The sequence below is a fragment of the Nocardiopsis algeriensis genome (assembly GCF_014203695.1).
GTDB classification, from domain to species: domain Bacteria; phylum Actinomycetota; class Actinomycetes; order Streptosporangiales; family Streptosporangiaceae; genus Nocardiopsis; species Nocardiopsis algeriensis.
In genome coordinates this window covers 55,215-111,714 of sequence record NZ_JACHJO010000001.1, presented here as the reverse complement: position 1 = coordinate 111,714, position 56,500 = coordinate 55,215, and the positions used below count along the sequence as shown (strand labels likewise).

The 56,500-nt window shown below is 71.7% G+C and carries 51 protein-coding genes, 1 tRNA gene, 2 CRISPR repeat arrays and 1 riboswitch (2 of these 55 only partly in view); of the genes, 23 read left to right on the top strand and 29 right to left on the bottom strand.

Going from position 1 to position 56,500, the window contains the following annotated elements; genetic code table 11:
- The 3 genes in view from FHS13_RS00545 to FHS13_RS00535 are tightly spaced (at most 2 nt apart) and all read left to right on the top strand, a layout consistent with a single transcriptional unit that may run on beyond the window.
- A protein-coding gene (locus FHS13_RS00545) for an ABC transporter substrate-binding protein (protein ID WP_184285677.1) crosses the window boundary here: on the top strand, positions 1–644 show its 3' portion. 229 nt of this gene lie to the left of the window's left edge; 644 of the gene's 873 nt are visible here — the last part of the coding sequence; the start codon falls outside the window, past its left edge; it ends in the stop codon at positions 642–644.
- 2 nt (positions 645–646) lie between these two features.
- Positions 647–1,543, top strand: a complete 897-nt coding sequence (locus FHS13_RS00540; protein WP_184285675.1) for an amino acid ABC transporter permease — start codon at positions 647–649, stop codon at positions 1,541–1,543.
- On the top strand, positions 1,540–2,325 hold the full coding sequence (locus tag FHS13_RS00535) for an amino acid ABC transporter ATP-binding protein (protein WP_184285673.1): 786 nt from the start codon (positions 1,540–1,542) through the stop codon (positions 2,323–2,325). Before FHS13_RS00540 ends, FHS13_RS00535 begins: the two co-directional genes overlap by 4 nt.
- A 16-nt stretch (positions 2,326–2,341) precedes the next feature.
- On the opposite strand, the gene FHS13_RS00530 is transcribed toward FHS13_RS00535, so the two are convergent.
- Both FHS13_RS00530 and FHS13_RS00525 read right to left on the bottom strand, forming a co-directional pair.
- Entirely contained in the window at positions 2,342–2,548 is a 207-nt protein-coding gene (locus FHS13_RS00530; protein ID WP_184286707.1) for a hypothetical protein, read from the bottom strand.
- Positions 2,545–3,687 carry an acyl-CoA dehydrogenase family protein gene (locus tag FHS13_RS00525; RefSeq protein ID WP_184285671.1) on the bottom strand — a complete coding sequence of 381 codons (1,143 nt, stop codon included), beginning with the start codon at positions 3,685–3,687 and terminating at the stop codon, positions 2,545–2,547. Before FHS13_RS00525 ends, FHS13_RS00530 begins: the two co-directional genes overlap by 4 nt.
- A 185-nt stretch (positions 3,688–3,872) precedes the next feature.
- On the opposite strand from FHS13_RS00525, the gene FHS13_RS00520 reads away from it, so the two are divergent.
- Together FHS13_RS00520 and FHS13_RS00515 are read left to right on the top strand one after the other, a co-directional pair.
- Positions 3,873–5,879 carry an MDR family MFS transporter gene (locus FHS13_RS00520; RefSeq protein WP_184285669.1) on the top strand — a complete coding sequence of 669 codons (2,007 nt, stop codon included), beginning with the start codon at positions 3,873–3,875 and terminating at the stop codon, positions 5,877–5,879.
- 99 nt (positions 5,880–5,978) lie between these two features.
- Positions 5,979–7,121: an acetyl-CoA C-acetyltransferase gene (locus FHS13_RS00515; RefSeq protein ID WP_184285667.1), complete on the top strand. Its 1,143-nt coding sequence runs from the start codon at positions 5,979–5,981 to the stop codon at positions 7,119–7,121.
- Between the two features lie 42 nt (positions 7,122–7,163).
- On the opposite strand, the gene FHS13_RS00510 is transcribed toward FHS13_RS00515, so the two are convergent.
- On the bottom strand, positions 7,164–8,393 hold the full coding sequence (locus FHS13_RS00510; RefSeq protein WP_184285665.1) for a winged helix-turn-helix domain-containing protein: 1,230 nt from the start codon (positions 8,391–8,393) through the stop codon (positions 7,164–7,166).
- 253 nt (positions 8,394–8,646) lie between these two features.
- Here FHS13_RS00510 and FHS13_RS00505 point away from each other — a divergent pair, with 253 nt between their 5' ends.
- Positions 8,647–9,477 carry an exodeoxyribonuclease III gene (locus FHS13_RS00505; RefSeq protein ID WP_184285664.1) on the top strand — a complete coding sequence of 277 codons (831 nt, stop codon included), beginning with the start codon at positions 8,647–8,649 and terminating at the stop codon, positions 9,475–9,477.
- Entirely contained in the window at positions 9,477–10,379 is a 903-nt protein-coding gene (gene rbsK, locus FHS13_RS00500) for a ribokinase (RefSeq protein WP_184285662.1), read from the top strand. Before FHS13_RS00505 ends, rbsK begins: the two co-directional genes overlap by 1 nt.
- 103 nt (positions 10,380–10,482) lie before the next feature.
- On the opposite strand, the gene argS is transcribed toward rbsK, so the two are convergent.
- Positions 10,483–12,228, bottom strand: coding sequence for an arginine--tRNA ligase (gene argS, locus FHS13_RS00495; protein WP_184285660.1), 1,746 nt, complete (start codon positions 12,226–12,228; stop codon positions 10,483–10,485).
- Between the two features lie 53 nt (positions 12,229–12,281).
- Complete coding sequence (gene plsX, locus FHS13_RS00490; RefSeq protein WP_184286614.1) at positions 12,282–13,382, bottom strand: phosphate acyltransferase PlsX; 1,101 nt, start codon at positions 13,380–13,382, stop codon at positions 12,282–12,284.
- A gap of 363 nt (positions 13,383–13,745) precedes the next feature.
- Here plsX and FHS13_RS00485 point away from each other — a divergent pair, with 363 nt between their 5' ends.
- Positions 13,746–15,083 carry a KamA family radical SAM protein gene (locus FHS13_RS00485; protein WP_343064874.1) on the top strand — a complete coding sequence of 446 codons (1,338 nt, stop codon included), beginning with the start codon at positions 13,746–13,748 and terminating at the stop codon, positions 15,081–15,083.
- 145 nt (positions 15,084–15,228) lie between these two features.
- Here the strand turns inward: FHS13_RS00485 and FHS13_RS00480 are convergent, their stop codons facing one another.
- From FHS13_RS00480 to FHS13_RS00465, 4 genes are all read right to left on the bottom strand, one after another.
- On the bottom strand, positions 15,229–15,465 hold the full coding sequence (locus FHS13_RS00480; protein WP_184285656.1) for a DUF397 domain-containing protein: 237 nt from the start codon (positions 15,463–15,465) through the stop codon (positions 15,229–15,231).
- A 562-nt stretch (positions 15,466–16,027) separates the two neighbouring features.
- A CRISPR array of direct repeats spans positions 16,028–16,300; the repeat unit is 28 nt; unit sequence GTGAGCCCCACGCACGTGGGGATGGACC.
- A 172-nt stretch (positions 16,301–16,472) separates the two neighbouring features.
- Complete coding sequence (locus tag FHS13_RS00475; RefSeq protein WP_184285654.1) at positions 16,473–16,703, bottom strand: hypothetical protein; 231 nt, start codon at positions 16,701–16,703, stop codon at positions 16,473–16,475.
- Complete coding sequence (locus FHS13_RS00470; protein ID WP_184285652.1) at positions 16,697–16,999, bottom strand: hypothetical protein; 303 nt, start codon at positions 16,997–16,999, stop codon at positions 16,697–16,699. Before FHS13_RS00470 ends, FHS13_RS00475 begins: the two co-directional genes overlap by 7 nt.
- A gap of 112 nt (positions 17,000–17,111) precedes the next feature.
- Positions 17,112–18,332 (bottom strand): helix-turn-helix domain-containing protein, encoded by a 1,221-nt coding sequence (locus FHS13_RS00465; RefSeq protein WP_184285650.1) that lies wholly within the window; start codon positions 18,330–18,332, stop codon positions 17,112–17,114.
- Between the two features lie 265 nt (positions 18,333–18,597).
- Positions 18,598–19,054: direct repeats of the CRISPR family, unit length 29 nt; unit sequence CTGAGCCCCACGCACGTGGGGATGGACCG.
- 312 nt (positions 19,055–19,366) lie between these two features.
- On the opposite strand from FHS13_RS00465, the gene FHS13_RS00460 reads away from it, so the two are divergent.
- From FHS13_RS00460 to FHS13_RS00450, 3 genes are all read left to right on the top strand, one after another.
- Positions 19,367–20,524 carry an AI-2E family transporter gene (locus FHS13_RS00460; RefSeq protein ID WP_184286611.1) on the top strand — a complete coding sequence of 386 codons (1,158 nt, stop codon included), beginning with the start codon at positions 19,367–19,369 and terminating at the stop codon, positions 20,522–20,524.
- Between the two features lie 768 nt (positions 20,525–21,292).
- Complete coding sequence (locus tag FHS13_RS00455) at positions 21,293–21,673, top strand: hypothetical protein (RefSeq protein WP_184285648.1); 381 nt, start codon at positions 21,293–21,295, stop codon at positions 21,671–21,673.
- Complete coding sequence (locus tag FHS13_RS00450) at positions 21,670–22,152, top strand: ATP-binding protein (protein WP_184285646.1); 483 nt, start codon at positions 21,670–21,672, stop codon at positions 22,150–22,152. Before FHS13_RS00455 ends, FHS13_RS00450 begins: the two co-directional genes overlap by 4 nt.
- A gap of 981 nt (positions 22,153–23,133) precedes the next feature.
- Here FHS13_RS00450 and FHS13_RS00445 read toward each other — a convergent pair.
- Positions 23,134–24,042, bottom strand: coding sequence for a Scr1 family TA system antitoxin-like transcriptional regulator (locus tag FHS13_RS00445; RefSeq protein ID WP_184285644.1), 909 nt, complete (start codon positions 24,040–24,042; stop codon positions 23,134–23,136).
- A gap of 295 nt (positions 24,043–24,337) precedes the next feature.
- On the opposite strand from FHS13_RS00445, the gene FHS13_RS00440 reads away from it, so the two are divergent.
- Positions 24,338–24,889, top strand: a complete 552-nt coding sequence (locus tag FHS13_RS00440; RefSeq protein ID WP_184285642.1) for an ATP-binding protein — start codon at positions 24,338–24,340, stop codon at positions 24,887–24,889.
- Positions 24,890–25,037: 148 nt separating this feature from the next.
- A complete protein-coding gene (locus tag FHS13_RS00435) occupies positions 25,038–25,400 on the top strand; it encodes an anti-sigma factor antagonist (RefSeq protein WP_184285640.1) in 363 nt (120 codons plus the stop codon).
- 53 nt (positions 25,401–25,453) lie between these two features.
- Here the strand turns inward: FHS13_RS00435 and glmS are convergent, their stop codons facing one another.
- Positions 25,454–27,307 carry a glutamine--fructose-6-phosphate transaminase (isomerizing) gene (gene glmS / locus FHS13_RS00430; protein ID WP_184285638.1) on the bottom strand — a complete coding sequence of 618 codons (1,854 nt, stop codon included), beginning with the start codon at positions 27,305–27,307 and terminating at the stop codon, positions 25,454–25,456.
- Between the two features lie 321 nt (positions 27,308–27,628).
- On the opposite strand from glmS, the gene coaA reads away from it, so the two are divergent.
- Both coaA and FHS13_RS00420 read left to right on the top strand, forming a co-directional pair.
- On the top strand, positions 27,629–28,534 hold the full coding sequence (gene coaA, locus FHS13_RS00425) for a type I pantothenate kinase (protein ID WP_343064873.1): 906 nt from the start codon (positions 27,629–27,631) through the stop codon (positions 28,532–28,534).
- 192 nt (positions 28,535–28,726) lie between these two features.
- The gene (locus tag FHS13_RS00420) at positions 28,727–30,904 is read left to right on the top strand and encodes a HelD family protein (RefSeq protein WP_184285634.1); all 2,178 of its coding nucleotides are present in this window, start codon (positions 28,727–28,729) and stop codon (positions 30,902–30,904) included.
- On the opposite strand, the gene FHS13_RS00415 is transcribed toward FHS13_RS00420, so the two are convergent.
- Entirely contained in the window at positions 30,894–31,610 is a 717-nt protein-coding gene (locus FHS13_RS00415) for a DUF998 domain-containing protein (RefSeq protein WP_184285632.1), read from the bottom strand. The genes FHS13_RS00420 and FHS13_RS00415 overlap by 11 nt on opposite strands.
- Before the next feature lie 239 nt (positions 31,611–31,849).
- Between FHS13_RS00415 and FHS13_RS00410 the strand changes: the two genes are divergently transcribed.
- From FHS13_RS00410 to FHS13_RS00400, 3 genes are all read left to right on the top strand, one after another.
- On the top strand, positions 31,850–32,758 hold the full coding sequence (locus tag FHS13_RS00410; RefSeq protein ID WP_184285630.1) for a universal stress protein: 909 nt from the start codon (positions 31,850–31,852) through the stop codon (positions 32,756–32,758).
- A gap of 359 nt (positions 32,759–33,117) precedes the next feature.
- Positions 33,118–34,926: a phosphoenolpyruvate carboxykinase (GTP) gene (locus FHS13_RS00405; protein WP_184286609.1), complete on the top strand. Its 1,809-nt coding sequence runs from the start codon at positions 33,118–33,120 to the stop codon at positions 34,924–34,926.
- A 224-nt stretch (positions 34,927–35,150) separates the two neighbouring features.
- Positions 35,151–35,915, top strand: coding sequence for a bestrophin-like domain (locus FHS13_RS00400; RefSeq protein ID WP_184286606.1), 765 nt, complete (start codon positions 35,151–35,153; stop codon positions 35,913–35,915).
- Here FHS13_RS00400 and FHS13_RS00395 read toward each other — a convergent pair.
- From FHS13_RS00395 to FHS13_RS00365, 7 genes are all read right to left on the bottom strand, one after another.
- Entirely contained in the window at positions 35,902–36,687 is a 786-nt protein-coding gene (locus FHS13_RS00395) for a hypothetical protein (RefSeq protein WP_184285628.1), read from the bottom strand. The two genes, FHS13_RS00400 and FHS13_RS00395, sit on opposite strands and share 14 nt — an antisense overlap.
- Before the next feature lie 127 nt (positions 36,688–36,814).
- Positions 36,815–38,452: a sodium/solute symporter gene (locus tag FHS13_RS00390; RefSeq protein WP_184286604.1), complete on the bottom strand. Its 1,638-nt coding sequence runs from the start codon at positions 38,450–38,452 to the stop codon at positions 36,815–36,817.
- The gene (locus tag FHS13_RS00385) at positions 38,452–38,844 is read right to left on the bottom strand and encodes a hypothetical protein (RefSeq protein WP_184285626.1); all 393 of its coding nucleotides are present in this window, start codon (positions 38,842–38,844) and stop codon (positions 38,452–38,454) included. Before FHS13_RS00385 ends, FHS13_RS00390 begins: the two co-directional genes overlap by 1 nt.
- On the bottom strand, positions 38,841–39,656 hold the full coding sequence (locus FHS13_RS00380; RefSeq protein ID WP_184285624.1) for a response regulator: 816 nt from the start codon (positions 39,654–39,656) through the stop codon (positions 38,841–38,843). Before FHS13_RS00380 ends, FHS13_RS00385 begins: the two co-directional genes overlap by 4 nt.
- On the bottom strand, positions 39,653–40,669 hold the full coding sequence (locus FHS13_RS00375; protein ID WP_184285622.1) for a sensor histidine kinase: 1,017 nt from the start codon (positions 40,667–40,669) through the stop codon (positions 39,653–39,655). The genes FHS13_RS00380 and FHS13_RS00375 overlap by 4 nt, the downstream gene beginning before the upstream one ends.
- 237 nt (positions 40,670–40,906) lie before the next feature.
- Positions 40,907–42,583 carry a sodium:solute symporter family transporter gene (locus FHS13_RS00370; protein ID WP_184286601.1) on the bottom strand — a complete coding sequence of 559 codons (1,677 nt, stop codon included), beginning with the start codon at positions 42,581–42,583 and terminating at the stop codon, positions 40,907–40,909.
- On the bottom strand, positions 42,583–42,969 hold the full coding sequence (locus tag FHS13_RS00365; RefSeq protein ID WP_184285620.1) for a DUF485 domain-containing protein: 387 nt from the start codon (positions 42,967–42,969) through the stop codon (positions 42,583–42,585). The genes FHS13_RS00370 and FHS13_RS00365 overlap by 1 nt, the downstream gene beginning before the upstream one ends.
- 294 nt (positions 42,970–43,263) lie before the next feature.
- Positions 43,264–43,326: riboswitch (guanidine-III (ykkC-III) riboswitch) on the top strand.
- Between the two features lie 31 nt (positions 43,327–43,357).
- Between FHS13_RS00365 and FHS13_RS00360 the strand changes: the two genes are divergently transcribed.
- Positions 43,358–43,672, top strand: coding sequence for a DMT family transporter (locus FHS13_RS00360; protein ID WP_184285618.1), 315 nt, complete (start codon positions 43,358–43,360; stop codon positions 43,670–43,672).
- A gap of 17 nt (positions 43,673–43,689) precedes the next feature.
- Here the strand turns inward: FHS13_RS00360 and fdhD are convergent, their stop codons facing one another.
- From fdhD to FHS13_RS00320, 8 genes are all read right to left on the bottom strand, one after another.
- The gene (gene fdhD / locus FHS13_RS00355; RefSeq protein WP_184286599.1) at positions 43,690–44,529 is read right to left on the bottom strand and encodes a formate dehydrogenase accessory sulfurtransferase FdhD; all 840 of its coding nucleotides are present in this window, start codon (positions 44,527–44,529) and stop codon (positions 43,690–43,692) included.
- A gap of 196 nt (positions 44,530–44,725) precedes the next feature.
- Positions 44,726–45,529: an HAD family hydrolase gene (locus FHS13_RS00350; protein ID WP_184285616.1), complete on the bottom strand. Its 804-nt coding sequence runs from the start codon at positions 45,527–45,529 to the stop codon at positions 44,726–44,728.
- An 8-nt stretch (positions 45,530–45,537) separates the two neighbouring features.
- Positions 45,538–46,458: an STM4011 family radical SAM protein gene (locus tag FHS13_RS00345; RefSeq protein ID WP_184285614.1), complete on the bottom strand. Its 921-nt coding sequence runs from the start codon at positions 46,456–46,458 to the stop codon at positions 45,538–45,540.
- A gap of 5 nt (positions 46,459–46,463) precedes the next feature.
- Positions 46,464–47,795: an STM4012 family radical SAM protein gene (locus FHS13_RS00340; protein WP_184285612.1), complete on the bottom strand. Its 1,332-nt coding sequence runs from the start codon at positions 47,793–47,795 to the stop codon at positions 46,464–46,466.
- Positions 47,792–48,643, bottom strand: a complete 852-nt coding sequence (locus FHS13_RS00335; protein ID WP_246404260.1) for an STM4013/SEN3800 family hydrolase — start codon at positions 48,641–48,643, stop codon at positions 47,792–47,794. Before FHS13_RS00335 ends, FHS13_RS00340 begins: the two co-directional genes overlap by 4 nt.
- The gene (locus tag FHS13_RS00330; protein ID WP_184285610.1) at positions 48,640–49,806 is read right to left on the bottom strand and encodes an STM4014 family protein; all 1,167 of its coding nucleotides are present in this window, start codon (positions 49,804–49,806) and stop codon (positions 48,640–48,642) included. The genes FHS13_RS00335 and FHS13_RS00330 overlap by 4 nt, the downstream gene beginning before the upstream one ends.
- Positions 49,803–50,870, bottom strand: coding sequence for an STM4015 family protein (locus FHS13_RS00325; protein ID WP_184285608.1), 1,068 nt, complete (start codon positions 50,868–50,870; stop codon positions 49,803–49,805). The genes FHS13_RS00330 and FHS13_RS00325 overlap by 4 nt, the downstream gene beginning before the upstream one ends.
- Before the next feature lie 27 nt (positions 50,871–50,897).
- A complete protein-coding gene (locus FHS13_RS00320) occupies positions 50,898–51,899 on the bottom strand; it encodes an STM4015 family protein (protein ID WP_184285606.1) in 1,002 nt (333 codons plus the stop codon).
- A gap of 421 nt (positions 51,900–52,320) precedes the next feature.
- On the opposite strand from FHS13_RS00320, the gene FHS13_RS00315 reads away from it, so the two are divergent.
- From FHS13_RS00315 to FHS13_RS00305, 3 genes are all read left to right on the top strand, one after another.
- Positions 52,321–53,106: a class I SAM-dependent methyltransferase gene (locus tag FHS13_RS00315; RefSeq protein WP_184285604.1), complete on the top strand. Its 786-nt coding sequence runs from the start codon at positions 52,321–52,323 to the stop codon at positions 53,104–53,106.
- Positions 53,107–53,285: 179 nt separating this feature from the next.
- A complete protein-coding gene (locus FHS13_RS00310; RefSeq protein WP_343064846.1) occupies positions 53,286–54,521 on the top strand; it encodes a phospholipase D-like domain-containing protein in 1,236 nt (411 codons plus the stop codon).
- 76 nt (positions 54,522–54,597) lie between these two features.
- Complete coding sequence (locus tag FHS13_RS00305) at positions 54,598–55,350, top strand: SAM-dependent methyltransferase (protein WP_184285602.1); 753 nt, start codon at positions 54,598–54,600, stop codon at positions 55,348–55,350.
- On the opposite strand, the gene FHS13_RS21245 is transcribed toward FHS13_RS00305, so the two are convergent.
- Positions 55,329–55,565 (bottom strand): calcium-binding protein, encoded by a 237-nt coding sequence (locus tag FHS13_RS21245; protein ID WP_246404258.1) that lies wholly within the window; start codon positions 55,563–55,565, stop codon positions 55,329–55,331. The genes FHS13_RS00305 and FHS13_RS21245 overlap by 22 nt on opposite strands.
- A gap of 317 nt (positions 55,566–55,882) precedes the next feature.
- A tRNA-Arg gene (locus tag FHS13_RS00300) sits at positions 55,883–55,958 on the bottom strand.
- Between the two features lie 420 nt (positions 55,959–56,378).
- Between FHS13_RS00300 and FHS13_RS00295 the strand changes: the two genes are divergently transcribed.
- Positions 56,379–56,500: the 5' portion of a D-alanyl-D-alanine carboxypeptidase family protein gene (locus FHS13_RS00295; RefSeq protein WP_184285600.1), read on the top strand. 973 nt of this gene lie beyond the right edge of the window; the window shows 122 of its 1,095 coding nt (coding positions 1–122); its start codon is at positions 56,379–56,381; its stop codon lies beyond the right edge, outside the window.

Genomic DNA, 56,500 nt, shown 5'->3' with positions numbered 1-56,500 from the left:
AGGGCTTCGAGTCCGCGGTCGCCTTCGCGGTCGCCGAGGAACTGGGTTACGGCGCCGAGCAGGTCGAGTGGACCACGGTGACCTTCAACAACGCCATCCAGCCGGGGCCCAAGAGCTACGACTTCGACATCAACCAGTTCTCCATCACCGAGGAGCGCCGCGAGGCCGTCGACTTCTCCAGCCCCTACTACGACGTGCGGCAGGCCGTCGTGGCGCTGGAGGGCACCGAGGCGGCCGAGGCCTCCTCCCTGGCCGACCTGGCCGGGCTGTCCGTCGGGGCCCAGGTCGGCACGACCAGCTACGACACGCTGCTGGAGACCGTCGACCTCGAGGGCGACCCCCTCGTGTACAACAACAACGACGACGCCAAGCAGGCCCTGGAGAACGGACAGGTGGACGCGATCGTCCTCGACCTGCCCACCGCCTTCTACGTGACCTCCGCCGAGCTGGAGGACGGCGTCATCGTCGGCCAGCTGCCCCAGAGCGACGCGGTCTCCGAGCAGTTCGGCCTCGTCCTGGACCTGGGCTCGCCCCTCACCGAGTGCGTCAGCCGGGCGGTGGACACCCTGCGCGAGGACGGCACCCTGGACCGCCTCGAGCAGGAGTGGCTCTCCGAGGCCGCCGAAGCCCCTGAGCTGAGCTGACCATGGCACTCCGCAACCCGGCCGCCGAGGAGGACCCGGCGGCCGCGAGGGCCTCGGAGCCGCGGCCCAGCCCCCTCGAGGCCGAGCGGTCCGTCCTGCGCCGCCGCCAGAGCGTGCGCTCGGTCCTGGTCGGCGCGGCCTCCACCGCGCTCCTCGGCGGCCTGCTGGTCACCGTGCTGGTCGGCTCGCCGGGCTGGGAGCGGGTCCGGGAGACCTTCTTCGACGCGGAGGTGGCCCGGACGGCGCTGCCGGCCGTGCTCGACGGCCTGTGGCTGAACCTGCGCCTGCTGCTGTTCTGCGCCCTGGGCGCGCTCGCCCTGGGCCTGGTGGTGGCGGTCATGCGCACCCTGCGCGGCCCGGTGTTCTTCCCGCTGCGCGCCCTGGCCTCCTCCTACACCTACGGCTTCCGCGGCGCCCCGCTCATCATCGTGCTGTACCTGCTGACCTTCGGCGTCCCCGGGCTGCGCCTGGAGAACACGCCGAGCGTGCTGGTGCTGGGCGGCATCGCCCTGGTGGTCACCTACGGCGCCTACATCGCCGAGGTGTTCCGCGCCGGGATCGAGTCGGTCCACCCCAGCCAGATCGCGGCGTCGCGCTCGCTGGGGCTGACCTATCCCCAGACCATGCGCTGGGTGGTGCTGCCGCAGGCGGTGCGGCGGGTCTCCCCGCCCCTGCTCAACGACATGGTGGCCCTCCAGAAGGACGTGGGGCTCATCTCGCTCGCGGGGCCGATCGACGCGATCCGCGCGGCGCAGATCGCGACCGCGCAGAGCTACAACTTCACGCCCTACATCGTCGCGGGGGTCCTGTTCGTGCTGATGGCGATCCCGCTGGTGGCCGTCACCGACTGGGTCACCGTGCGGGCGGCGCGGCGCCAGTCGGCGGAGGGGGCCCGATGAGCGAACTGGAGCGGCTGGCCCGCCTGGAGGGCGACGACCTGCCGGTGCTGCGCCTGCGGGGCGTGCGCAAGGAGTTCCGCGGTAACACCGTCCTGGACGGGCTGGACCTGGACGTGCCCGAGCACGGCGTCGTGGTGCTCATCGGCGCCTCGGGGTCGGGCAAGTCCACCCTGCTGCGCTGCGCGAACCTGCTGGAACCGATCAGCGACGGCTCCATCCACCTGGACGGCGAGCACATCACCGATCCCCGGGTGGACGCCGACCGGGTGCGGCGCCGCATCGGGATGGTCTTCCAGTCCTTCAACCTGTTCCCGCACATGAGCGTGCTCGACAACATCTCCCTGGCGCCGCGCCGGGTGCACCGGCGCGAGCGCCGCGAGGTGGAGCAGCGCGCCCTGGAGCTGCTGGAGCGCGTGGGGCTGGCCGACAAGGCCCGCGAGTACCCCGATCGCCTCTCGGGCGGCCAGCAGCAGCGCGTGGCGATCGTGCGGGCGCTGGTCAACGACCCGCGCCTGCTCCTGCTGGACGAGGTGACCTCGGCGCTGGACCCCGAACTGGTGGGGGAGGTGCTGTCCCTGGTGCGCGACCTGCGCGAGGAGGGGATGACGATGCTCCTGGCCACCCACGAGATGGGGTTCGCCCGCCAGGTCGCCGACACGGTGTGCTTCCTGGAGGGCGGGCGGATCCTGGAGCAGGGCCCGCCGGAGCAGGTGCTGGGGGAGCCCGAGCAGCCGCGCACCCGCCAGTTCCTCCAGCGGATCATCGAGGCCGGGCGGCTCTGACGCCTGGTCCGGGCGCTCAGCGCCAGGACCAGGCCCACAGCAGCAGGCACACGAAGACGAAGAACACCACGATCCCGCTGGTGGTCCAAGGGATGTGCACCTTGGGCCGGAGCTTGCGCACGCCGATGACCAGCAGCACGACCAGCAGGCCCATGACGACGAGGCCGTCCCACGCACCGCTCATGACCGACTCGACCCTTTCGACGGGGGGTGTCCGGGTCACAGGCCGAGGCCGCGCCCCACGATCTCCTTCATGATCTCGGTGGTGCCACCGTAGATCGTCTGGACTCGGGAGTCCTGCCAGGCCCGTGCCACGGGGTATTCCATCATGTACCCGTACCCGCCGTGAAGCTGGAGGCAACGGTCCATCACCCTGTTGCACAGCTCGGTGGTCCACCACTTGGCCTTGGCGGCGTCCTCGGCGGTGAGCTCGCCCCTGTTCAGCAGCTGGATGCCGCGGTCGACGTAGGTGCGGGCGATGTCGACCTCGGTCGCCAACTCGGCCAGGACGAAACGGGTGTTCTGGAACTTCCCGATCGGTCGGCCGAAGGCCGTGCGCTCCTTGCAGTAGGCGATGGTGTGCTCCAGCATCGCCTCGGCGGAGGCGACCGCGCAGGTGGCGATGGACAGGCGCTCCTGGGGCAGGTTCTGGAGCAGGTGGATGAGTCCCTGCCCCTCCTGGCCGATGAGGTTGGCCGCCGGGACGCGCACGTCGCGGAAGGACAGCTCGGCGGTGTCCTGGGCCCTCATGCCGACCTTGTCGAGGTTGCGGCCCCGCTCGAAGCCCGCCGTGCCGCGCTCGACGGCGAGGAGGGAGAAGCCCCGGGCGCCCGCCTCGGGGTCGGTCCGGCACACCACGACCACCAGGTCGGCGTTGATGCCGTTGGTGATGAAGGTCTTGGCGCCGTTGACCACCCAGGTGTCCCCGTCGCGGACCGCGGAGGTGCGGATGCCCTGGAGGTCGCTGCCGGTGCCCGGCTCGGTCATGGCGATGGCCGTGATGAGCTCGCCGCTCGCGAAGCCCGGGAGCCAGCGCGCCTTCTGCTCCTCGGTGGTGAGCCCGACCAGGTAGGGGGCCATGACGTCGTTCTGGAGGGTGATGCCCAGGCCACTGGCGTGGGCGCGGCAGATCTCCTCGTTGACGATCGCGTTGTGGCGGAAGTCGTGCAGGCCGGTGCCGCCGTACTCCTCGGGCACGCCGTGGCCGAGCAGGCCCACCCTGCCCGCCGCCGTCCAGACCTCCCGGGGCACGATGCCGTCCTCCTCCCACCGCGCGTGGTGGGGGACGACCTCGCGCCGGAGGAACTCGGCCACCGACGCGCGGAAGAGGTCGTGCTCGGCCTCGAAGAGTTCCCGTTTCATGTTCGGCTCCGGGGGTCATGGGGCACGGATGTGCCGACACCGTAACCGAGTGTCGTTCTGCTTTTGAAGACCCCGGCCCAAAGGCAGGCAAAATTCCGGCGCCGGGGAGCGGTGCACCCGGCCGCGGCGCCCCGCCCTTCCTAGGGTGGCCGGACGGGTGGCACGGGGACGGACAGGGAGATCCGATGCTCAGGGAGCGGCGGGAGCACAGGACCGGCCGGATCGCGCTCGTCATGACGGCGCTGCTGCTCACGGTGCTGCTGTCGGCCCTGGACCAGACGATCGTCTCCACGGCGCTGCCCACGATCGTGTCCGAGCTCGGCGGCCTCGACCACCTGTCGTGGGTCGTCACCGCCTACCTGCTCGCGGTCACCGCCAGCACGCCGCTGTGGGGCAAGCTCGGCGACCAGTTCGGCCGCAAGGGGCTGTTCCTGGTCTGCATCGCGGTCTTCCTGCTGGGGTCGGCGCTGTGCGGCCTCGCCCAGGACATGCTCCAGCTCATCCTGTTCCGGGGCCTCCAGGGCATCGGCGGGGGCGGGCTCATGGTGCTGGCCTCCGCCATCATCGGCGACGTGGTCTCCCCGCGCGAACGCGGCAGGTACCAGGGGCTCTTCGGCGCGGTGTTCGGCCTCTCCAGCGTGGCAGGGCCGCTGCTGGGCGGCCTGTTCGTCGACCACCTGTCCTGGCGCTGGGTCTTCTACGTCAACCTGCCGCTGGGCGCGATCGCGTTCGCGACGGTGCTCGCGGTGCTGCCGCCGTCGCGGCCGACCGGGCGCCGGAGCATCGACTACGCCGGCATCGCCCTGTTGGCCGCCGCCGCGGTGTGCCTGACCCTGACAGCCTCCTGGGGCGGCAGCGTGTACCCCTGGCTCTCGCCGCAGATCCTGGGCCTGTCCGCCGCCACCGCCGCCTTCGGCCTCGGCTGGTGGCTCTCGGCCCGCCGGGCGGCCGACCCCGTCATGCCGCTCAGCCTCTTCCGCAACCCCGTCATCGTGGTCGCCGTCTCCATCGGCTTCTGCGTGGGCTTCGCGATGATGGGTTCGATGGCCTTCCTGCCCCTGTTCCTCCAGGTCGTCCACGGCCTGTCGCCGACGGCGTCGGGCCTGTACCTGCTGCCGATGGTGGTGGGGATCTTCCTCACCTCGATCGGCTCGGGGCGCCTGGTCACCCGCACCGGCCGCTACCGGCCCTACCCGATCGCGGGGATGGCCGTCACCTCGCTCGGCCTCCTGCTGCTCTCCCGCCTGGGCCCGGACAGCTCGTCCTGGCAGATGTGGGGCTCCTTCTTCGTCCTGGGCGTCGGGCTCGGCCTGGTGATGCAGGTGGTGGTCCTGGTGGTGCAGAACGCCGCCGAGTACGCCGACCTGGGGGTGGCCACCTCCACCGCGACGTTCTTCCGCTCCATCGGCGGCTCGCTCGGAACCGCGGTGTTCGGCGCCGTCTTCGCCAGGGGACTGGCCGCCGAGCTGGAGGCCCGCGCCGAGCAGGTCCGGTTGCCGCCCGGCCTGGACGCGCAGTCCCTGGAGAGCGACCCCCGGGGGCTGGACCGGCTGCCGCCGGCGTCGCAGGAGCCCTTCCTCCAGGCGTACGCGGACGCGGTGGACACGGTGTTCCTGAGCGCGGTGCCACTGGCGCTGATCGGTCTCCTGCTGGCCGTGTTCCTGCGGGAGATCCCCCTGCGCACGACCGTGGAGTCCGACGCCGGCGACACGGGCGAGACGCTGCCCCCGGTGGCCGCGGGCGGCCGCAGCGCCATCGCCCAGGTGGAGCGCCAGATCTTCCGCGCCTGCGGCCACGAGGGCGCCCGCGAGATGTACGACCGCCTGCGCGACGCCGCCGGGCTGGAGATCTCGCCCCGCGCCTGCTGGACCCTCAGCCACCTCGCGGTGACCGGGCCCCTGACCGGGGAGGAGCTGGCGAGGATGGCCCGGCTGCCCGACGACGGCTGGAGGCGGGTCCACCGGGAGCTCCTGGAGGCCGGCTACCTCGTGGGCGAGGACGAGCCCTGGGAGCTCAACTGGCGGGGCGCCGACGCGGCGGGCCGGGTGTTCGACGCCCAGCGGACCGCGCTGCGCTCCCTGCTCGGCGACTACGGGCCCGCCGAGCACCCGGACGTGGTTGCCGTCCTGGAGAAGGTCACCGCCGACACCCTCGGGGACGAGTCCGACGCGGCCCGGATGGGCCGCGCCTGACCCGCTCCGGCACGGTCGCGGGGGCCGCGGTCTTGCCCGCCCCGCAAAACCGAATACAGTTCGGTCAAAGGATCACCGACACCGCCCCTGGAGGACACCGTGGCCGAGGCCTACATCGTCGGCGCAGTACGCACCCCCGTCGGTACGAGGAAGGGCGCCCTCGCCGCCGTCCACCCCGCCGACCTCGGCGCGCACGTGCTCAAGGAGCTCATGGAGCGCACGGGCGTGGACCCCTCCGCCGTCGAGGACGTCGTCATGGGCTGCGTCACGCAGGCCGGCCCGCAGGCCCTGGACCTGGCCCGCACCGCCTGGCTCTCGGCCGGACTGCCCGAGTCGGTCCCCGGCGTGACCATCGACCGCCAGTGCGGCTCCTCCCAGCAGGCCGTGCACTTCGCCGCCCAGGGCGTCATGTCCGGCACCCAGGACCTCGTCGTGGCCTCGGGCGTGGAGAACATGGGGATGGTCCCCATGGGCGCCAACGCCCAGTTCGCCCTCGACAACGGCCTCCCCCTCTACGGCGAGGGCTGGACCGAGCGCTACGGCACCCAGGAGATCTCCCAGTTCCGCGGCGCCCAGCTCATGTGCGAGAAGTGGGGCTTCACCCGCGAGCAGCTGGAGGAGTTCTCCCTGGAGAGCCACCGGCGCGCCGCCCGGGCCCTGGAGGCCGGCTACTTCGACGACCAGATCGCCCCCCTGGCCGGGGTCACCCGGGACGAGGGCGTGCGCCCCGACACCACGCTGGAGAAGATGGCCGCCCTCAAGCCGCTGCGCGAGGGCTGGGCCCTCACCGCCGCCGTGGCCAGCCAGGTCTCCGTCGGCGCGGGCGCCCTGCTCATCGCCTCCGAGCGGGCCGTGAAGCAGCACAACCTCACCCCGCTGGCGCGCATCGTGCAGCTGTCCCTGGTGGGCGACGACCCGGTGTACATGCTCACCGCCCCGATCCCGGCCACCCGCATCGCCCTGGAGAAGGCCGGACTGGGCATCGACGACATCGACGTCACCGAGATCAACGAGGCCTTCGCCCCCGTCCCGATGTCGTGGATCCAGGAGCTGGGCGCCGACCCCGCCAAGGTCAACCCCAACGGCGGCGCCATCGCCCTGGGCCACCCGCTGGGCGCCACCGGCGCGATCCTCATGACCAAGCTGGTCAACGAACTGCACCGCACCGGCGGCCGCTACGGCCTCCAGACCATGTGCGAGGGCGGCGGCCAGGCCAACGTCACCGTCATCGAGCGGGTCTGATCCCGCAGCGGACACCGGGGCGCCCCCGCACGGGGGCGCCCCTCACCGCGTCCGGGCCAGGGCCGGGCCGCCCACCCCGTTCGCCAGGCCGAGCCACCGCGCCGTGTCGGCCAGCTGCTCGACCAGCTGGGGGAGCGTGTCCTCCGGCGCGCCGTCCTCCAGGGTGATCCGCTGCGCCAGCAGCGTGCCCGAGGCGCGGTCGGCCTTGAGGTCCACCCGGGCGACCAGGTCCTCCCCGAGCAGGAACGGGAGCACGTAGTACCCGTGCACCCGCCGGGCCGCCGGCGTGTAGATCTCGATGCGGTAGCGGAAGCCGAACAGCTCCTCGGCGCGCCCCCGCGTCCACACCAGGGAGTCGAACGGGCTGAGCAGGGCACGGGCCGCCGTCCTCCGGGGAATGCGGGCGTCCCGGTGCAGGTAGGCGGTGCGCTCCCAGCCCTCCACACGCACCGGCACCAGCTCCCCCGCGTCCACGAGGTCGGCCACGGCCGCGCGGGTCTCGTCCGCCCGGAGGCGGAAATAGTCGCGCAGGCACGGCTCGGTGGCGACCCCGTGGGAGCGGGCCGCGATCGACACCAGCCGCCGGTGGGCCTCCTCGTCGCTCACCGGGGGAGCGGAGTACACCTCCGGCGGCAGGGCCCGCTCGGGCAGGTCGTAGCGGCGCTCGAACTGGGTGTTGCGGCCGTTCGAGGTCAGGTCACCGACCCAGAACAGGTACTCCAGGGCCTTCTTGACCTCCGACCAGTTCCAGCCCCAGTGCTCCTTGGCGCGGGGCACGTCGTGGGCCAGGGACGCCTCCACCTCGCGCGCGGTCGCGGGCCCCCGCCGGGCGACCTCCTCGTGCACGGCCCTGACGAGGTCGGGCCGCTCCGCGACGACGCGGTCCATCCACCCCCCGCCCTGCCGCCGCCGGTTGCGCTCCATGCGGAACCGCAGCAGCTGCCGGGTGGCCGGGGGCACCAGGCTGGCCTCGTGCGCCCAGCACTCCACCAGCCGCGCACCGCCGGAGCGGGCCGCCGTGGTGGCGGCGCGGTCCAGCAGCGCGGTGTCGTAGGCGCCCAGGCGCGCGAACACGGGCAGGTACTGGCTGCGCGAGAGCACGTTCACGCTGTCGATCTGGAGCAGCCCCACCCGGCGCACCACGCGCGCCAGATGGGCGAGCGTGGGTGCGGCACTCGGCCGGGGGTCGACCAGCCCCTGGGCGGCGATCGCGATCCGGCGCGCCTGGGAAAGGGAGATCCCGGCGTCGCGGCGAGGGTGCGGAGATGCCATGGCGCCACCGTAGCCGGGCCCCACGACAATCCCACGCCGAACAGAAGTTGCCAGGAGTTACGAAAAACCTTGGGGCCGATGTGAACCCGGAGGGAGGGGTGGACGTCTTACGTGTCGCGACGGAAACCGCCGATGCATGCGCCGGGAGTCGCGCGGGCCCCGGTGCGGAGGACGGCCGCACCGGGGCCCACCCGTGTCGCCGCAGTTCGAGCCGCGCGTCGGCCTCCCGGACGACATGGCCTAGCCTTTGCCTGTGCGTATCGCGACTTGGAATGTGAACAGTGCCCGCGCCAGGGCGGAGCGGATCGGCGACTGGCTCGACCGCAGCGACGTCGACGTCCTCGCCATCCAGGAGACCAAGGCCAGGGACGACCAGTTCCCCGCCTCCGTCCTCACCGACCGCGGCTACGAGGTGGCCCACCACGGCCTCTCCCAGTGGAACGGGGTCGCGATCGCCTCCCGCGTCGGCCTGGACGACGTCCGCATCGGCTTCCCCGGCCAGCCCGGCTACGGCGAACCCGCCGAGGCCGAGGCCCGCGCCATCGGCGCCACCTGCGGCGGCGTCCAGGTGTGGAGCCTGTACGTGCCCAACGGCCGCGAGGTCGACCACCCCCACTACGCCTACAAGCTCGACTGGCTGAAGGCCCTGCGCGCGGCCGGCGCCGCCGCCCTGGCCGAGGACCCCCAGGCCCAGATCGCCTTCACCGGCGACTTCAACATCGCCCCCCAGGACGACGACGTGTGGGACATCGCCCAGTTCGAGGGCAGCACCCACGTCACCGAACCCGAGCGGGCCGCCTTCCGCGCCCTCGTCGACGCCGGCTTCGACGACGTCGTCCGCCGGTACACACCGGGCCCCGGCGTGTACACCTACTGGGACTACAAGGGCCTGGCCTTCCCCAAACGCAAGGGCATGCGCATCGACTTCGTGCTCGCCTCCCCGGCACTGGCCGCCCGCGTCACCGGCGCCGGCATCGACCGGGAGGAACGCAAGGGCAAGGGCGCCTCCGACCACGCCCCGGTCATCGTCGGCCTGGACGGCGACGAGGGACAGCCCCGCGACAAGAAGAAGGAGAAGGTGTGATGGCCGCCCGCATCGCCGTCTTCGGCAGCGTCAACATGGACCTGGTCGCCTACACCGACCGGGTACCCGCCACCGGTGAGACGGTGACCGGGACCGACTTCCGCCAGGTCCCCGGCGGCAAGGGCGCCAACCAGGCGGTGGCCGCCGCCCGCGCCGGCGCCTCCGTCGCCTTCCTCGGCGCTGTCGGCGACGACTCCTTCGGGACGTCGCTGCGCACCAACCTCGTCGGCTGCGGCGTCGACGTCGGCGGCCTGCGCACCGTCCCCGGACCCTCCGGGGTGGCGCACATCGTCGTGGACGCCGGCGGCGGCAACTCGATCATCGTCGTCCCCGGCGCCAACGGCCGGGTCACCGGCGTCGCGGAGGGGGACCGCGCCCTCCTCGAGGGGGCCTCGGCCCTCCTGCTCCAGCTGGAACTGCCGATGGAGGCGGTCACGGCCGCCGCCCGCGCCGGACGGGAACTCGGCGTCCCCGTCCACCTGACCCCCGCCCCCGCCCAGGACCTGCCCGCCGAACTCCTGGAGTCGGTCGACGTGCTCGTCCCCAACGAGCACGAGGCCGCCGCCCTCACCGGCCGCACCGACCCCCGGGAGGCGCTCTCCGCCCTCCTGGAGGACGTGCCCGAGGTGCTGATCACCCTGGGCGGCGAGGGCTCGCTGTACGGCGCCAGGGGCACCGAACCGGTGCACGTCCCCGCGCACCGGGTGGCGGCGGTGGACACCACCGCGGCCGGGGACACCTTCTGCGGCTCCTTCGCGGTCGCCCGCGCCGAGGGCCGCAGCCCCGAGGAGGCGATGCGCTTCGCGGCCGCCGCCGCCGCGCTCTCCGTCCAGCGCCACGGCGCCAGCACCTCCATGCCCGACCGCGCCGAGGTCGAGGAGTTCCTGCGGGCGCACGGCTGACCGCCCGCGCGCGGGACCCCGGGGGCGCCGCTCCCGGCGGCACCCTCCCGGACACACGGAGGCCGGGGCGGTCCGACCGCCCCGGCCCCGCCGTTCCGGAGACCTACATGTACTCGGGTGCCTCCACACCGAGCAGGTCCAGACCCTGCACCAGGACGCGCAGCGCCACCGCGACCAGGGCCAGACGCGACTCGCGCTCGGCCTCGGTCGGCGCCGTCAGCACCGGGCAGTGCTCGTAGAACGCGGTGAGCGTCTGCGCCAGGTCGAACAGGTACGCGCACAGGCGGTGCGGCTGGAGCAGGTCGCCGACCTGCGCCACCACGCCGCCGAACGCCAGCAGCTTGAGCGCCAGCTCGCGCTCGGAGGGATGCCCGATCGCGATCTCGCCGCGCGCCCGCTCCGGCTCCAGCCCGCCCTTGCGGAAGATCGAGCGGATCCGGGCCTGCGCGTACTGCAAGTAGGGGCCGGTGTTGCCGGTCAGCGCCAGCATCCGGTCGAAGTCGAACGTGTACTCGGTGTCGTGCGCCACCGACAGGTCCGCGTACTTGACCGCGCCGATGCCCACCTGGCGGGCGATCGCGGCCTGCTCCTCGGCGGACAGGTCCGGGCGGTTCTCGCGCACGACCGCCGCCGCCCGCTCGACCGCCTCCTCCAGCAGCGCCACGAGCCGTACGGGAGCACCGCTGCGGGTGCGCAGGATCTTGCCGTCGCTGCCCAGCACGTTGCCGATCTGCACGTGGACGGTCTCCACGTTCTCGGGCAGCCAGCCGGCCTTGCGGGCGGTCTCCCACACCATCTTGAAGTGCATGGCCTGGGGGGCGCCCACCACGTACAGGATGCGGTCGGCCTTGAGGTTCTCCACGCGGTGGCGCACGGTGGCCAGGTCCGTGGTGGCGTAGCCGTAGCCGCCGTCGCTCTTGCGCACGATCAGCGGCACCGGCTTGTCCTCGCGGCCGGTGAAGCCCTCCAGGAACACGCACAGGGCGCCGTCGCTGACCTCGGCGATCCCCTTGGCCTCCAGCTCGGCGCACACGTCGGCGAGCATGTCGTTGTAGGTGCTCTCACCGGCCAGGTGCTCGTCGGTGAGCGTCACACCCAGCTCGGTGTACACCTTGTTGAAGTAGACCTTGGACAGGCCGACGAGCTTGCGCCACAGCCGCAGCGTCTCCTCGTCGCCCCCCTGGAGGGCCACCACCCGGCGCCGGGCGCGGGCGGCGAAGCCGTCAGGTTCAGGACCGGAGGAGTCGAACTTGGTGCGGGCCGCCTGGTAGAAGGCGTTGGGGTCGGTGGTGACCAGGTCGGCCTCGGGGGAGTCCTCCCCGACCTCCAGCAGGTGCTCGATGAGCATGCCGAAGGGCGTGCCCCAGTCGCCGATGTGGTTCTGGCGGACGACGCCGTGGCCCAGGAACTCCAGGGTGCGGGCCAGCGAGTCACCGACCACGGTGGTGCGCAGGTGGCCGACGTGCATCTCCTTGGCCACGTTGGGCGCGGAGTAGTCGAGCGGGATGCTCTGCCGCTCCTGCACGGGCACGCCGAGGCGCTCGTCGTCGAGCAGCTGCCGGGCCTGGCCGGCGATCCAGTCGTCGCGCAGGGTGAGGTTGACGAACCCCGGCCCGCTCACCTCGACGCTGCTGCAGACGTCGGACACGTCCAGGTGCTCCATGATCGCCGCGGACACCTCGCGCGGCTTTCGCCCCAGTCGCTTGGCGAGCGCGAGAGCGGCGTTCGCCTGGTAGTCGGCGAACTGGGACGGGCGGATGACGGGGTCGGTGTCGGCGTACTCGGGACCGAAGGCGGCGCCGAGGGCGGACTGGACCCGTCGCGAGAGTACTTCCTGCGGGTCGGCCATGCCCTCAAGCGTACCGACAGCGGACCACTGTTCTCCTGAGAAGGCCGGACCCCTCACCTCTCCGCCGGGGGCTCCTTGGGCGGAGCCGCGCCCTCGGACTGGGCCAGGCGGTGCAGCCAGGTGGGCGGACGGGTCTGGAGGCGGCGCCGGATCTGCTCGCCGATGCCGCCGGCGGCCAGGTCGTGGGCCAGGCGGCAGGCGTTGGCGATGCCGCGGGGACCGCTGCCGCCGTGCGAGATGACGACCGTGCCGTTGAGCCCGAGCAGGGCGGCGCCGCCGTAGGTCTCGCTGTCGAGGCGGGCGCGCAGATCACGCAGGGCCCTGCGCTGGAGGAGGGCCCCGGCCCGGGCGGCGACGGAGGAGGTGAGGGCCCCGCGGACGGCGTCCATCGCGAAGGCGGCGGTGCCCTCCACGGTCTTGAGGGCGACGTTCCCGGTGTGGCCGTCGGTGACCACCACGTCGACCTTGCGGGAGAGCAGGTCGTGGCCCTCGATGTTGCCGTGGAAGTCCAGGAGCTCGGGGTCCTCGGCGGCCAGGAGCTCGGCGGTCTTGCGCACGAGCCGGTTGCCCTTCCCCGGCTCGGTGCCGATGGTGAGAAGTCCCACCCGGGGCTGCCGGACCCCGAAGGCGGTGCGGGCGTAGGCGCAGCCCAGATGGGCGAACTGCACCAGCATCTCGGGCTTGGCGTCGGCGTTGGCCCCGGCGTCCACCATGAGGGTGGGGACCTCGCCCGTGGGCAGGGGCACGGCCAGGGCCGGGCGCAGGACGCCGGCCTGGGTGCGCAGCCTCACCGTGGAGGTGGCCACGATCCCGCCGGTGGAGCCGGCCGAGACCAGGGCGTCGGCCTCGCCGCGCCGGATGAGGCGGCAGGCCACGGCGGCGCTGGAGCGGGGCCGCCTCCAGCTCGCGAGGGCGCCCTCGTGCATGGCCAGGCTGTCCTCGGCGTGCACGACGGGGACCTGGCGCAGGGCGTCGTGCCCGGCCAGGATCTCGGCCACCTCGTTGCGGCGGCCGACCAGCACGACGCGCAGGCCGTGCTCGCGGACGGCGCGGACCGCGCCCTCGACGATCGCGGCCGGAGCGTGGTCCCCTCCCATCGCGTCGACGGCGATGATCGGTGCGCGTGGCGGATCCGCCTCGATGGTGCCGGTCACGTGGGTGAGTTCCTTCACGGTGTGTATGGTTCCGCGGGCGGTGCGGTGACACCGTACCTGTGCTCACGGGCCTGCCGCGGCAGGGCGGGCGGTCTCCTCGTGCGAGGATGCTTCCGAGATGTATCACTAAAACAAGTATTTTGTCTGATCTGGGTACAAAAGCCCGAGTAGGGGTATACCCGCACGCCGGCCCGGTTGAGCATCATCTTCCGGAACGGGCCGGACAACCCAACAGATGGACGCTGCCGGGGGTCCACCGGTGTGCCCGCACACCGGAGCCGCCGGCTGAGGCCTGCCCGCACACCCGCACGGGCAGCATTCCCCCACATGCAGGAGAGGAGAGGCGTGAGCGTTACGCCAGACGTGGCACAGTCCGCAGGACGCCGGTTCCGTGCCTACACGACCAAGCACCTGGACGAGCTCACCGCGCGAGCCGGACTCGCGGCCGACGAGCGACTCGCCGTGCAGGCGGTGGCCACCGTGCTGCCCTTCCGGGTCAACAGCTACGTCATCGACGAGCTGATCGACTGGGACGCCGCTCCGGACGACCCGGTCTACAGGCTGGTCTTCCCGCAGGCCGACATGCTGCCGCAGACCGACGTCGCCCGGATGGCCGACCTGCTGCGCTCGGGCGCCGGGCGCAAGGAGATCAACCAGGCCGCGAACGAGATCCGCGCCCAGCTCAACCCGCACCCCGCCGGCCAGATGGACCTCAACGTCCCCAAGGTCGACGAGGATCCGGTCCCCGGCGTCCAGCACAAGTACAAGGAGACCGTGCTCTTCTTCCCCAAACAGGGGCAGACCTGCCACGCGTACTGCACGTACTGCTTCCGCTGGGCCCAGTTCGTCGGCGACGCCGACCTGAAGTTCGCCTCCAGCGAGATCGACCAGCTCGTCGAGTACGTCCGCTCCCACCCCGAGGTCACCAGCGTCCTGTTCACCGGGGGCGACCCGATGATCATGGGCGAGGGCGTGATCTCCCGGTACATCGAGCCCCTCCTGGAGATCGAGCACCTGGAAGCCATCCGCATCGGCACGAAGGCGCTGGCCTACTGGCCGCAGCGCTTCGTCACCGACCCCGACGCGGACGACACCCTCCGCCTGTTCGAGAAGGTCGTGGCCTCCGGCAAGAACCTGGCCTTCATGGCGCACTTCTCGCACCCCGCCGAGATGCGGCCCCAGATCGTCCAGGACGCGGTCCGCCGCATCCGCTCGACCGGGGCGGTCATCCGGACCCAGGCGCCGCTGATCCGCACGATCAACGACAGCTCGGCCGTCTGGGAGAGCATGTGGCGCACGCACGTGCGCCACGGCATGATTCCCTACTACATGTTCGTGGAGCGCGACACCGGCCCGCAGGACTACTTCGCGGTGCCGCTCGCGGAGGCCTACGACATCTTCCGCAACGCCTACAAGGGCGTGTCCGGGCTGGCCCGCACCGTGCGCGGCCCGTCGATGTCGGCCACCCCGGGCAAGGTGTGCGTGGACGGCGTCACCGAGGTGGCGGGCGAGAAGGTCTTCGTCCTGCACTTCATCCAGGCCCGCGACCCCGAACTGGTCGGCAAGCCCTTCTTCGCCAAGTACGACGAGAAGGCCGCCTGGCTGTTCGACCTGGAGCCGGCCCTGGGCGCCACGCACTTCCCCTGGGAGAACCCGCCGGTCACCGGACCCGGCGGCCTCGTGGACCCCACCCGCCTCTGAGCGGTTCCTCCGGGAACGGCGGAGCCCGGCGCCCCTCGGGGTGCCGGGCTCCGCGTGCGTCCGCACCGTGGACGGAAGGAACCGCCTCGCCGGCCGGGGTCCGGCAGGGCGGCCATCGGTACGGACGGCTTCTCCAGGTGGGTCTTCAGCGCAGGAGCGAGTCGAAGTCGCCGGTCTTGGCGCCGCGCACGAAGGCGGCGATCTCGGCGTTGGTGTAGACGAGCGCCGGGCCCTGGGGGTCGCGCGAGTTGCGCACGGCGATGTCCCCGTCGGGCAGCTCCGCAACCTCCACGCAGTTCCCGTCGGGGTTGCTCCAGCTGCTCTTGGTCCAGACGACCTTGGGCAGTCTGTCGGCGGGAATGCCGTTGTAGATGGTGTGCATCTCGACCTCCTGGAACTTCGGGGACTCGTGAGCGGGGCGTCCACGTGCGGCGGCCTGTTCCACCGCACCCGTCGTGTGGAGTCGCCGGGTCCACGGTGAGCGGGGACCTAGACCCTTCCCCGTCCGGTCCTCCTGTCCCGGCACGCGACCAAAGCGTAGCTCATGCACGTGCATATGTTCTTACCTCGGTAAGCACATGAGTAAGAACGACGGGCGATTTCCCCCCAGAACCGCACGTCACAGCTATCGCTCGGTCCCCACCGTTGGTTCATCTCAACAAGATCGTTTCCCACTCGTGGCCGAATCCGGCCACGTGGACGGGTTTCGGAGGAGTACGTTGCTGCCGGGCGGGGGTGTGCAGGGGCGTGTTTCCCGGGGGTGAGGTCCCGAGGAGGCGGTGGCCCGTGTCGTCCCAGGCCGTCGGGAGTGAGTCCTGCGTACGAATGCGGGGGGCGCGGTCTTGCCGGGCAGTTGTTTGTTCTGGGGAGGTGCTCGCGGATGTGTCTTCCCGCAGGGAAGGTCTCGGCAAGATAACGCCGCGCGTTGTCCCAGGTCATCAAGCGTGAGCCCCACGCACGTGGGGATGGACCCATCCCATCACCGGCAGAGCCGACATCCGGCCGGTGAGCCCCACGCACGTGGGGATGGACCGGTCGATCGTCTGCCCGAGGTGATCCGGTCCCTGTGAGCCCCACGCACGTGGGGATGGACCAGATCAACGACCGCAACATGATGCTGATCGCCGAGTGAGCCCCACGCACGTGGGGATGGACCGCACGGAAGCAGCAAGGCCCACCAGGAGCGCGGGTGATCCCCACGCACGTGGGGATGGGCCGTTCACACCGGAGCTAGCCCAACGCAGGACGCAGTGAGCCCCACGCACGTATGGACATGGACTCCTGGTATGGGAGCCAGCTGCTCAAGCACCTGGCGGGCGGCTCACCCGGGACAACGCCTATGCAGACGGCGAAGTAGTGCGGCCCCAGCTGGGACTCACCCTCATGTGGTCATCCCCGATCCCGGTACAAGCTCAGGTGCAGGTCCTGCCAGGTGCGCTGTACCGACGCCCAGCGCCCCGCATCCACCATTGCCCGCTCCAGGAACGTGGCTGGGCGGATTACGCGAGCACCGGCGGCCTCGTCGGCCAGCGCTTGGATGACCTTGGCCAGGGCCTGGCGCTGGGCGGTGTCCAGAGTGCCGTCGGCTATGGCCGCAGCCAAGGGATCAGGCCTCACCATCGGGGCTCCTGGGGCTCTGCGCCTTCCCCTCGCAGTGCCCGCTGGGCAGCGAGCGCGTCGGCGAGCTCCTCGATGCTGGCGGTGAGCAGGTGCGTGCGGATGCCGATCCGTGCTGTTCTGAGGTCGGGTCGCTCGGTGCGGTGGAGAGCCTCCCACCCACGCCCCGTGCGGGTCAGCGTCCATCGTGGGTAGGAGCTGGTCAGCTCTGCGAAAAGGCGCTCTTCTTCAATTCCGGGGCGTGGGCTGTCCTCGGTTACAGGGTGGCCGAGGAGGAAGGCTTTCTCGATGTCTCTCATGGGCACCACCTCTCGCTCTTCAGAGTGGAGGTGGTGCACGTCACGTTCCAGACGCGGAGTGCGGCTGTTTCATGGACGCTCGGGCGCCCAAGGGTTGCGATTGCGACCTGTGTCAGCGGCGCATTCCCATATGGGACGCGAGGGCGACCATGCTGTCGCTGGGCCTGCGAGAGCGGTCGAACAGAAGTTCCAGAGTTTCGTACGCTGACCGCTGGCGTCGAATCCATTGGGGGGATCGCTCGCGAACTCCAGTCAGGACATGGGTGCTGTGTTCCAGCTCCCCCGTCTGAGCCAAGGCCGTGGCGATGTCGAGTCGGTGCCGCTCCCAGTTGATCTGGGAAATGTTGCCGACATCGACGATGCGTGGCATCCGGTCGGCCTCGGCCAGCGTTCGGTCGGGATGTCCCTCCAGGAGAGCGAACTCCGCGTTCTTGACCGCTACCGTCAGCGGCCCGAACGTGGACCAACACGGCGTCTCACGACCCAGCGCGGACGCGGCAGCGCCAGCCACTCCCATCAGGTCGCGGGCCCGGTCGTGGCTGTTGTTGCGCACTGCGGCGGCTGCAGCGCGGAACAGAAGATGCCCCCAAGCTGCGAGCTCCGCCGGGGCGGCCTTGCGCATGGACTGAGGCTCGATCGCGTCGGCGACGGTGACACACAGGCGCTCGCACTCGTCCAGCCGACCCTGCCTGGTCAGCGCCCACCCTTGGCCGGATACGGCTGTGGAGGCGAGCATTTGATCGCCGGCCTTGGCGGCGTCTTGAATGCACGCACGCAACGCCACCAGCGCAAGGTCGATCTGTCGTACCTGCGTCAGATAGGCCCCGGCCATCCGTAGCGCCAGGGCCCGCGTCCGGTAGGCCTGATCGGTGGCGAACTCGGCAACAGCCAGGTGGGCCTGGGTCAGTATGGTGGGCAGCGCTTGAGCCACGGCATCGTAGTCGTCAGCGTGGTACAGCGTCCGAGCTCGGGCGACGTCGCGCTCCAGCATCTCCAGGTCGACCGGCTGGTCGAGGTCTTCCACCATCGGTGTCCCTGAGAGCCCTACAGGCGGTGCGATCGCCGACCGCAGCCGCGCCAGCACCTGGTCGTCACCAGCCTCCTCCAAGCCTGGCATCGGGGCTCGGTCCGCGTACAGCTCGGTCGTGGTGACTCCGAGCGCCTGGGCGATGGAGTGCAGAGTGCCGGTGGTCAGTTCTCCGCCCCTGTTGGGGTTCTCCGCCTTCTTGATCGTGGTCACACCCAGACCGGCTGCTTCCGCGAGTTCCTCCTGGGACATTCCCTGCTGCTTGCGCAGTGCCCGGATCCGGCTGCGCAGGCTGTCTTCGAACATGACAGCCCCGTCCTTTCCTGGTGTCGGCATCATCAGAGTAGGACGGGGCTCGCGCCATGTCAGGGGTTGATCTGATCTTCTTCGCCTCTTGGACCTGATACGGGTTGCCCGTGGCACCGGAGGGAGGAGACCAGGGCCCTTCACGTTTTGGGGAGTGCGGTCCTGCTGTGTGGTTGCCTATCCTGGAGCGGTATACGCGGGTTCGCCTTCTCGCAAGGAAGGTCTCGGCAAGATAACGGCCTGCGTTGTTCCAGGTCATTAAGCCCTGAGCCCCACGCACGTGGGGATGGACCGCAGCTGACGGCGGAGGCGCGCGCTGCCGCGTACCTGAGCCCCACGCACGTGGGGATGGACCGGCGTGCTTCGCCCCGTCCGCTTCGGTGACGGTCTGAGCCCCACGCACGTGGGGATGGACCGCAGCTCACGCATCCGTGGGGCGGCCCTAGAAACTGAGCCCCACGCACGTGGGGATGGACCGGCACACTCAGGGAAAACGCTGCGGACCCGACACTGAGCCCCACGCACGTGGGGATGGACCGAGGGCGGCGCCCATCCGCGAGGCCGCCTCTTCCTGAGCCCCACGCACGTGGGGATGGACCGTCACCCTCCGACTACTAGGCGATAACCCGAAGCTGAGCCCCACGCACGTGGGGATGGACCGGACTGGCCCAGCTATCCCACTACAGCCGCTCCCTGAGCCCCACGCACGTGGGGATGGACCTCCGGCCATCAGCGCGGCCGCAGCTGCGGTTCTCCGGGAGCTGTGCCCCCATCGGCCGACTTCGGCGGGGCCGGTCCGTGCCATGGCCAAGGCAGCTCGCCGATCCCAGTAGCATGCCTGCGGGCCGCCGCCGATGATCACACAACCCGCCGTGTCCCCTGCGCGTTCGGCGGGCCGGGTTTTCGCCCGGCAGGGGCGGAGCGGTTTCCGGGACCGAGGAGGTCCCGTCGTGCGCAGCACACAGTGAGGAACAACCGGCTTGCACACGCACACCGCACCACCCGACACCCCGCTCCCCGACCGGGGCGGGGGCATGCCGCGCTGGCTTCCCCGCGCCATGCTGCTGGCCCTGTGGCTCGTGGTGGCCTTCGGGCTCGGCCTGTGGCTGTTCGTCCGGCTGCAGAGCCTCCTGCTCCTGCTGCTGATCTCGCTGTTCCTCGCGCTGGCCCTGGAGCCCGCCGTGAACTGGCTGCACCGGCACCGCTGGCCGCGCGGACCCGCCACCGGGACAGTGATGCTCCTGGTCCTGGTGCTGGTGGCGGTGTTCCTCAGCCTGCTCGGATCGATGCTGGTCGGGCAGGTGCTGGCCTTCGCCTCGGGCGTGCCGGCGATGGTTCGCGCGGCTCTGAGCTGGATCAACACCTCGTTCGGCACGAACTACTCACCCACCACCCTGCTCGACGAGATCTCCAGCGCCAGCGGGGTGATCGAGCAGTACGCCTCGGGGATCGCGAACAACGTGTGGGGAGCCGGGACGACCCTCCTGGCATTGCTGTTCAACGCGTTGACGGTCGCATTGTTCACCTTTTACCTGTGCGCCGACGGCCCGCGCTTCCGTCGTGTGATCTGCTCGGTCCTGCCCCCGCGCACGCAGCGCGAGGTGCTGCGTGCCTGGGAGATCGCGATCAGCAAGACCGGCGGCTACCTCTACTCCCGGGCGCTGCTGGCCCTGGTCTGCACGGGCGCGCACTACGTGCTGCTGGTTGTGCTGGACGTCCCCTTCGCGTTCGCCCTCGCACTGTGGGTGGGGGTGCTGTCGCAGTTCATCCCGACCGTCGGCACCTACATCGGCGGCGCCGTCCCGGTGCTCGTGGCACTGCTGGAGGGCGTCTGGCCCGCGGTGTGGGTGCTGTTGTTCATCGTGGTCTACCAGCAGATCGAGAACTACCTGCTCCAGCCGCGCATCACCGCCCGCACTCTGGACATGCATCCGGCGGTGGCGTTCGGGTCGGTGCTGGCGGGAGTGGCGATCCTGGGAGCGCCCGGAGCGCTGCTGGCGCTGCCGGTGGGCGCGAGCATGCAGGCGTTCCTGGGGACCTATATCCGGCGCTACGAGGTCGCCGAACACCCGTTGCTCTCCGCTGCCGAGAAGAGGGAGGACCCGGATCCGGCGGAGGAAGGCGAGGGCGATCCGGTGCCGGAAGAGGGTCTCCAGTCGGTTTCCGAACAGCCGACCCAGGAGAAGGAGTGAACCCTCACTGACACCCGACTTGCCGGACGCCGGCCCGAGGAGACGGGGAGAACAGTCCTGCATCGGGGCCGGAGGCCGGGGCCGTGTTCCGTGGGTGGTCACCTCAGGGAAAATGCGAAGCTGCGAGGAAATCCCTGGCTTGTGAACTGCTGCCGGCTGCTTTCCAGTGATGGGTTTGTGCGACAGTTCGGCGCCTCGGAGGAATGATGGCCGTGCGGGCCGTGATCTCCGATGTCGGGGGCGGCGGCCTCGGCCGGTGCCATGGGTAGGTACTGGGAAAATGCCCTGGTCGGGGGCATGTAGGGCTATCAGGCAACGAGAAGGTGGAATGTCTGAATCTTGTTGATTTGAACTGAAGATTCAGAATGCGGCATGCGCGGCTTATGTGCAGGCGTCCGGATTTTTCTCGAAGATATTTTCCCCGATGTCATGCCAACTCTCCGCGCGCCCTCTATGCTTCTACCCACATAACTCAATACGTGACCCCGCGACGCTAGGAAGCGCCCGGGGTCGTGGCCAGCAACAGTTCCCTTAAACACAAGGATTGCCAGCGTGCACCAGTTTAGTGCTGCGCTTGTGAGCCGTACCCTGGGTACGCTCCTGGCGCTGATCCTCCCTTCCCGCGGCCGCCACTGCGGCCGAAGCCTTCTTTCCCGTCGCCGCAGGTCGACGCGGGTCCGCCGTTACGCGGCCGACCCCGCCCCGGCGACCGCCCCGCGACACACCCCCGCGCCTTCCCGGCCCCGGCCCCGTCTGGCCGAGCCTCGATTGTCCGAGCCCCGCCAGGTGCTGAGCGCCGATGACGTGGCGCTGGTGCGGCCCTACTACGAGGCCCACGAAAAGCACGTGGCCCGCATGCGCGCCGCCTTCCAGGAAGACGCCGGACCCGAGCAGAAGTCCTCGCAGAAGACCCAGCCGTCCCGGCAGTCTCAGTCGCCCCAACAGCCTCCGCAGCCCCAACAGCCTCAGCCTCCCCAGCTGCCCGAGCCACGCATCCCCGAGGGCGACCTCCTGGCCTCCGCTGAGCCCGTTCCTATGCGGGGCCGTCACCACCGCGTGGACGAGGCCGAGCTGGACCGCGAGTTGGCCCGGCTCACCCGGATGTGGCACGTCCAGCGGCAGAACCTCCGGGCGGGGGTGCCCGCATGAGCGTGCAGCGTGCCTTCTGGGAGCACCGCACCTACCCGGGCGGCCTGGCCCAGCTCAGGCAGGTCCGCCAAGACCTGGCCACCGACCTGGCCGGCTTCCCCGACGAGACGGTCGAAACCCTCACCCTGTGCGCCAGCGAGCTGTTCGCCAACGCCTGCAAGTACACCGCCTCCGGCCAGGAAAACGGCCAGGTGATCCGCACCCTGTGCCTGCGCCGCGGACGCCTGCTGCGCCTGGGTTTCACCGACGACGGCGGCAGCGGCCGCATCCCCGCCATCCCCGTCGAACGCAGCGATGACGAGTGGAACTGGGCCGAGGGACAGCGCGGACTGCTCATGGTCCAGGAACTCTCCGTTGCCTGGGGGTATGACCGCACCTGCCCTTGGACCGACACCGGAACCCATACCTGGGCCCTCATCCCCCTGCCCGAGGGCACCGCGCCCCCGCCAGGTCTGAGGCCCTACATCTTCACTCGCTGACACGGTGGGGACTCCTCGGCCTTCCCGAGGAGTCCCCACCGCACCCCCTTCTCCGCACCCAGAAAAACCCGCGTGCCCTTTCTTAACCAGGCCCTATTTCCCGTGATCTTGTACCTAGCGTCAACTTCACCCCGTTTTCCTGCCCTCCCGCATCCAGCGAAAGTGTCCGCAGGTACAAGATCACGGGAAGAAAATGCGCTGGCCAGAGGGGAGGGTCGAGGTGAGAAGGGGTCGAATCGGACCATCCAGAAAGCGGCTCGGAGGTCTTGACTCGACCGAAAAATCCGCTTCCTCTCTCTCATCTATGGCCTATTTCCCGTGATCTTGTACTTGCAGTCAAGTTCGCCTCGTCTTGTTGGTGTTCCAATTCCTGGCGAAAGTGACCGTAGGTACAAGATCACGCGGGGAAAAGTCGCTGACCTGGGTCAGGGCTGGTCTCGGGCTGGGGGAGGGAGGCTTCGGGACGGGCCCAGCAGGAGGGGGATCGGGGCCTTGGTTCGGCTGGAAAGGCCGTGGTCCTTTTCTTGGGTGCGCCTTATTTCTCGTGATCTTGTACTTGGAGCCAACTTCGCCTGGTCTTGTTAGTGTCACGATATCCAGTGAAAGTGGTCGTAGGTACAAGATCACGGGAAGAAAGGTCACGGGAAGAAAGGTCGCTGGCGGGGTGGGGGTGAATGGAAACCTTCGGCCATGCTTGCTCTTGCGTACATGACCACGCTTGCACATGCCTACGTTTGCTCACGCTCGCACACGCCTGTGCTCACGCTCACCTGTGCTTGCTTTTGCGCTCACGCTCACGCTTGCGCTCGCCTGTGCTTGCTCTTGCGCGCACGTTCGCGCTCGCGCGCTCGCTTCTGCGTTCGCCCTTGCGCTCGCTCCTGGACCGCCTGCTTTTGCGAACGTTCCGGCTCGGGGCGCCGGTACCGCGCGGACTGGGGGCACCGCGCGCCCCGGGGGCCCTGCCCCCGGGGCGCTTCGTGGTCAGGAGTAGCGGTCCAGGAAGCCGCGGAGTATCCCCGGGGTCTCGGCCGGCGGCGGGGCCTGGGTGGCGAGGCGGTCCATGGTCTGGGCGTAGAGGTGGGTGTCCTCGTACTTGTCGAGGTACTGGGCGCTGCTCAGCTGCTCCAGGTAGACCAGGTCGGGCAGCTGGGGGGTGGGGAACCGCAGGATGCTGAAGGGGCCTCCGGTGGCCGCGTGCCCGCCCACGTCGAAGGTGGCGATCTGCACGGTGATGCTGGGCCGCGCGGCCAGTTCGATGAGGTGCTCGATCTGCCCGCGCATCACCTTGGCGTCGCCGTAGGGGCGGTGCAGCACGGCCTCGTCGATGACCGCCCACAGGCGCGGTGCGCCCTGGCCTTCGAAGCGCCGCTGCCGATGCATGCGCATCTGCACACGACTCTCGATGTCTTCTTCCTCGGAGACCGTGTGGGAGAGGCGGATCACCGAGCGTGCGTAGTCCTCGCTCTGGAGCAGCCCCGGCACGAACTGGACCTCGTAGGTCCGGATGACGGAGGCGGCCTCCTCCAGTCCGATGTAGACGCCGAACCACTGCGGCAGCACGTCGCCGTACTGGTGCCACCACCCCTGGGCGTTGGCGCTGGAGACCAGGCCCAGGAGGGCCTCGCGCTCGCCGGGGTCGGTCACCCCGTACAGCTCGAGCAGGTCCTCGACGTCGCGCGGCTTGAAGCTGACCTGCCCCAGCTCCATGCGGCTGATCTTGGCGTGGGAGGCGCGGATGGCGTATCCGGCGTCCTCGCGGGAGATCTTCTTGCTCTGGCGGAGCTTGCGCAGATGGGTCCCCAGGAGAATGCGGAGGACGGTCGGACCGCCACCGGAATTGGCCGCGAGGTCCTGCGCGGCCTCGAAGCTCTCTGCGTGATCGGCGACCACATCGCCTCCCTGTAGCGACTTTGCGCGGGCGACCGCCGAGTATACCCATCCGGGTGTTCGCCGGACAGAGTTGTGACAGGTGACGGTTCGGTTGCTTCTACGGGCCTCTGGGGCGGCTGCGTGCACGGATGCCTTTGTGTGAATTCTTCACCACGGACCTACCGATAGGCCCTGTTCGTCCTATAGGCTTGCCTGACGTTGCCCTGCACGTGCATCCGTGTCTTACATACGTAAATACGGTATGCCGGTCCGGGGCAGGCCGCGCGAACCCGCATGACCACTCGTGAGGACCGTGATGAACGCAGAGCTGGTTTCTTCGGAGTCGGGTGCCAGGAGCCCTTGGCCCCGCCCTCTGCTCCAGGAGACCGACCACCGCATCCCGGGAGCTCATTGGGTCAACCCCCTGCGCACGCTCCCCATCGGTGGCTGCATGCGGACGCGGGAGAGCGTGACCCGGGCGTTCGCGTCGCTTCCCGGCTCGGTGGGCGCGGCGCGGCGGCTGGCCGGCGAGACCCTGGAGGACTGGGGCCTGGCGCGCGCGGTCGAGGACGTCCGGCTGGTGGTCTCCGAACTGGTCGGCAACGCCTGCCGCCACGCAGTCCCCGAGGGCACCGACCCCTCCGCGCTCCCCGTCGTGGTGCGGTTCAGCCTGCTTCCGGAGCCGGGGACCGTGGCCTGTCTGGTGGCCGATTCCAGTTCGACCGCACCGAACAGGGTGGACGCCCACCATTTCGCGGAATCGGGCCGCGGCCTGGGCCTTGTCGCCGCTTTCAGTCGGGACTGGGGTTGGAAACCCCTTCAGGGCGGCGGAAAGGTCGTCTGGGCGATTTGTGAGGAAAACGCTTAATATCTCCCGATTTTCGCGAAGGTAACGGACGCCCCGGGTTGTGGACAGAGCCGACGCCGCGGTTCGGGGAGAGTAGGCTGTCAATGCATATCGGCATTTGACCGAACGCGCCTGACAGTAAGTTCCACCTTCGAGCCGGGAGCGAGGCGTGGCCGTGTTGGACACGGAACAGGACAGGTTCGTCTGCGGTGCCACCAGTGTCGTGGAGCTGCGCGGAGAGATCGACATCGCCACGGCCGAGGCTGCCTACACCAAGATCTCCGCGGCGGTCGGCAGCGGATGCGCCGTCGTCGACCTGTCCGCCGTCGAGTTCATCGACGCCTCCGGCGTCAACGCCCTCGTGCGGGCGGTGCACAGGGCCACCGCCGCACGCCACCACCTGACGCTGGCCTGCCCGCCCCGCCAGCTGGTGCGGATCCTCGACGTGCTGTCCCTGCACCAGGTCCTGCCGATCCGCGCCGACCTGCCCTCGGCCGTCGCCGAGCACGGCGCACGAGCCGCCACCCGCTGAGAAGCGGACGGGGCGCGTCCGCACCGGACACGCCCCGCACCGGGTCGCAGGCCCTACTCCACCGTCACGCTCTTGGCGAGGTTGCGCGGCTGGTCCACGTCGTTGCCCTTGGCCAGCGCCAGCTCGCAGGCGAACACCTGCATCGGCACCGTGGCGACGATCGGCTGGAGCAGCGTCGGCACCGCCGGGATCTCGATGAGGACGTCGGAGTACGGGCGCACCGCCTCGTCGCCCTCCTCGGCGATGACGACGGTGCGGGCGCCGCGGGCGCGCACCTCCTGGATGTTCGACACGATCTTGTCGTGCAGCACGCTGCGGCCCTGCGGCGAGGGCACCACGACGACGACCGGCAGGCCCTCCTCGATCAGCGCGATCGGGCCGTGCTTGAGCTCGCCGGCCGCGAAGGCCTCGGCGTGCATGTACGCCAGCTCCTTGAGCTTGAGCGCGCCCTCCATCGCCACCGGGTAGCCGACGTGGCGGCCCAGGAACAGGACCGTGTCGACGTCGGCCAGCGAGCGGGCCAGCTCGCGCACCGGCTCCACGGTGTCCAGCACCCGCTCGATCTGCTCGGGCATGGTGGCCAGCTGGGCGATCACGGCCTCGATCTCGTCGCCGAACTTCAGCCCGCGCACCTGCGCCAGGTAGAGGCCGACCAGGTAGCAGGCGGCCAGCTGGGTGAGGAAGGTCTTGGTGGCGGCCACGCCGACCTCGGGGCCCGCGTACGTGTACAGGACGCCGTCGGCCTCGCGCGGGATGGTGGAGCCGTTCACGTTGCAGATCGCCAGCACCTTGGCGCGCTGCTCGCGGGCGTGGCGGACCGCCATCAGGGTGTCCATGCTCTCGCCCGACTGGGAGATGGCGATGACCAGGGTCTGCTGGTCCAGGATGGGGTCGCGGTAGCGGAACTCGCTCGCCACCTCGACCTCGCACGGGATCCGGCACCAGTGCTCGATGGCGTACTTGGCGATCAGGCCCGCGTGGTAGGAGGTGCCGCACGCGATGATGACGATCTTCTCGACGGAGCGCAGCTCGGAGGGGGAGAGCCGCATCTCGTCCAGGGTCAGCTCGCCGTCGGCCGACAGGCGGCCCAGGAGGGTGTCGGCGATCGCGCGGGGCTGCTCGACGATCTCCTTGAGCATGAAGTAGTCGTAGCCGCCCTTCTCGGCGGCGGAGGCGTCCCAGTCCACGTGGTACTCGTTGACCTCGACCGGGTTGCCGTCGTAGTCGGTGACCGCCACGGAGTCCGGGCGCAGCTCGACCACCTGGTCCTGGCCCAGCTCGATCGCCTCGCGGGTGTGGGCGATGAACGCGGCGACGTCGCTGGCCAGGAAGTTCTCGCCCTGGCCGCGGCCGACGACCAGCGGGGAGTTGCGGCGGGCGGCGACCACCAGGTCGGGGTCGTCCACGGAGACCGCGACGAGGGTGAAGGCGCCCTCCAGGCGCTTGCACACCGAGCGCAGGGCGGAGGCGAGGTCCTTGTCGCCGCGCCGGGCCAGCTCCCTGTTCAGGAGGTGGGCGGCCACCTCGGTGTCGGTCTCGGAGAGGAACTTGCAGCCGTCGTCCTCGAGCTCGGCGCGCAGCGCGGCGAAGTTCTCGATGATGCCGTTGTGGACGACCGCGACGCGGTTGTCGTTGTCCACGTGGGGGTGGGCGTTGGCGTCGGTGGGGCCGCCGTGGGTGGCCCAGCGCGTGTGCCCGATCCCGGCGCCCTCACCGGTGATCGGACGTTCCTGGAGCGCCTGGCGCAGGTTGGCGAGCTTGCCCGCCCTCTTCTCGGTGTGCAGGCGCTCTCCGCCCAGCACAGCGACGCCTGCGGAGTCATATCCGCGGTACTCCAGCCTGGCGAGGCCGTCAACGACGACCTCGAGCGCCGGTTGCGGCCCGACGTAGCCAACGATTCCACACATGGGCGCCAGCGTAGGCGAAAAGGGGTACCGAATCGACCAGGCCGACAGGGATACCACTGGGCGTTTCCGCTGGTCGCGGTATAGACCATTTGGTGTACCGGAGGCAGGGTGCGCAGGTCGCGGGCGTGCGGGGCCGCCGAGTGGAACCGGTTCTCGAACGGGCGCGCCCGGCCAAAAAAATTCCTGCCGGACCCGGCGCGCCGCGGGGCCCCGGACGCGCCGCCGCCGCATGCGGGACCAGGTGACCGGTGCGGTGGAGGCCCTCGTTTAGGGTGGTCAACCGTGTCTCACGCGACGAAGAACGCCTTTCCCACCCCGTACGTGGAACTGGACCGGGACGGTTGGGCGAACCTGCGGGCCTCCACGCCCCTCTCCCTGACCGAGTCCGACCTGGCCCGCCTCCGGGGAACCAGCGACCCCACCTCCCTGGAGGACGTGCGGGACGTGTACCTCCCGCTGTCGCGCCTCCTCAACCTGTACGTCGGCGCCACCCAGCAGCGGCACGCGGCGGTGCGCGCCTTCCTCGGCGACTCGGACCGGCCCTCGCCCTTCATCATCGGTGTCGCGGGCAGTGTCGCGGTGGGCAAGTCCACCACCGCGCGCCTCCTGCGGTCCCTGCTGGCGCAGTGGCCCAACCACCCCGACGTCGAGCTGGTCAGCACCGACAACTTCCTCCACCCCAACGCCGTGCTGGAGTCGCGCGGCCTCATGCGGCGCAAGGGCTTCCCCGAGAGCTACGACCGGCGGGCGCTCGTGCGGTTCGTGTCGGAGATGAAGGCGGGGGCCGACCGCATCGACATCCCCGTCTACTCCCACCTGAACTACGACATCGTCCCCGGTGAGCGGCAGACCGTGCGCCGGCCCGACATCCTCATCGTCGAGGGCATCAACGTCCTCCAGCCCGCCAGCGCGGGGCGCCTTGCGGTCTCCGACTTCTTCGACTTCTCGATCTACGTCGACGCCAGGGTCGAGAACGTCCGCTCCTGGTACCTCGACCGCTTCCGGGAGCTGCGCCGCACCGCCTTCTCCGATCCGCGCTCCTACTTCCACCACATCGCCACCGCGGTCACGGAGGAGGAGGCGCTGGACTTCGCCTCCAACACCTGGCGCACCATCAACGAGGTCAACCTGGTGGAGAACATCCTCCCCACCCGGGGCCGCGCCACCCTCGTCCTCTACAAGGGCGACGATCACAGGGTCCGCAGGGTCCGGCTCCGCAAGACCTGATTTCCGGCGCGGCCGGGGGCGGCGGGAGAGTAGGGTGGTTCCTCTTCAACGGCCGCGCCCCACGGGCGCTGTGCGCTCTCGAGGATCGGAACGAACCGGGCCCGGGTCCTGAGGTCAGGATCCGGCGGCGACCGGGGCGGGACCCGCGCACGCGATGCCGACACGTGTCCCGCCGACCCCTTCGAGGCCGCCATGACCGCCACCGAACCCTCCGCGCTGCCCGGAACCGGGCCCGTCGACCCCGACCTCCAGGCCGAACGCGACCGCCTCGCCGCCGCGCACGCCGCCCTGCGGCGCATGCGCGAGCAGGTCGAGTCCACCGAGCTCCAGATCGGCGACGTCGTCAACGACAAGGTCGCCAACGCCGCCCTGCGGCGGGGGCGCGCACGCCGGCTGGCTGCCCTGGCCGACGTCCCCGGCGCCCCGCTGTTCTTCGGCCGCCTCGACTTCGAACCGGGCACCGTCTTCCTCGACGACCCGGACGGCGCCGCCCCCGACCCGGGCGCCGGCCCCGACCGCGTGCACATCGGCCGCCGCCACGTCCACGACGCCGAGGGCCGCCCGCTGGTGCTCGACTGGCGGGCCCCTCTGAGCGCCGCCTACTACCGGGCCTCGCCGGGGGATCGGATGGGGGTCCGCCTGCGCCGCCGCTACGGCTTCACCACGACCGCCCCGGAGCGGGGCGGGGAACCCGAGACCGTGCTCACCGCCTTCGAGGACGAGGTCCTCACCGAACCCGGCGGCGCGGCCGCGGGCGGGCTGCTCGCCGCCGAGATCGAGCGGCCCCGCACCGGGCCCATGCGCGACATCGTCGCCACCATCCAGCCCGAGCAGGACAGCCTGGTCCGCGCCCCGCTGGGCACCACCCTGTGCGTCCAAGGCGCTCCCGGCACCGGGAAGACCGCCGTCGGCCTGCACCGCGTCGCGTTCCTGCTCTACACCGAGCGCGAACGGCTCTCCCGCTCCGGCGTGGCCGTGGTCGGGCCCAACCGGTCCTTCCTGTCCTACATCCGCGGCGTGCTGCCGGCCCTGGGCGAGGTCGACGTCTCCCGGACCACGGTCACCGAGATGCTCACCGCGGGCCTGCCCGAGCGCTCCCGGCCCGCCGAGGGCTGGATCCGCCGCACCGAGGAGCCCGCTGCCGCACGGGTCAAGGGCGACGCCCGGATGGCGGAGGTGATCCGCCGCGACCTGTGGTCCCACCTGCGCGAGCCCCAGGAGGCCGTCGTGGTCCGCCGCGGCTCGCGCCGCCTGCGCCTGTGGCCCGAGGACCTGCGGCCGCTGCTGGACGAGCTCGCCGGGCGCGGCGTCGCCTACGGGTCGGGCCGCGAACTCCTCTCCCACCGCATCGCCCACGCCGTGCTCTCGCTGCTGGAGGCCGAGGGGGAGGTCTGCGACGACCGCACCCACCAGCAGGTGCGCCGGGACCCGGCCGTGCGCCGGGCGGTCACCGAGCTGTGGCCCAAGGCCGACCCGCTCAAGCTGGTCCTGGGCCTGCTCACCGACCCCGAGCGCCTGGCCCGCGCCGCCGACGGCCTGCTCACCCCGCAGGAACAGGAGGCCGTCCTGCTGCCGGGCCGGCCGCGCGGGCCCAGGTCGGCCCGCTGGTCGGCGGAGGACCTGGTGCTCGTCGACGAGGCGGCCTCGCTGATCGAGCGGCCCGCCGGGCTCGGCCACGTCGTGGTGGACGAGGCGCAGGACCTCAGCCCCATGCAGTGCCGGGCCGTCGGCCGCCGCTGCGTGTCGGGCTCGCTCACCGTCCTCGGAGACATCGCCCAGGGCACCGGACCGTCGGCGGTCCGCGACTGGTCCGCCCTTTTGGAGCACCTGGGCAAACCCGATGGACAGCTGAGCGTCCTCACCCGGGGCTACCGCGTCCCGGCGCAGATCCTCGACTTCGCCGCCCGCCTCCTGCCCCGGATCGCGCCGGGCCTGGCCGCCCCGGTCGCGGTCCGCCGCGCGCCCGGCTCGCTGCGCGTCACCCCCGCCCCCGAGGGCGGCCTGGCCGACGCCGTCGCCGAGGCCTGCCGCGACGCGCTCCGGGGCGAGGGCTCCGTGGGTCTCGTCGCCGCCGACTCCCAGCTGCCCGCCCTGTGCGAGGCGCTCGCCGACCGCGGCCTGGAGGCGCCCCTGCTGGAGGAGGGCACCGGACCCGACGCGGGCCGCCTCATGGCGGTCCCGGCCGGGCTGGCCAAGGGCCTGGAGTTCGACACCGTGGTCGCCGTCGAGCCCGCGGCCGTCGCCGAGGCGGAGGAGCGCGGGCTCCACCGGCTCTACGTGGTCCTCACCAGGGCGGTCGGCTGCCTGTACGTCGTCCACGAGCGCCCCCTGCCCGAGGCGCTCGCGGAACCGGTCCCGGTCAGCGGCTGAGCTCGGCCCGCCGACCGGTGTCCGTGCGCCGCCACAGGCGGGGCAGGAGCCCCGCGATGAGCAGCCACAGGGAGACCGCGACCAGGTGGGCGCGTTCGAGGAGGCCGAGCGCCACGCCGGGCTCGGCGGCGCCGGGGCCCCACAGGTTCCACGCGGCCAGGGCCAGGACGGCGGCCGCCGTCACCGCCTGGAACGCCGCCACGGCCGCGACGAGCGGCCACGCCCGGTCCCCCGCGCGGCGGCGGTCCCCCGCCAGGAAGACCGCCGCCACCACGCCGGCCAGGATCGCCACCACAGCCGTCACGGCCTGCGCGGCGGTCGCCCCCTCGACCCCCTCGACCAGGGTCTCCGCGGCGCAGGCCGCGTCGATGGCGACCACGCACCGGCCCGGCAGCAGGGAGGCGACCAGGGAGGCCGCACCGAACACCGCCGCCGAGCACCACGACACCACGAGCCGCCGGCTCTGCCGGCTCCTGCCCATGGCGAAGCCGAGCACGACGGCGACCAGGACCAGGATCGAGGCCATCCGGTGCGCGCTCGCCAGGAAGTGCCCGAAGTCCGAGCCGGGGCGGGCCAGCGCCCCCGACGCGGTACCGCCCTCCGGGAAGAGGATCTCCAGCGCCCACGCGCAGTAGACGACGGCGGCGGCGATCGCCGCGACCTGCCCGTCCCTGTGGTCCCAGTGCATGTGTTCGGAATCAGACATCGCGTCCCCCGTTCCACCGGGGACCTCCGCCCTGCCGGGCGGGGCCCACGGCGCCGTCGACCGCACCGGTTGCTCGGGGACCCCCGTTCCCGCGGTGCGCGCGTCCTGCCGGAGTCCTACCCCGTCTCGTCCGAGATCTGCGTCGGCACCGTTACCCACAGGTGCCCGTTCTCGGTGCATCATCGGTTGGCGACGGGGGAGACCCGGGTACGGAGACGACCGACGGAGGGGCGCATGTGATGGACGGCGCGACCACGACACGATGGATCATCGTGGGGGTCGACGGCACCGACTCCAGCCGCCACGCGCTCGAGTGGGCGGCCCACCAGGCGGTGCTGCGCGGGCTGGGACTGCGGATCGTCTCGGCCACCGCGCTCGCGGCCCAGGTCGGCGTGTTCGCCCCGCACACCGGGGTCGGCGGCACGCCGCCCGACGAGGTCGGGACCGGCGACGCGGAGCGGCTCCTGGCCTATGCCGAGGACTGGGTGCTGCGTCTCTTCCCCGAGCTCGCCGTGCAGACGCGGCTGTCGTACGCGCGTCCCGTCGAGGCGCTCCTGGCCGAGGCCTCCTCGGAGGGGGCCGCCGCCGTGGTCGTGGGCTCGCGGGGGCTGAGCGGGCTCGTCGCCGCCTTCATCGGCTCGGTCGGGATCGAACTGGCCGCGCGCTCTCCGGTGCCGGTGGTGGTGCTGCCGCACGAGCACGCGGCCGCGCACGGCGTCCGCGGCCGGGTGATCGTGGGCCTGGACGGCTCCGGACCCAGCCGCCGCGCGCTCGACTTCGCCATCGCCCAGGCCGACTTCGCCGGCACCGAACTGGTCGCGGTGACCGCCTGGCAGCCGCTGGTGGCCTTCGCCGCCGCGACCGGGCCGATTCCGCCCGAGCTCTTCGACGACACCACCGCCGCCGAGGCCGCGCGCCAGGCGGTGGAGGAGGAGCTGGTCGAGGCGCGCCTGCGCCATCCGGAGGTGAGCGTGCGCACCGCCGTGGTGCGGGCCCACCCGGTGGTCGCCCTCCTGGAGGAGGCCACCCCCGCCGACCTCATCGTGGTCGGGTCCCGCGGCCGGGGCGGTTTCCGGGGACTGCTGCTCGGCTCGGTCAGCCACTCCGTCCTGCACGGGGCCAAGGGACCCGTAGCCATTCTGCGCTGAACCGGTGCGTGCGCCCCTCGGGGGCGAAACCGCAGGCAGAAGGGCCGGAGGGAAGGAGAGGTCTACCCTCCTTGACCCTCCCTTGGTCCCGGCGGGTGTGACGAACGGCACCCTCGCGGATGCCGGTGGACCCCTCACCCCTCCCACCAGGGAAAACGTGTGTGCTCTGCGGTGGCTGAGGGGCGTTCCGTGCCTTCCCGGGGGTACGTGGTGCAGTGCCCGAAGCCCTTGCCAGATAACGGGAACGGAATTTCTCCGACTCTTTTTTTGGACCATTGGACTATACCAATTGGTCACAGTGGGGTCACGTCGTTCATGATGCGAGGGATCTCGATCTTCGAAGGGGAGCCGCTGTGACTGTGGGTACCGAGGCGGGCGTGGCACCGACCTCTCACAAGGAGCTTGTGTCCTGGGTTCACGAGGTGGCGGAGCTCACCCAGCCCGATGACATCGTGTGGTGCGACGGTTCCGACGAGGAATGGACGCGTCTGACCGACCTGCTCGTCGAGCAGGGCACCTTCACCCGACTCAACCCGGACAAACGTCCCAACAGCTTCTACTGCACCTCCGACCCGACCGACGTCGCCCGGGTCGAGGACCGCACCTTCATCTGCTCCGAGCGCGAGGAGGACGCGGGCCCCACGAACAACTGGATCGCCCCCGACGAGATGCGCGCCACCTTCGGCGAGGTCTTCAAGGGCGCCATGCGGGGCCGCACGATGTACGTCGTCCCCTTCTGCATGGGACCGCTGGGCGGCGAGATCTCCCAGCTCGGCGTCGAGATCACCGACTCGCCCTACGTCGTGGTCTCCATGCGCATCATGGCCCGCATGGGCGAGGCCGCGCTGCGCCTGATCGAGGAGCGCGGCGACTTCGTCAAGGCCGTCCACTCCGTGGGCGCCCCGCTGGAGCCCGGCCAGAAGGACGTGCCCTGGCCCTGCAACAGCACCAAGTACATCTCGCACTTCCCCGAGTCCCGCGAGATCTGGTCCTACGGCTCGGGCTACGGCGGCAACGCCCTGCTCGGCAAGAAGTGCTACGCGCTGCGCATCGCCTCGGTGATGGCCCGCGACGAGGGCTGGCTCGCCGAGCACATGCTCATCCTCAAGGTCACCCCGCCCGAGGGCAAGGCGCACTACATCGCGGCGGCCTTCCCCAGCGCCTGCGGCAAGACCAACCTCGCCATGCTCCAGCCGACCATCCCCGGCTGGAAGGTCGAGACCGTCGGTGACGACATCGCCTGGATGCGCTTCGACTCCGAGGGGCAGCTGCGCGCCATCAACCCCGAGGCCGGCTTCTTCGGCGTCGCCCCCGGCACCGGCGAGAAGACCAACGCCAACGCCATCGACACCCTGTGGGGCAACAGCATCTTCACCAACGTCGCCCTCACCGAGGACGGCGACGTGTGGTGGGAGGGCCTCACCGAGGAGGCGCCCGCACGCCTGACCGACTGGAAGGGCCGCCCCTGGACCCCGGACTCCGACGAGCCCGCGGCCCACCCCAACTCCCGCTTCACCACCCCGGCCGGGCAGGCGCCGACCATCGCCCCCGAGTGGGAGGACCCGGCGGGCGTGCCGATCTCGGCCATCCTCTTCGGCGGCCGCCGCGCCACCGCGGTCCCGCTGGTCACCGAGTCCTTCAGCTGGCAGCACGGCGTCTACCTGGGCGCCAACGTCTCCTCCGAGAAGACCGCCGCCGCCGAGGGCACCGTGGGCGAGCTGCGCCGCGACCCGTTCGCGATGCTGCCCTTCTGCGGCTACAACATGGGCGACTACTTCGCCCACTGGATCAAGGTGGGCGCGAACGCCGACCAGGCCAAGCTGCCCCGGATCTTCTACGTCAACTGGTTCCGCAAGGACGCCGACGGCCGCTTCGTCTGGCCCGGCTTCGGCGAGAACAGCCGCGTCATCAAGTGGATCGTCGAGCGCCTGGAGGGCACCGCCGAAGCGGTGGAGACCCCCATCGGCCACCTTCCGGCCAAGGGCTCCCTCGACACCGAGGGCCTGGACCTGTCCGAGAAGGACCTGGAGTTCCTGCTCTCGGTCGACCCCGAGATCTGGAAGCAGGAGGCCGCCCTGGTCCCCGAGTTCTTCAAGACCTTCGGCGACCACCTGCCCGACGAGCTCTGGGACGAGTACCACGCCCTGCTGGACCGCCTGGGCGGATAGCTCCGCAGGCCGCGGGACGCGCCTCGTGCGCCGTCCCCCGGGATCCCCTTTCCGCGCGCGGGATCCCCGGAACGAGGGGCGCGGGCCTTCGCGGCCCGCGCCCCTCGCCGTGTGCGGGGCGACATTTCCGGGCGTTCTCCCTTTTCGCCGGGAAGGCCGCCCCCGCCGTGCTACTCCTGGTGGCGTCCTTCCGTCCCCTCACGCCGGGAAGCCGCACCATGACGATGTTCCTCTCCCTCGCCGTCCTGCTCGCCATGGTGGTCGGAGCGGTCCTCACCGCACGCAGATTCCGCATCGACGACGACTCCGCGGGAGGCTCCGTCGGCGGCGTCATCGCCCCCTGCGTGCTCGCGCTCTACCTCGCGGCGGCGGCGATGGGCGTCGTCATCGGCTGGGAGAACTTCACCGGCGCCGGGGACGGGATCAACCAGGAGGTGGGCGCGGCCGAGTCCCTGTACTGGAGCACCGCAGCATTCCCCGACCAGGAGGCCGAGGAGGTCCGGGAGGACCTGCGCGCCTACATGGTCGCCGTCGCGGAGAAGGACTGGCCGATGATGCGCGACCAGGGCGAGCTGAGCACGGAGGGCGAGGAGGCGCTGGCCGGCCTGGCCGCGTCCGTCCGCTCCCTGTCGGTGTCCGACACCGGCGACGGCCTGGACCGCCTGACCGCCCGGCAGGAGCTCGCCGAGCTCAGCGACGCGCGCGTCGAGCGCGCCGACGCCGCCGGGGACGGCATCCCGCCCGTGCTCAACGCCGTCGCGGCGCTGTCGGCCATCGCCGTGGCCGTGCTGCCCTTCGCCATGATCCGGCGCGGCTCCGCCGTGGCCTACTTCTGGGCGTCGGCCAACCTGGTGTTCGTCTTCGCCACCATCCTGCTGCTGTTCCACCTGGGCAACCCGTTCAACGGAGCCCTGGCCCACGACGCGGGCGCGGTCGAGGAGGTGCTGGCCCGGTTCGAGCTGACCGACAGCGCCATCAACCCCGGCTGACCCGGTTGCCGGAGCGGGCGGCACCGCCCGCTCCCGCGGCGGCCAGGGCGATGACGACCACGAGCACGACCGCGGTGCGCATCGGGGTGAAGGCACCGGCGGACTCCGGTGAGGAGGGCCGGGCCAGGGTCATCGGGAACGCCTGCGCCGGGACCGCCCCGTCCTCGGCGGCCGGGGCGGGCGGGGGGACCGGAACGTCCGCGGGGGCCGCCGCTGCGTCCCGGACGACCGGGTCCACCGGCGCGGGGGAGGGCACCGGGTCCGCCGACTCCTCCGGTACCGGCGGTGCCGCGGAGGGCTCCTGCGGGGCGGGACGTGCGGGGGCGGGCTCCTGCGGCCGGGGCTCCTGCGGTGCGGGCTCCTCCGGGACCGGCGGCGCGGGCTCCTCCGGGGCGGGCGGCACGGGGGCCGGCGGCTCGGGCTCCTCGGGAGCGGGGGGTGCGGGGGCGGGCGGCTCCGGAGCGGGCTCCTCCGGCTCCGGGGCGGCGGGCGGCCCGGGGTGCGGCGGGCACGGCGGAGCCGCACCCACGCTCACCACCACCCGCACGCCGTTCAGGCACACCAGCACGTAGAGCCCCGGACCGGCCCCGCCCGAGGGGGCCGAGAGCTCCGTGCGGCCGCTGCCGGGGGCCGCCGCGCCCGGAACGGCAGTGTTCGGGACGGCTGTACCCGGGGCGACCGCGTCCGAGGCGGCCGCGGACGGGGCGGCGCAGGTGAGCAGGAGCAGACACCCCGCCACCAGGAGGGACAGGGCACGGCGGGCGGGGGGCATGGCACTCCTCGTGTCGCTCCGGGTGCTGGCGGTGACCGCGCTCGGTCAGTCCGGACACTACACCTGGGAGGACCGCCCCGGACCGCCGACGGAAAAATACGTCCGGACAGAGGCCCGCCGGCGGACCTCAGGGGGAGTGCAGGCGCAGGACGGCGTGCTCGGCCCAGTCCGGGGGCCGGACCAGGTGGGAGACCGCGAACATGGTCGCGAAGGCCAGCGGGACGGTCCAGGCCGCGGGTTGGGCGAGCAGGGCGGCCCCCAGCCCCGGCGGGGTCGGCAGCAGGATCGACCAGCCCACCGACCCGGTCGCCGTCACGCCGCCGACCACCAGGCCCGCCACCGCACCGGGAAGGGTGAGGCGGCGCCACCAGATGCCCAGCACCAGCAGCGGGCAGAACGTCGAGGCCGCCACGGTGAAGGCCCACACCACCAGCACGTTGATGTCGATCGCCTGCGCGGGCAGCGCCAGCAGGACCGACACGCACGAGCCCACCGCCACCGCCAGGCGCAGCCGCGGCACGCTCCCCTGGAACAGGTCGTGCGAGAGCCCGCCCGCCAGCGCCAGCAGCAGACCCGACGACGTGGACAGGAACGCGCCGAACGCGCCCGCCGCCACCAGGGCGGTCAGGAACGTGCCCACCGCCCCCGGCACCGCCTCGGCCGGCAGCACGACCGCCACCGTGTCGGTGCCCTGGAGCAGGACCAGCTGCGGCGTCAGCACCCGGCCGAGCAGGCCGTACACCGCCGGGAACAGGTAGAACAGGCCCAGCAGGGCGATCACGCCGACGCCGACCCGGCGGGCCGTGCGCGCGGTCGGGCTCGTGTGGAAGCGCATGATGACGTGCGGCAGGCCCATGCAGCCGAACGTGATCGCCAGCAGGGTCGACCACGTCTCGAACAGCGGGAACCCGCCCGAGTTCAGCAGGGGGCGGCTCCAGCGCTCGCCGCCCAGGTCCGGCATCCCCTCCGGGTGCGGAACGGCCGCCCCCGCCGGAAAGACGTACTCGGTCCTGGCCGCCGCGGTGTGCTCCCCGGCCGCCAGCTCGATCCCGGTCCCGTCCGGGGTGGTCACGCGCACCGGCTCGTCCAGGCCGAAGCGGGTGTCCACCTCGAACTCCACCGGGGTGGTCCGGGGAAAGTGCGTCCCCCACTCGGGGTGCAGCGCCTCGGCCCGGGTCCCCGCGCCCGCGTGCACCACCAGGTACACCGCCGGCACCGCGATGAACAGCAGCTTGACCACGTAGTGGAACGCCTGCACGTAGGTCGCCGAGCGCATGCCGCCCGCCGCGATCGAACCGCTCACCACGATGCCGGCGAGCACGACGCCCACCCAGTACGGGGTTCCGCTGACCAGGGACAGGACCACCCCGGCGCCCTTGAACTGGGGAACCAGGTACAGCAGCATGATCACCAGGACGACGCAGCCGCACAGCTTGCGCAGCCGCGGCGCGCCCAGGCGGTACTCGGCGAAGTCGGGCACGGTGAACGCGCCCGAGCGGCGCATCGGCCCGGCCACCAGCGCCACCACCGCCACGTAGCCCGCGCAGAACCCGACCGCGTACCACATGGTGCCCAGGCCGTTCTTGAGCAGCAGCCCCGACAGGCCCAGCACGGAGGCCGCCGAGAGGTACTCCCCGGCGATGGCCATCGCGTTCCAGTTCGGCGACACCCGGCGCGAGGCCACCAGGAAGTCGGAGGTGGAACGGGCGGCGCGCACACCGTAGACGCCGATCACCAGGCTGGTGACCAGCAGGAGGCCGATCATCAGGACCGCGGCCACGGCCTGCCCCCGGTGTCCGGACGCTCCTCCTCGGCGCGCTCCTCGACCCGCTCGGCCGAGCGCACGTGCCACAGCGCCAGCAGGAACAGCAGCGGATAGATCCCCGCCAGCAGGAGCAGCCACGACAGGGGCATCCCGCCCGCGCGCACGTGGCCGAGCACGGGCAGCGCCGCGAGCGCGCCGCTCGACCCGAACAGCAGCAGGGACAGCAGCGCCACCGTGCGCAGGGCCCTGCGGCGCTGGGCGCGGAAGACCCGGCGCGCGGCCTCGGTGTCCACCGGCCCCGGGATCGGCAGCAGGTGCTGCGCCGGCCGGTTGCCCCGGGCCAGCGCGATCCGCGTCTGCGGGCTGGTGAGTTTCTCGCGGCGCGGACTCATGGCTCCTGCCGGGGCTCGTGCTCGGTGTCCCGGGGGCGCGGCGGGGGACCGGCGTTCACCGAACGGCCCAGCTGGTCGCGCCGGGCCGCCTCCATCAGCTGGGAGCGCAGGTGGCGGCCGTGGCGGCGGCTCACCGGCACGTCCCCGGCCGGGGTGCCCGCCACCAGGCCGGAGGAGGAGGTCACCCGCAGGTCCCGCACCCACGGGATGGCGACCAGGTAGCCGCGGTGGACCCGGACGAACCCGGCGGAGGACCACACCTCCTCCAGGTACGACAGCGACAGCCGGATGAGGTGGCTGCCGTCGGCGGTGTGGAGGCGCACGTAGTCCCCCTGAGCCTCCACGAACTGCACGTCGTCGCGCTTGACGAACACGGTCCGGCGCCCGGTGTCGATCTGCACCACGTGCAGGTCCTCGGCGGGCACCGCGGCCCCGGCCGGCCGACGCAGCTGCGCGATCCGGCCGACGGCCTCGGCCAGGCGCTCGGGCCGGATGGGCTTGAGCAGGTAGTCGACGGCGCCGATGCCGAACGCCTCCACGGCGTGCGCCTCCGAGGCGGTCACGAACACGATGGAGGGAGCCTCGGACATGACGCTCAGCACCCGGGCCACGTCCATGCCGTCCAGCCCCGGCATGAGGATGTCGAGGAAGGCGGCGTCGATGGTCTCCGTGCCCAGCAGGCGCACCGCGGAGGCCCCGTTGTCGGCCACGAGCACCTCCGCCACCTCAGGCATGTCCCCCAGCAGCGCCGCCATCTCCTGGCGGGTGGAGGCCTCGTCCTCGACCACCAGCACCCTCAGCGCGGACTTCACTGCACCACCACCCCCCGCGTGAACCTCGGCACACGCACGGTCACCTTCGTCCCCTCTCCCGGCGCGGTCTCGATCACCAGACCGTACTCGGGGCCGTACACGGCCCTCAGCCTCTGGTCCACGTTGGCCAGACCGATGCTGCGGGACTCGGGTCCGGTACCGGCCAGGAGGGCGCGGGCCAGGTCCGGGTGCATGCCCACCCCGTCGTCCTCGATCTCGATCACGCACAGGGATCCCTCGCCGAACCCCGAGACGCTGATGTGGCCGCGGCCCTCCTTGCGCTCCAGCCCGTGCCGGATGGCGTTCTCCACGATGGGTTGGACGACCAGGAACGGGATCGCCACGGGCAGCACCTCGGGCGCCATGCGCACCGTGATGTCGAGCCGGTCGTGGAAGCGGGCCCGCTGGAGTTCGAGGTAGGTCTGCACGGCCTCCAGCTCGTCGGCGACCGTCGCGTAGTCGCCCTTCTCCGAGAAGCCGTAGCGCAGGTAGTCGGCGAAGTCCGACAGCAGGTGCCGGGCCCGGTCGGGGTCGGTCCGCACCAGGGCCGCGATGACGGCGAGCGCGTTGTGCACGAAGTGCGGGGAGATCTGGGCGCGCAGCGTGCGCAGGTCGGCGGCGGCGATCCGGGCCCGGGCCCGGCGCAGCGCCGCGTGGTCCAGGGAGTCGGACACCAGCGCGGCGGCCGCCTCGACGTCGGCCTCCACCGGACGGCCGGAGGCCAGGAGGGCGCCGGCGAGCTCGTCGTCGACGTTGAGGGGCACCGCGCACACCGCCGCCCCGTCGGGCGTGTACAGGCGGGCGTTGCCCCCGTACTCGAAGACCTCGGCCAGCAGGCGCTCGACCTCCTCGGTGCCGGGGCCGCTGCCGCTGCGGGCCACCGGGCCGTCGAGGTCGGCCAGGACGATCCCGTCGACGTCCAGGAGCCGGCGCAGCCTGCGGGCGGCGGCGGGCACGCTCCTGCCGTGCAGCCCGTCGCGGAGGTCGACGCCCAGGGCGTGGACCTGGCGCATCAACGCGATACTCGCCCGCTGCTCCGGAGGGGAGGGGCGGCGGAATCGGGAGGGGGACATCCACGACGACCACCGATACGACACCTGACGAAGATATCCCAGCGGACTGCGTTGGTACTCATGTGGTCGAGGTCACCTTTTCGAATCGATCTGGGTGCACGGCGGGGGCCCGCCACCCTGGAGAGGTGGCGGGCCCGCGGGGAGAGAGGTCCGGCATACGCTGCGGACCGGGGCGGATCAGTGGTCGGCGGCCTTCTCCGCACCGGCGCCGGTGAGCGCGCGGACCTGGAGCATCATGAACTTGCCGGAGTCCTGCTCCTTGGACATCAGCGTTCCGACGACCGCGCACAGGACACTGATCGGCACCGACACCAGGGCCGGGTTGGGCAGCGGGAACCAGGCGAAGTCGGCGCCGGGGAACAGCGCGGTCTCCGATCCCGAGACCACCGGCGAGAAGAACACCAGGCCCACGGCGCTGATCAGGCCGCCGTAGATGCCGGCGAGGGCGCCGGTGGTGTTGAACCGCTTCCAGAACAGGCTGAGCAGCAGGGTCGGCAGGTTCGCGGAAGCGGCCATGGCGAAGGCCAGCGACACCAGGAAGGCCACGTTGAGGTTCTGCGCGAACACCGCCAGCAGGATCGAGACCACGCCGACGCACAGGGCGGCGATCTTGGCGACCCTGACCTCCTCGGCGCCGGTGGCCTTGCCGCCGCGCAGCACCGAGTTGTAGAAGTCGTGCGCCAGCGACGAGGACGAGGCGATGACCAGGCCCGCCACCGTGGACAGGATCGCGGCGAAGGCGGCCGAGGCGATGATCGCCAGCAGCACGGCCCCCGCCATGCTGCCGCCGATCTGCTCGCCGACCGTCTGGGCCAGCTGCGGCGCCGCGGTGTTACCGGCGGCGTCCTGGGCCCGGATGGCCTCGTGGCCGACCAGCGCGGCCGCACCGAAGCCCAGCACCAGCGTCATCAGGTAGAAGACACCGATGAGGCCGATGCCCCAGTTGACCGACTTGCGGGCGCTCTGGGAGTCGGGGACGGTGTAGAAGCGGATGAGGATGTGGGGCAGGCCCGCGGTGCCCAGGACCAGGGCCATGCCGAGGCTGATGAGGTCGAGCTTGTTCCACATCGTCTGCAGCGGATCGCCCGCGACCTCCACGCCGTAGCGCAGACCCGGTTCCAGGAAACCCTCCTGGCCGCTGGCGGCGGCCGCGTCGCTCATGAGCGCACCGAGGTTGAACCCGTACAGGGCCAGCGTCAGGACGGTCAGCAGGGCGGCACCCGCCATGAGGATGATCGCCTTGATGATCTGGACCCACGTGGTCCCCTTCATACCGCCGAAGGTGACGTAGACGGTCATGAGCAGGCCGACCACCACGATGCCGACGATCTTGGCGGTCGCGGCGTCCATGCCCAGGAAGGTCTCGCCCTCCTGGATGCCCAGGAGCAGGGCGATGAGGGCGCCCGCGCCGACCATCTGCGCCAGCAGGTAGAAGATCGACACCACGAGGGTGGAGACGGAGGCCGCGGTGCGCACGGGGCGCTGCTGCATGCGGTAGGAGAGCACGTCGCCCATGGTGTAGCGGCCGGAGTTGCGCAGCAGCTCGGCGACGAGCAGCAGGGCCACCAGCCAGGCGACGAGGAAGCCGATGGAGTAGAGGAAGCCGTCGTAGCCGAACAGCGCGATCATGCCGGCGATGCCGAGGAACGACGCCGCCGACATGTAGTCGCTGCCGATGGCCAGGCCGTTCTGCAGGGGCGAGAAGCCGCGGCCGCCGGAGTGGAAGTCGGTGGCCGACCGGGTGTTGCGGCCGGCCCACACGGTGATGCCGAGCGTGGCGGCGACCATGAGGGAGAAGAGGACGATGGTGACGAGGCGGCCGCTCTCGTTCACCGCCTCCTGGGCGAGGGAGATCATTCGGCCGCCCCCTTCCGGCCGCCCTCGATCTCGCCGCGGAGCTCGGCGGCGAGCGGGTCGAGGTTCTTGCGCGCGTACATCGTGTAGAGGACGGCGATGCCGAAGGTCGACGCGAACTGGAGGATGCCGAAGACCAGGGCCACGTTGACGCTGCCGAAGAGCACCACGCCCATCACGTCGCGGCCGAAGGCCGACATCAGGACGTAGAGGAGATACCACGCCAGGAACGTGATGCTCGCGGGGAGGACGAAGCGGAACAGCTTGCGCTTGAGCAGCTGGAACCTCGGGTCGTCGTGCATCGCGACGAAGGCGGGGACGACCTCCTGTCCGTTCTCCCCGCCGCCGGATGGCGGTGAGTCCTTCGTGGACCGGTCAGTTGCCATGTGGAAATCCTCCGGGGGGATGGGTGGGGAGGGGCCTGTCTCGGTACCGCTCCGCGTATGTGATCTGCGTTACCCGGCACTGTAAGTAGGAGCACTTCCAGCTGGGAGGGGGGACACGTTCGCGAGCGCCGAACGCGGAACAGGAGCGTCGAATGGGCGTTCGGCGTTCGGCGAGCGGTCGCCTGGTACGCCGAGCGGTCGCCGAACGGTCGGGGCGGGGAGCCGGAGCACCCTCGGGGGCCGGAAGGCCCCGGGGAAAAAGGGCGTTGTACTGTGGACCGGCCGCCCGCGGGCGGCCCGGTCCCGCAGGACCCCGGACGAGGTGCGCCGTACCCGGTCAGGACAAGACGGCGTGAATAGGTTTCCGCTCGTCACGGAGGTTGAACCGATGGCCTGGCTCGTACTCGTGCTCTCGGGGCTGCTGGAGACCGCGTGGGCGACCGCGCTCAGCGCGTCCCGCGGCTTCTCCCGCCTGTGGCCCACGGTGATCTTCGGGGTCACCCTGGTCCTGAGCATGGGCGGACTCGCCTACGCCCTGCGCACCATCCCCGTCGGCACCGGCTACGCCGTGTGGGTCTCCATCGGCGCCGTCGGCACCGCCCTGGTGGGGATGTTCTTCCTCGGCGAGGGCTTCAGCGTCCTCAAGGCCCTGTGCCTGCTGCTCATCGTCGCCGGCGTGGTCGGGCTCAAGCTCCTCCACTGAGCCGGCGCCCGCCGCACTCACCCGGCGGGGGCGTCCAGCGCGACGCGGTGGGCACCGGTGTAGACGTTCATCGAGCTCCCGCGCAGGAACCCCACCAGCGTGATGCCCGCCTCGGCGGCCAGGTCCACCGCCAGCGACGACGGCGCGGACACGGCCGCCACCACCGGGATCCCCGCCGTCCACGCCTTCTGGACCAGCTCGAACGAGGCCCGGCCCGACAGGGCCAGCACCGTGCCGCGCAGCGGCAGGAGGCCCTCGCGCAGCGCCCGGCCCACGATCTTGTCCGCCGCGTTGTGGCGCCCCACGTCCTCACGCACCATCAGCACGCGCCCGTCGGCGTCGAACAGCCCCGCGGCGTGCAGCCCGCCCGTGCGGTCGAACACCCGCTGCGCCCCGCGCAGGCGGTCGGGCAGGGAGGACAGCAGCGGCACGCCCACGCGCACGGGGTCGCCGGAGACGTCCCACCGGGCCCGGGTGCGCACCGCGTCCAGACTGCTCTTGCCGCACAGCCCGCACGCCGAGGTCGTGTAGAAGTTGCGCTCCAGCGAGGCCTCCGGCACCGGCACACCCGGGGCCAGGCCCACGTCGACCACGTTCAAGGTGTTGGAGCCGTCCTCCAGGGCACCGGCGCAGTAGCGGATCGCGCGCACGTCGTCCGCGTCCGCCACCACGCCCTCGCCCACCAGGAAGCCCGCCGCCAGGTCGAAGTCGTGCCCCGGCGTGCGCATGGTGACCGCCAGGGAGCGCCCGTTCAGGCGGATCTCCATCGGCTCCTCCGCCGCCAGGGTGTCGGCCCGCTCGTCCGCGGCGCCGTCCCTGATCCGCAGCACCCTCCGCCGTGCCGTGACCCGGCCCACCGCCACCACCGTCCTCTCCACTCCCCGTCCTCCCTGCGGAGCGGGGCGCGCCACCGTGCAGCAGACGGTACCGGCCGCCGGCGCCGGCACCGCGCGCCGGCGGGACCGCACGGCCGATGGGCAGCGCGGCCGGCGGGCGGCGCGGAGCAGGGGCAGCGGCGTCCCCGCCCCGACGCGCGCCCGCGAACGCCGCTCCTCAGGACAGCAGCTGCTCCACCACCCGGGCCACGCCGTCCTCGGTGTTGGGCGGGGCGACCCGCAGCCCCAGCGCCGGGTCCAGCAGCGACGGGTGCCCGTTGGCCATCGCGTACCCCGCTCCCGCCCACGACAGGGCGGGAAGGTCGTTGAGCATGTCGCCGAAGGCCACCACCTCCTCGGGACGCACCCCCCACTGCTCGCACACCATCGCCAGGGTGCTCCCCTTGTCGACGCCCGGGGCGCTCACCTCCAGCACCCCGAAGCTGCCCGAATAGGTGACCTCCGCCAGCGGTCCGATCGCCGACAGGGCCGCCTCGTGCGCCAGGTCGACCGGGGTCCCCTCGTAGCGCACCAGCAGCTTGGTGACCGGGGTGGCCCTCTCCAGGAGGGCGTCGGTGGAGTCCAGCACCTCGCGCACCCAGTCGCGCGGCACCCACGGCTCCAGCCGGTAGTCGGGGCAGTGGAAGAAGTCGGTCCCGGTCTCCACACCGAAACCGGGGCTCTGCAGGACACCGCGCAGCTTGTCGACGACGGAGCCGGCGGTCTCCCGCTCGATGGCGCGCACGAGCGGGTCGGCGCCCGGCAGGGTGGCGACAGCCCCGTTGCCGCAGAGCACGGCCGCGCAGGTGAACCATTCGGCGATGTGCTGGGTGGTGCGCGGGGGACGGGCGGTGGAGAGGACCAGCCGCACCCCCGAGTTCACCGCCTCGGCGAGCACCCTGCGGGTGCGGTCGGAGACGAGGCCGTGCTCGTTGAGGAGGGTTCCGTCAAGGTCTGTGGCGATTACCCGGGGAAGGACCATGTGTCGGATTATGGTCTCACCCGGTGACCTTTCGGTACCCCGTCTCCTCGCACCGCCTGCGGAAGCGTGTGCGGAATCCGCTCCAGCACCCCTCCCCGGAAGAGTCCGTACAGGTCCAGCGGCTCCAGGTGCACGTACCCGATGTGGCAGTCGCAGGACGCCAGAGGGCACGGCCTCCGGCCCAGCCGCTCCCGGAAGGAGCCGTCGTAGAGGTTGCCCATCGGGACGTCCACGAAGTGGCACCGGCGCACGTTCCCGTCTCCGTCCACGGACAGCACACTGTCGCCGGTACGGCAGGGCAGCCCCCCGCTGGCGTGCGGATACCGGCTGTGGTGGAAGTGCGGATCCAGCTCCTGCCACAGGGCGGCCTCGGCGTCGGTGTAGGTGCGCCCCTCCGCGGCGTTCACCCACAGGTACACGCCGTCGGGCAGGTCGGCTCGCATCCGCCGGGCCGCCTCCAGGTGCTCGGGCTCGCCGACCACGCCGACGCTGAAGCGCACCCCCAGCTCCACCAGGCGCAGGGCCTTGGCCAGGAAGCGCTCGTGCGCCACCTGACCCGGGTGGTAGGTCGTCCACAGCGCGGCCGAGGACAGGTCGCACCCCGACAGCCACTCCACGCGCCCGCTCAGATTGGTCTGGATCGCCACCCGCTCCACGTGCGGCAGGTGGCTGAGCCGTGCGATCGCGGTCCGGTACCAGGAGCGCACGAGCCCCTCCCCCCACGGGGTGAACAGTACCGACACCCGCGTGCCGGGATCCTCGGCGGCGCGGTCGGCCACCCAGCCGGTGAACCGCTCCAGGGCGGCGCGGTCGGCGCGCAGGGCCTCGGGGCTGTCCCTCCGCTTGGCGAAGGGGCAGTAGGGGCAGTCGTAGTCGCAGCTGGCCAGCGGACCCCGGTACAGCAGGGTCAGGTGCGGAGGCAGTCCCACGTTCCTCACCTGGCCTCGTAGTCGTCCATCAGAGCCGCCACGCGGGGGGAGAAGAACATCGGCCCCACCGCGTCGGAGTGCGCCAGCCCCTCCTCGGTGAGCACGACGCGCCCGGCCGCCGCGTCGCGCACCCAGCCCCGCCGGGCGAGCTCGGCGAACTCCGCGGGGAAGTCCTCGGCCGGGGCGGAGCCGAACCGCTCCGCGTAGGCCGCGGCGTCCATCCCCTCGGCGCGCAGCAGCGACTGGATCAGGTGGCGGCGCCTGCGCTCGCCGTCGTCCAGGCGGAAGCCCACCTCCGCGCGGGCGAGGCCGGCGGAGTCGCGGGACACGTAGTCGGCGAGGATCGACCGGACCTGGCCCACGCCCACCGCGTAGTCGAACGAGTGGTGCACCCGCGAGGTGTAGGAGCGCGCGCCGCACCCCAGCCCCACCATGCCGTCGGTCTGGCAGCAGTACTCCGGCCCGTCCGGCGACGGGGCGTCCGACCTGCGGAACATGCGCATGGACACCTGCTCGTAGCCGCGCCCGCGCAGGTGGTCGCGGCCCTGGCGGTACAGCGCCAGCCGGTGGTCGTCCCAGGAGCGGCCGCGGCGACCCAGCCCGGTGAGGGGGCGCACGTACAGCGGATACAGGTACACCTCCTCGGGGTTCCACTCCAGGGCGGTGTCCAGCGAGTACGCCCACGTGCGCTCGTCCTGGCGGTCGATGCCGTAGATGAGGTCGATGTTGAGGTCGGCGTCCGTGTGCTCGCGGATCGCGTCCAGCGCGCGGTCCACCTCGGCACGCCGCTGCGGCCGCCCGGCCGCGTGCGCCTCGGGGTCGAGGAAGCTCTGCACGCCGATGCTGATCCGCGTGGCACCGCGTTCGGCCAGCACCGCCAGCCGCTCGGGGGTGGCCGTGGCGGGGGAGGTCTCCACCGACACGGGGATCGCGGTGAGGTCGGCACCCAGGGCGGACTCCATGAGGTCGTACACCCGCGCCAGCTCACCGGCCTCCAGATAGGTGGGCGTGCCCCCGCCCAGCGCGGCCCTCGCGAACCGCGCGCCCTCGGGCAGTGCCCGCGCGACCTCCCCGGCCTGCCGCTCCAGGGCGTCCAGGTAGGCGGAGACCTGCTCGGCCGGCGGGACGGAGCGGGTGAACAGGTTGCAGAACCCGCACCGCATCTCGCAGAAGGGGATGTGCGCGTACAGGGACAGGGCGCTCACGTCCTCGTCCCGCCACAGGTCGGAGAGCAGGGGCGGCTCGGCGAAGGGCCGGTAGGCGCTCTTGTGCGGGTAGGCGTACACGTACGACCGGTACGGGGAGTCCGCGGCCACGGGTTCGGCGGCGAGTGTCATGCGGAGGCCTCCTCGACCCGGGCGGTGTACCCCTGGGGCAGGAAGAAGTGGGCGTAGGGCACGGTCCACACCACCTCGTGGCCGATGCGGTGGCCGGTGTGGCCGTCCTCGCCGTAGGCGGTGCCGTGGTCGGAGCACACGATCGCGAAGCAGGGGCGCCGCGCCGCCATCGCCTCCAGCAGCGGCGGCAGGTGCCGGTCCACGTACTCCAGCGCCGCGGCGTGGCTCTCGCGGGTGTCGCCGTCCTCCCGCACGGCCCCGGGCAGGTGGAACCAGTTGGGCTGGTGCAGCGCGGACACGTTGAGGAGCAGGAACAGCGGCTCGACGGCGGGACGGGCGGCGGCGATCTCCGCGGCCCGCGCCACCTGGTTCTCGAAGGAGTGCGGGTCGGTGACACCGAACGACTCCTCCCAGTGGCTCTCGGCGAACATGTCGGGGATCACCGACCCCAGCGCCGACCTCCGGTTGAAGAAGCCGGTGCCGCCGACACAGGCAGTGTGATAGCCGGCCGCCGCCAGCCCCGAGGCCAGGTCCGGTGTCTCGAAGGTCCAGGTCCGCTCGGCCGTGGACTCGCTTCCGGGGAAACGCGCGGCGAACAGGCGCGGGTGCGGCCCGGGGGAGGCGGGCGTGGGCAGGAACCCGGCGAGCATCGCCATGTGGGAGGCGTAGGTGAAGCTGCCCGGGGCGTGGCGCTCCTCCCAGCGCCCACCCGGCAGCAGCCGGCTCAGGTGGGGGATGCGGCCCGCCGCGGCGAGCTCGGCGGCCACGTCGTGGCGCAGGGTGTCCAGGGTGAGCAGCAGGATGTCGTGGCTGCCCACCACCGCGTTCATGTCGGGCTGGTCTGTCATGGTCCTTCTCGGAACGTGGCGCCGGCCGGGGCCGTGTGCCGATGGGTGCGGGGGTCTTCGGCCGCCGACCGGGGGCGCCGGCCCGCGGGGAGATCGCGGCTCAGGGCGTGGAGCTGTTCGGCGTAGGTGTCGCGGCCCTCGTGCAGGACCCCCGGCAGGAGGTCGCCGAACGCGTTGACCTCGCACACCGCGAACGTGTGCCATCCCGGCAGGGCGAGGAGGTCGACCCCGGCGTGCAGGGTGTCGAAGCACGCGGCGGCGTCCTCGGCGGTGCGCATCGCCTCCGCCCACGCGGCGGGGCCGACGGCCTCGCGCAGTGCCTCCGCGTCGCCCCGGGCGTTGCCCAGGTGCAGGTTGGTCAGCGGCGAGGACGACGAGCGCACCACCACGTGGGTGGCCTGGCCGGCGGTCACCACCACGCGCAGGTCGACGGTCCGCCCGGCGAACCCCGCCTTGGGCAGCCACTGCTCGACGTGCAGGCCGTCGGGGGCGAGCGCGTCCACCACCGCGGCGACGTCGGCCTCCGAGGTGTAGGTGCGCAGGCGCAGGCTGTTGTACAGGGCCGCCGAGCCGTCGTCGCCGCGCACCAGTTCGGCGGAGGTGACCGCGCGGACCCGCCCGCCGGAGGCCGTGGCCAGCGCGATCACCCCGGACGCGGAGGAGCCGTGCGCGGGCTTGACGAACACGCGGGGGAGCCGGTGCTCGCGCATCGCCTCCCGCAGACCGGCGTAGCTCTCCACCGGTCCCGGCAGCGCGGCCGGGACCGGAACCCCGGCCCCGGCCAGCCGGGCGTGGCAGAGCCGCTTGTCGCACATGGCCACGAGGTCGCCGGGCCTTTGCAGCAGGAGCGCCTCCGCGTCCCGGGCCGCCTCCTCCAGCCGGGCCAGCGCGGCCCGGAAACCGGCGTGCTGGGCGCCCGTCCCCTCGGCCCGGTACAGGTCGGGCAGCTTCTTCCAGCCGCGCAGCAGCCGCTCGGTCTCGGCGTCGCCGCCGGGGGAGTCCACCCGGACCAGGGCGCCCCGGGGCAGCTCCACCGGCCCGGAGGCCAGGTCCCGCCAGGGCACGACCGCGGGCTCGGGCCATCCGGCCGCCGCTGCGGCGGCCCCGAACAGCTCCAGCCGCCGGTTCCCCGGCACCCCGACGACCACCAGCGCGCGGTTCACTCGGAGACCGCCGTGTAGCGGTGGAGCTCTCCGTCGTACTCCTCGGGCTCGTGCGGGTCGGACAGGTCGACCTCCACACCGGGCAGTGCGGCGCGCACCCCCTCCCGGGCCTCCTCGGAGAGGTAGTGGTGGTGCAGGTCCAGGCGCTTCAGGTGCGAGAACGCACCGGCGTGGTCGACGAGTGCCTGGGCGCCCTCGTCGGTGAGGTCGCCCAGGGAGAGGTCGAGGACCTCCAGGCGCTCCAGGACGGGTGCCTCGGCCAGGACGGGGACCCATGCGTCGATGCCCTCGGCGTTGCGCAGGCCGAGGTGCCGCAGCTGGGGGAAGGCCGCGCCCGAGAGGAGCGGGGCGAGGTCCGCAGGGACGGTGTCACCGCCGTAGTCCTCCACCCCCAGCCACAGCTCCAGGTGCTCCAGTGCCGGCAGGCCGGAGGAGGCGATCTCCCGGGAGAGACGGCCGGGCAGGCCGCCGCTCTGCACGGTGAGTTCGCGCAGACCTCTGTGCTCGGGAACGTGCAGGGACAGCTCACCGCTGCCGCGCACGGTGAACCGGCGCAGGCGCGGCAGCGCCTTCAGCAGGGGCGCGAGATCGCACAGCTGGATCCAGGAGATGTCGCTCTCCTCCTGGAGGATCTCGGCGAAGAACAGCGACCTGAGGTTGGCCAGCCTCGGGGCGATCTCCGACAGGGCCCCGGCGACCTCCTCGGCCCGCATCTGGAAGTCCTCGTCGGGAAATTGACCCACGACGAGTGCACGGACCTCGGCCGGGCGGACCAGGTCGGTGAACCTGCCGATGTAGCCCGCCGCGCTCTCGACGGGAACGCGGTGTCCGGAGTGGTTTTCGCCGTAGAGGGGCGGTTCCATACGCAGGCGCCAGGCGACCGAACCGGGGTCGCCGACGCCCTCGAAGAGTTCCTGGTAGGTGCGGGGGTACTCGCCGTCGTGCCTGCCGATGGTGCGGGCGCGGCGCATCGCACGGTCGAAGTCGTTGTGGATCGCCTCCCAGGAGGCGAACTCGACGACGGGAAGGCCCGCGAACTCGGTGATGTGGCTGTGGTTGGGCACGGAAGTTCCTGTGGGGGAGAGGGCCGGTTACTCGGTGACCGAGGGGTAGTACAGGGGGTCGTCGGCGGAGCCGTGGTTCTCCTGGCGGTCGGACAGGTCGATCCCGACACCTGCTTCGGTGAACGCGGCGCGCACCCGCTCGGCCGTCTCGTCGGAGAGGTAGTGGTGGTGCAGGTCCAGGCGCTCCAGGTGGGCGAAGGCGTCGATGCGGTCGAGAAGGGACCGGGCGCCCTCGTCGGTGAGGGTGCCCAGGGAGAGGTCGAGGACCTCCAGGCGCTCCAGGAGGGGTGCCCGCACGAGTTCGGGCACCCACCGGTCGGTGTGCTCGGCGTTGCGCAGGCCGAGATGCCGCAGTCGGGGGAAGGCCTCGCCGGAGAGTACCGGGGCGAGGTCCTCGGGGGCGGTGTCGCCGCGGTAGTTCTCCACCCCCAGCCACAGCTCCAGGCGCTCCAGTGCCGGCAGGCCGGAGGAGGCGATCTCCCGGGAGAGGTGGCCGGGCAGGCCGCCGCCCTGCACGGTCAGGGAGCGCAGCGAGGGGTGCGAGGGCACGTGCAGCCTCAGCTCGTCCTGGGCCATCTCGGGATCTCCGGAGCCCCGGACGGCCAGCTCGGCCAGCTCGGGAAAGGCCGCCGCCAGCGGGGCCAGGTCGGTCTGCTGGATCCAGGAGACCTCGGCCTCCTCCATGACGACGTCGCCGAAGAAGAGGGACCGCAGGGCGGGGAACGCGGCGGCGTGTTCGATCAGCAGGTCACGCGGCACGACCGGAGGGGTCTCGTAGATCTCCTCGTCCCAGCAGCCGATGACCAGCGCCCCCACCTGGCCGGTGTCGACCTCGGACAGGAAACGGGAGAAGTACTCGGAGAACCTCTCCCCGTAGGTGGTCCGCAGCCGCCAGGCGACGGAACCGGGATCCGCGATCGCGGCTTCCAACCGGGACCGGGCCTCGTCGGAGAGGCCCTCCTCCGTGCCCTCGGCGGGGAATTCCACTACGGGCAGGCCCGCGAACTCGGTGAGGTGCTCGGTGATCATCTCTGCTCTCCTGACTGGGTCGGACACGGGAATTCTGGCGCACGGCCACGACATTTGCCCGAGGACCACAGGGTGGCAGGTCCTCCTCCGTTCCCCGGGTGGGAAATCTGACCACGGGCAGGTCGATGAACTCGCTGAGCTGAAAATCGAACACGTGGGTCTCCTGCCGGGGGGACAGGACATGTCCAGCGATTCGCCGCGGCAAAAGGGAATTCGGGAGCTTTTCCGGGGGCTGCGGCGAAGGAGCGGAGCAGGCGCGGTCTCCGGAGGGCACCGCACGACCGGGCGCCCCGGCACGTCCGCGGCCGGGCGGAACACGCCGCCCCGGTCTCCCCCGAGCGGGCGTCCGCGGGCAGGCCCTCCGAGGCGCGGTCCGGCGCCGTTACGGGACATCGGGGCCCGCTCGGGGGAGAGTGGCGTCATGGCTACGCACAGTGAGATCCGTGACTTCTGGGAACACCGCCTGGAGCAGGACTGGACCGAGAGCGGCGTCGGGTACCGCGCGCTGGGACGCCCCTTCAACACCTGGATGTACCGGGTCCGGGAAGAGGTCTTCCTCCGCGAGGCCGGGCGGGTCGGAGCCGGGGGCGCCAGTGTCCTCGACGTGGGAAGCGGGACCGGCTTCTACGTCCGGCAGTGGCAGCGCCTGGGGGCGGGCGACATCACCGGGTGCGACGTGACCGACGCCGCCGTGGCGCGGCTGCGGCAGCGCTTCCCCGACCACCGCTTCGTCCGCCAGGACGCCGCCGACCTGGACGCCTTCGACCAGGACTCCTTCTCCGCGCTCTCCTGCATGGACGTCCTCTTCCACATCACCGACGACGAGCGCTACGCCGGCGCCGTCGCCGAGTTCGCCCGGGTGCTGCGCCCCGGCGGGGCCCTCGTCATCTCCGAGAACTTCCTGCGGCGCCCCGAGCAGCGCGGCGAGCACCAGGTCAACCGCACCCTGGAGGAGATCACGGGCATCCTCGGCAAGGCGGGCTTCGACCTGGTCCGCCGCGTCCCCATGCTCGTCCTCATGAACGCCCAGGTCGACGCCCCCACCCCCTGGCGCAAGGCGTGGGGCGGGGTCCTGCGTGCGGCCACCGTCACCCCGGCCACGGGATGGCTGGCGGGCGCCGCCCTCTATCCGCTGGAGCGGAGGCTGGTCCGGATGTGCCGGGAGAGCCCCACCACGGAGCTGCTCGTGTGCCGCCTGCGCGACTGAAGGGCGTCGCCGGGCAGGAACACGCCCTGATGGCCGGTAGGACACGGGACACGGCGTTTCCTGGTGGAGTGTCGTGATTCGTGTCGGGATACGATCGACACCCATTCCGCGCCGACGGCAGCGGCCCCGGAGCCGGGGCGTCGGACGGCGCGGAGGAACGTCTTTCCCGGGAGGCGACAGTGCGACGCTCCACCATCCGCGCCGCGGTCAAGTGGGGGTTCCTCGGCCTGCTGGCCACCCAGGTCGCGGTGGCGGCCGCACTGATGGGTATCCGGCGCTGGCAGCGCGGGCTGGAGTCGCGCGACGCGCCCTTCCCGCGCACCCCGCCGGCCAGGATCTCGGTCGAGGGCAGCGACGTCACCGTCTACACCTACGGCGAGGACCTGTACGAGGACATGCTCGCGGCCATCCGGGGCGCCCGGAGCCGCGTGCTGTTCGAGTCCTACATCGTCAAGGACGACCAGGCGGGCCGGCTGTTCAAGCAGGCGCTCATCGAGGCCGCCGCGCGCGGCGTCGAGGTCTACGTCATCTACGACGGCTTCGCGAACATGGTGGTGCCGCGCTCCTTCTTCCACTTCCCCCCGGGGGTCCGCGTGCTGCGCTATCCGGCGCTGCGGCCGGGGGTGCTGCTGCTCAACATCCGCAAGTCCGGGCGCGACCACCGCAAGATCCTCACCGTGGACGGTGAGGTGGGCTTCGTGGGCGGCTACAACATCGGCTCCCTCTACGCCACCGGGTGGCGCGACACCCACCTGCGGGTGACGGGCTCGGCGGTGTGGGAGCTGGAGAACGCCTTCGTCGACTTCTGGAACATGAACCGCGGCCTGACGCTGCCCGAGCTGGGGATGCTCGGCGACCGCCGCTGGGACCCGCACATCCGGGTGCACCGCAACGTGCCCGAGGTGCTCATCTACCCCATCCGGGCGATGTTCCTGGAGGCCATCGACCGGGCCAAGGATCGCATCCTCATCACCCAGGCCTACTTCATGCCCGACCGGGAGCTGCAGAAGGCCCTCATCGAGGCGGCGAGGCGCGGTGTCGAGGTCAACGTCCTCGTCCCCGAGGAGTCCAACCACGTCGTGGCCGACTGGATCGCCCGCAGCCAGTACTCCGTGCTGCTGCGCGGCGGCGTGCGGCTGTGGCTGTACGAGCACGCCATGGTGCACGCCAAGACGGCCACGGTGGACGGGCAGTGGTCCACCATCGGCACCGCCAACGTCGACCGGCTGAGCCTGATCGGCAACTACGAGGTCAACGTGGAGATCTTCGACGAGGACGTGGCGCACCACATGGAGGACGTCTTCGCCAAGGACCTGACCAACGCGCGCGAACTCACCTGGGAGGAGTGGAACCGGCGCTCCCTGATGGCCCGCTTCGGCGAGTTCGTGCTGGCCCCGTGGAGGCCCTTCCTCTGACGCGGCGGAAAACCGGTGGGATTCCAGGAGCCGGGCCGATACGTTCTCCGTGATCCCCGAGGCCGACGGAGGGCACATGGACCTGAACGACCCCGAGCTGAAGGCGATGCTCGAACTGCACGAGGGGCAACTGCGGCAGGGCCCGGGGTCGAGGAGGACGACAGAACTCCTGCTCTCCCTGGCGGGGCCGCTGCCGGAGGAACCGCGTGTGCTGGACCTGGGGTGCGGGCCGGGTGCCTCCGCGCTCGTCCTGGCCGAGCGCCTTCCCGGCGCCCGGATCACCGCGGTCGACGTCCACGCACCCTTTCTGCGGCGCCTGGAGGAGCACGCCCGCGAGGCGGGCACCGCCGACCGGATCACCGTCCGCGAGGGGTCGATGGACGCGCTGGACGACCTGCCCGACGGGTCGGTCGACCTGGTGTGGTCCGAAGGAGCCGCCTACACCGTCGGCTTCGACCGGGCGCTGGGCCTGTGGCGCCGCCTGCTCGCCCCCTCCGGCGCCCTGGTGGTGACCGAGTGCGGCTGGATCGTCGACAACCCCTCGGAGGAGGCGCGGCGGTTCTGGGACGCGGCCTACCCGCTGCGCAGCACCGCGGCGAACATCGCGGCGGCCACCGCAGCGGGATACACGGTCACGGCGGCGTACCTGCTTCCGGACAGTGACTGGCTCGACTCCTACTACGCACCGCTGGAGGCCGACGCGCTCCGGGCCGACGCCTCGGACCCGTACGCCGCGGCCGCTGCCGAGGGGGCACTGCGCGAGGCGGAGCTGTACCGCGCCCACGGGCACGAGTACGGGTACATGGGCTACGTGCTCCGGCCGGCCTGACCGGACCGGTTCTCGGGCGGTCCGCCGAGGCGGAACCGGGGCAGGGGGCGAGGCTCGGACCTGCGGGGCCTCGGCCCGCCCCAGTGCTGCGGGCCGGGGTGCGGGTCGCGCCGGAGCGCGCCCGAGATGGCCGAGGGAGAACCGCCCCGCTGTCCGGCCCGGGGCCGCTCCGGCTCCCCGCCGGGCGCGTCCCCGCTGTGGTCCGAATGCGTCATCCCGTGGCCCTCCGAGCGTGTGCCGTGCAGCTCCCGCGGCCATCCTCGGCCACGGTCCGGCCGCTGTCACGCGCCGACACGTGTCCCCGGGGGAGAAAGCGCGCCGGGAACCGCTCGGATGCCTCGGGCGCCGTTGCGGTCGCCCCCGGGACGGCCGAGGACCGCAACCACGTTGAGCACGGGCCGGGTGCGCAAGGCGACGAAGGGCGGTGGACCGAAGGGGGAGGAGCTGCGGGCACGGCCCGCCAACGGCAACCAGAACTGCGGCCGAGCTGTGTGCCTGGGGTCCCTCCCGCAGGAGAAACCCCAGGTCGAGGTGGCGGCCCCAGCAGGATTCGAACCTGCGACACCCGCTTTAGGAGAGCGGTGCTCTATCCCCTGAGCTATGGAGCCATCGCTGTGGAAGAGGTAAGCATTCTCTCGCCACCGGGCCAAGCCTAACCCACATTGCGCGTTCACGGGGTGTCGCTGCCCGGGCTGCGGGCTCCGTCGGGAGAGGCTGCCTGCGAAGCGCAGTACGCTTGCCTACGATTGGTTGTCCTGGTGGCGATGTGGACTTGTTCACAATGAACGCGGGGTTTGGGTCATCCGAATACGCTGACGGCGGGGATCGGATGCGGCCGAATCCGTCCCGCGCCGGAATGACCAGGTATGACGCCGGTGGCCGAAATGTGCGGTGGGGATGGGGACGCGATGCCGCTCCCGCGCCGCTTGCCCTGGTCGACCGGCTCCGTGTGGCCGCATGTGGACATGTAGTACGTTGCGTTGCGGTCGCGGATAGGTGTTCGAGGATTAGCAGTCGGAGGGTCTTTCGTGCCGTTCACCTCTGATTCGGCGCGGTCGGGCTTCCGCGTGCCGGGTAACGGGTTCCTGTCCGCCTGCTCCCAGCGTGTGCGGGCGGCCCAGACGCTGACGCTCCTGCTCGTCACCGCGCT

Coding starts and splice junctions, on each gene's coding strand:
- FHS13_RS00540 (WP_184285675.1), top strand. CDS start 647: ATGGCACTCCGCAACCCGGCCGCCGAGGAGGACCCGGCGGCCGCGAGG.
- FHS13_RS00535 (WP_184285673.1), top strand. CDS start 1,540: ATGAGCGAACTGGAGCGGCTGGCCCGCCTGGAGGGCGACGACCTGCCG.
- FHS13_RS00525 (WP_184285671.1), bottom strand. CDS start 3,687: ATGAAACGGGAACTCTTCGAGGCCGAGCACGACCTCTTCCGCGCGTCG.
- FHS13_RS00520 (WP_184285669.1), top strand. CDS start 3,873: ATGCTCAGGGAGCGGCGGGAGCACAGGACCGGCCGGATCGCGCTCGTC.
- FHS13_RS00510 (WP_184285665.1), bottom strand. CDS start 8,393: ATGGCATCTCCGCACCCTCGCCGCGACGCCGGGATCTCCCTTTCCCAG.
- rbsK (WP_184285662.1), top strand. CDS start 9,477: ATGGCCGCCCGCATCGCCGTCTTCGGCAGCGTCAACATGGACCTGGTC.
- argS (WP_184285660.1), bottom strand. CDS start 12,228: ATGGCCGACCCGCAGGAAGTACTCTCGCGACGGGTCCAGTCCGCCCTC.
- FHS13_RS00480 (WP_184285656.1), bottom strand. CDS start 15,465: ATGCACACCATCTACAACGGCATTCCCGCCGACAGACTGCCCAAGGTC.
- FHS13_RS00475 (WP_184285654.1), bottom strand. CDS start 16,703: ATGGTGAGGCCTGATCCCTTGGCTGCGGCCATAGCCGACGGCACTCTG.
- FHS13_RS00470 (WP_184285652.1), bottom strand. CDS start 16,999: ATGAGAGACATCGAGAAAGCCTTCCTCCTCGGCCACCCTGTAACCGAG.
- FHS13_RS00465 (WP_184285650.1), bottom strand. CDS start 18,332: ATGTTCGAAGACAGCCTGCGCAGCCGGATCCGGGCACTGCGCAAGCAG.
- FHS13_RS00460 (WP_184286611.1), top strand. CDS start 19,367: ATGCCGCGCTGGCTTCCCCGCGCCATGCTGCTGGCCCTGTGGCTCGTG.
- FHS13_RS00450 (WP_184285646.1), top strand. CDS start 21,670: ATGAGCGTGCAGCGTGCCTTCTGGGAGCACCGCACCTACCCGGGCGGC.
- FHS13_RS00440 (WP_184285642.1), top strand. CDS start 24,338: ATGAACGCAGAGCTGGTTTCTTCGGAGTCGGGTGCCAGGAGCCCTTGG.
- glmS (WP_184285638.1), bottom strand. CDS start 27,307: ATGTGTGGAATCGTTGGCTACGTCGGGCCGCAACCGGCGCTCGAGGTC.
- FHS13_RS00420 (WP_184285634.1), top strand. CDS start 28,727: ATGACCGCCACCGAACCCTCCGCGCTGCCCGGAACCGGGCCCGTCGAC.
- FHS13_RS00415 (WP_184285632.1), bottom strand. CDS start 31,610: ATGTCTGATTCCGAACACATGCACTGGGACCACAGGGACGGGCAGGTC.
- FHS13_RS00410 (WP_184285630.1), top strand. CDS start 31,850: ATGGACGGCGCGACCACGACACGATGGATCATCGTGGGGGTCGACGGC.
- FHS13_RS00400 (WP_184286606.1), top strand. CDS start 35,151: ATGTTCCTCTCCCTCGCCGTCCTGCTCGCCATGGTGGTCGGAGCGGTC.
- FHS13_RS00395 (WP_184285628.1), bottom strand. CDS start 36,687: ATGCCCCCCGCCCGCCGTGCCCTGTCCCTCCTGGTGGCGGGGTGTCTG.
- FHS13_RS00390 (WP_184286604.1), bottom strand. CDS start 38,452: ATGATCGGCCTCCTGCTGGTCACCAGCCTGGTGATCGGCGTCTACGGT.
- FHS13_RS00385 (WP_184285626.1), bottom strand. CDS start 38,844: ATGAGTCCGCGCCGCGAGAAACTCACCAGCCCGCAGACGCGGATCGCG.
- FHS13_RS00375 (WP_184285622.1), bottom strand. CDS start 40,669: ATGCGCCAGGTCCACGCCCTGGGCGTCGACCTCCGCGACGGGCTGCAC.
- FHS13_RS00365 (WP_184285620.1), bottom strand. CDS start 42,969: ATGGCAACTGACCGGTCCACGAAGGACTCACCGCCATCCGGCGGCGGG.
- FHS13_RS00360 (WP_184285618.1), top strand. CDS start 43,358: ATGGCCTGGCTCGTACTCGTGCTCTCGGGGCTGCTGGAGACCGCGTGG.
- FHS13_RS00350 (WP_184285616.1), bottom strand. CDS start 45,529: ATGGTCCTTCCCCGGGTAATCGCCACAGACCTTGACGGAACCCTCCTC.
- FHS13_RS00340 (WP_184285612.1), bottom strand. CDS start 47,795: ATGACACTCGCCGCCGAACCCGTGGCCGCGGACTCCCCGTACCGGTCG.
- FHS13_RS00335 (WP_246404260.1), bottom strand. CDS start 48,643: ATGACAGACCAGCCCGACATGAACGCGGTGGTGGGCAGCCACGACATC.
- FHS13_RS00320 (WP_184285606.1), bottom strand. CDS start 51,899: ATGATCACCGAGCACCTCACCGAGTTCGCGGGCCTGCCCGTAGTGGAA.
- FHS13_RS00315 (WP_184285604.1), top strand. CDS start 52,321: ATGGCTACGCACAGTGAGATCCGTGACTTCTGGGAACACCGCCTGGAG.
- FHS13_RS00305 (WP_184285602.1), top strand. CDS start 54,598: ATGGACCTGAACGACCCCGAGCTGAAGGCGATGCTCGAACTGCACGAG.
- FHS13_RS21245 (WP_246404258.1), bottom strand. CDS start 55,565: ATGACGCATTCGGACCACAGCGGGGACGCGCCCGGCGGGGAGCCGGAG.